Annotated in this window: 38 protein-coding genes and 3 pseudogenes; 27 read left to right on the forward strand and 14 right to left on the reverse strand. The window is 65.9% G+C overall.

Going from position 1 to position 42,107, the window contains the following annotated elements:
- The 3 genes and pseudogenes from JWP83_RS15410 to JWP83_RS15420 all read right to left on the reverse strand — a co-directional run.
- Positions 1-335 (reverse strand): annotated as a pseudogene (locus JWP83_RS15410) (hypothetical protein); the annotation flags it as partial.
- Positions 304-507 (reverse strand): hypothetical protein, encoded by a 204-nt coding sequence (locus JWP83_RS15415; RefSeq protein WP_297731398.1) that lies wholly within the window; start codon positions 505-507, stop codon positions 304-306. The pseudogene JWP83_RS15410 and the gene JWP83_RS15415, both read right to left, overlap by 32 nt.
- Positions 508-533: 26 nt before the next feature.
- On the reverse strand, positions 534-2,942 hold the full coding sequence (locus JWP83_RS15420; protein WP_297731400.1) for an MMPL family transporter: 2,409 nt from the start codon (positions 2,940-2,942) through the stop codon (positions 534-536).
- 626 nt (positions 2,943-3,568) lie between these two features.
- Here JWP83_RS15420 and JWP83_RS15425 point away from each other — a divergent pair.
- From JWP83_RS15425 to JWP83_RS15455, 7 genes are all read left to right on the forward strand, one after another.
- The gene (locus JWP83_RS15425) at positions 3,569-4,543 is read left to right on the forward strand and encodes a cation diffusion facilitator family transporter (RefSeq protein ID WP_297731402.1); all 975 of its coding nucleotides are present in this window, start codon (positions 3,569-3,571) and stop codon (positions 4,541-4,543) included.
- 154 nt (positions 4,544-4,697) lie between these two features.
- Entirely contained in the window at positions 4,698-5,348 is a 651-nt protein-coding gene (locus JWP83_RS15430) for a M15 family metallopeptidase (RefSeq protein WP_297731478.1), read from the forward strand.
- Between the two features lie 12 nt (positions 5,349-5,360).
- Positions 5,361-6,173 carry a methyltransferase domain-containing protein gene (locus JWP83_RS15435; protein WP_297731404.1) on the forward strand — a complete coding sequence of 271 codons (813 nt, stop codon included), beginning with the start codon at positions 5,361-5,363 and terminating at the stop codon, positions 6,171-6,173.
- Positions 6,174-6,248: 75 nt separating this feature from the next.
- A complete protein-coding gene (locus JWP83_RS15440) occupies positions 6,249-7,826 on the forward strand; it encodes a methylmalonyl-CoA mutase family protein (RefSeq protein WP_297731407.1) in 1,578 nt (525 codons plus the stop codon).
- The gene (locus JWP83_RS15445; RefSeq protein WP_297731409.1) at positions 7,827-8,258 is read left to right on the forward strand and encodes a cobalamin-dependent protein; all 432 of its coding nucleotides are present in this window, start codon (positions 7,827-7,829) and stop codon (positions 8,256-8,258) included.
- Positions 8,243-9,199 (forward strand): LLM class F420-dependent oxidoreductase, encoded by a 957-nt coding sequence (locus JWP83_RS15450; RefSeq protein WP_297731411.1) that lies wholly within the window; start codon positions 8,243-8,245, stop codon positions 9,197-9,199. Before JWP83_RS15445 ends, JWP83_RS15450 begins: the two co-directional genes overlap by 16 nt.
- Positions 9,196-10,227: a CoA transferase gene (locus tag JWP83_RS15455; protein WP_297731413.1), complete on the forward strand. Its 1,032-nt coding sequence runs from the start codon at positions 9,196-9,198 to the stop codon at positions 10,225-10,227. Before JWP83_RS15450 ends, JWP83_RS15455 begins: the two co-directional genes overlap by 4 nt.
- 69 nt (positions 10,228-10,296) lie before the next feature.
- Here the strand turns inward: JWP83_RS15455 and JWP83_RS15460 are convergent, their stop codons facing one another.
- Entirely contained in the window at positions 10,297-11,190 is an 894-nt protein-coding gene (locus JWP83_RS15460; RefSeq protein WP_297731415.1) for a LysR family transcriptional regulator, read from the reverse strand.
- Between the two features lie 168 nt (positions 11,191-11,358).
- On the opposite strand from JWP83_RS15460, the gene JWP83_RS15465 reads away from it, so the two are divergent.
- Positions 11,359-12,255, forward strand: a complete 897-nt coding sequence (locus JWP83_RS15465) for an SDR family oxidoreductase (RefSeq protein ID WP_297731418.1) — start codon at positions 11,359-11,361, stop codon at positions 12,253-12,255.
- A gap of 133 nt (positions 12,256-12,388) precedes the next feature.
- Here JWP83_RS15465 and JWP83_RS15470 read toward each other — a convergent pair whose 3' ends face one another.
- Positions 12,389-12,703, reverse strand: a complete 315-nt coding sequence (locus JWP83_RS15470; protein WP_297731420.1) for a DUF4286 family protein — start codon at positions 12,701-12,703, stop codon at positions 12,389-12,391.
- Positions 12,704-12,722: 19 nt separating this feature from the next.
- Positions 12,723-13,076, reverse strand: coding sequence for a 2Fe-2S iron-sulfur cluster-binding protein (locus JWP83_RS15475; RefSeq protein WP_297731423.1), 354 nt, complete (start codon positions 13,074-13,076; stop codon positions 12,723-12,725).
- Positions 13,077-13,180: 104 nt separating this feature from the next.
- Between JWP83_RS15475 and JWP83_RS15480 the strand changes: the two genes are divergently transcribed.
- The 4 genes from JWP83_RS15480 to JWP83_RS15495 are packed head-to-tail and all read left to right on the forward strand — an operon-like array spanning position 13,181 to position 17,319.
- The gene (locus JWP83_RS15480) at positions 13,181-14,584 is read left to right on the forward strand and encodes a class I adenylate-forming enzyme family protein (protein WP_297731425.1); all 1,404 of its coding nucleotides are present in this window, start codon (positions 13,181-13,183) and stop codon (positions 14,582-14,584) included.
- A complete protein-coding gene (locus JWP83_RS15485; protein ID WP_297731428.1) occupies positions 14,562-15,467 on the forward strand; it encodes an acyl-CoA dehydrogenase family protein in 906 nt (301 codons plus the stop codon). The genes JWP83_RS15480 and JWP83_RS15485 overlap by 23 nt, the downstream gene beginning before the upstream one ends.
- On the forward strand, positions 15,454-16,551 hold the full coding sequence (locus JWP83_RS15490) for an acyl-CoA dehydrogenase family protein (protein WP_297731430.1): 1,098 nt from the start codon (positions 15,454-15,456) through the stop codon (positions 16,549-16,551). The genes JWP83_RS15485 and JWP83_RS15490 overlap by 14 nt, the downstream gene beginning before the upstream one ends.
- Positions 16,552-17,319: an enoyl-CoA hydratase/isomerase family protein gene (locus JWP83_RS15495; RefSeq protein ID WP_297731432.1), complete on the forward strand. Its 768-nt coding sequence runs from the start codon at positions 16,552-16,554 to the stop codon at positions 17,317-17,319. It abuts the gene before it with no gap.
- Positions 17,320-17,388: 69 nt separating this feature from the next.
- Here JWP83_RS15495 and JWP83_RS15500 read toward each other — a convergent pair whose 3' ends face one another.
- On the reverse strand, positions 17,389-18,249 hold the full coding sequence (locus JWP83_RS15500; RefSeq protein WP_297731435.1) for a proline iminopeptidase-family hydrolase: 861 nt from the start codon (positions 18,247-18,249) through the stop codon (positions 17,389-17,391).
- Between the two features lie 225 nt (positions 18,250-18,474).
- Between JWP83_RS15500 and JWP83_RS15505 the strand changes: the two genes are divergently transcribed.
- From JWP83_RS15505 to JWP83_RS15515, 3 genes are all read left to right on the forward strand, one after another.
- Complete coding sequence (locus JWP83_RS15505; RefSeq protein WP_297731437.1) at positions 18,475-19,614, forward strand: thiolase family protein; 1,140 nt, start codon at positions 18,475-18,477, stop codon at positions 19,612-19,614.
- Positions 19,615-19,621: 7 nt separating this feature from the next.
- Positions 19,622-20,500, forward strand: a complete 879-nt coding sequence (gene meaB, locus JWP83_RS15510; protein WP_297731439.1) for a methylmalonyl Co-A mutase-associated GTPase MeaB — start codon at positions 19,622-19,624, stop codon at positions 20,498-20,500.
- Positions 20,501-20,585: 85 nt separating this feature from the next.
- Entirely contained in the window at positions 20,586-20,960 is a 375-nt protein-coding gene (locus JWP83_RS15515; RefSeq protein WP_297731441.1) for a limonene-1,2-epoxide hydrolase family protein, read from the forward strand.
- On the opposite strand, the gene JWP83_RS15520 is transcribed toward JWP83_RS15515, so the two are convergent.
- The 4 genes and pseudogenes from JWP83_RS15520 to JWP83_RS15535 all read right to left on the reverse strand — a co-directional run bounded on the left by JWP83_RS15520 (position 20,957) and on the right by JWP83_RS15535 (position 25,446).
- On the reverse strand, positions 20,957-21,973 hold the full coding sequence (locus tag JWP83_RS15520) for a methyltransferase domain-containing protein (protein ID WP_297731443.1): 1,017 nt from the start codon (positions 21,971-21,973) through the stop codon (positions 20,957-20,959). The two genes, JWP83_RS15515 and JWP83_RS15520, sit on opposite strands and share 4 nt — an antisense overlap.
- A pseudogene (locus JWP83_RS15525) lies at positions 21,876-22,822 on the reverse strand (dipeptidase). The gene JWP83_RS15520 and the pseudogene JWP83_RS15525 overlap by 98 nt, the downstream one beginning before the upstream one ends.
- Positions 22,823-23,125: 303 nt before the next feature.
- The gene (locus JWP83_RS15530; protein ID WP_297731446.1) at positions 23,126-24,742 is read right to left on the reverse strand and encodes an FAD-binding protein; all 1,617 of its coding nucleotides are present in this window, start codon (positions 24,740-24,742) and stop codon (positions 23,126-23,128) included.
- 26 nt (positions 24,743-24,768) lie between these two features.
- The gene (locus JWP83_RS15535) at positions 24,769-25,446 is read right to left on the reverse strand and encodes a helix-turn-helix domain-containing protein (protein ID WP_297731449.1); all 678 of its coding nucleotides are present in this window, start codon (positions 25,444-25,446) and stop codon (positions 24,769-24,771) included.
- 147 nt (positions 25,447-25,593) lie between these two features.
- On the opposite strand from JWP83_RS15535, the gene JWP83_RS15540 reads away from it, so the two are divergent.
- From JWP83_RS15540 to JWP83_RS15575, 8 genes are read left to right on the forward strand one after another with little or no spacing between them, the layout of a single operon-like run.
- A complete protein-coding gene (locus JWP83_RS15540) occupies positions 25,594-26,457 on the forward strand; it encodes an alpha/beta hydrolase (RefSeq protein ID WP_297731451.1) in 864 nt (287 codons plus the stop codon).
- Positions 26,457-28,166, forward strand: a complete 1,710-nt coding sequence (locus JWP83_RS15545; protein WP_297731480.1) for a bifunctional 3-(3-hydroxy-phenyl)propionate/3-hydroxycinnamic acid hydroxylase — start codon at positions 26,457-26,459, stop codon at positions 28,164-28,166. The genes JWP83_RS15540 and JWP83_RS15545 overlap by 1 nt, the downstream gene beginning before the upstream one ends.
- Positions 28,114-29,031 carry a 3-carboxyethylcatechol 2,3-dioxygenase gene (locus JWP83_RS15550; protein ID WP_297731453.1) on the forward strand — a complete coding sequence of 306 codons (918 nt, stop codon included), beginning with the start codon at positions 28,114-28,116 and terminating at the stop codon, positions 29,029-29,031. The genes JWP83_RS15545 and JWP83_RS15550 overlap by 53 nt, the downstream gene beginning before the upstream one ends.
- A complete protein-coding gene (locus JWP83_RS15555) occupies positions 29,028-30,776 on the forward strand; it encodes an FAD-binding protein (RefSeq protein ID WP_297731455.1) in 1,749 nt (582 codons plus the stop codon). The genes JWP83_RS15550 and JWP83_RS15555 overlap by 4 nt, the downstream gene beginning before the upstream one ends.
- Positions 30,777-30,779: 3 nt before the next feature.
- A complete protein-coding gene (locus JWP83_RS15560; RefSeq protein WP_297731457.1) occupies positions 30,780-32,090 on the forward strand; it encodes an LLM class flavin-dependent oxidoreductase in 1,311 nt (436 codons plus the stop codon).
- A gap of 28 nt (positions 32,091-32,118) precedes the next feature.
- Complete coding sequence (locus JWP83_RS15565; protein ID WP_297731459.1) at positions 32,119-32,949, forward strand: coniferyl-alcohol dehydrogenase; 831 nt, start codon at positions 32,119-32,121, stop codon at positions 32,947-32,949.
- Complete coding sequence (locus JWP83_RS15570) at positions 32,937-33,929, forward strand: cyclase family protein (RefSeq protein ID WP_297731461.1); 993 nt, start codon at positions 32,937-32,939, stop codon at positions 33,927-33,929. The genes JWP83_RS15565 and JWP83_RS15570 overlap by 13 nt, the downstream gene beginning before the upstream one ends.
- 13 nt (positions 33,930-33,942) lie before the next feature.
- On the forward strand, positions 33,943-34,767 hold the full coding sequence (locus tag JWP83_RS15575) for an alpha/beta fold hydrolase (RefSeq protein WP_297731463.1): 825 nt from the start codon (positions 33,943-33,945) through the stop codon (positions 34,765-34,767).
- A gap of 1 nt (position 34,768) precedes the next feature.
- Here the strand turns inward: JWP83_RS15575 and JWP83_RS15580 are convergent.
- The 3 genes and pseudogenes from JWP83_RS15580 to JWP83_RS15590 form a co-directional block, all read right to left on the reverse strand.
- Positions 34,769-36,351: pseudogene (locus JWP83_RS15580) on the reverse strand (multicopper oxidase family protein).
- Positions 36,303-36,509 (reverse strand): hypothetical protein, encoded by a 207-nt coding sequence (locus tag JWP83_RS15585; protein ID WP_297731465.1) that lies wholly within the window; start codon positions 36,507-36,509, stop codon positions 36,303-36,305. The pseudogene JWP83_RS15580 and the gene JWP83_RS15585 overlap by 49 nt, the downstream one beginning before the upstream one ends.
- Before the next feature lie 37 nt (positions 36,510-36,546).
- Positions 36,547-37,314 (reverse strand): SDR family oxidoreductase, encoded by a 768-nt coding sequence (locus JWP83_RS15590; RefSeq protein WP_297731468.1) that lies wholly within the window; start codon positions 37,312-37,314, stop codon positions 36,547-36,549.
- Between the two features lie 152 nt (positions 37,315-37,466).
- On the opposite strand from JWP83_RS15590, the gene JWP83_RS15595 reads away from it, so the two are divergent.
- The 4 genes from JWP83_RS15595 to JWP83_RS15610 form a co-directional block, all read left to right on the forward strand.
- Positions 37,467-38,279: an SDR family NAD(P)-dependent oxidoreductase gene (locus JWP83_RS15595; protein ID WP_297731470.1), complete on the forward strand. Its 813-nt coding sequence runs from the start codon at positions 37,467-37,469 to the stop codon at positions 38,277-38,279.
- A 434-nt stretch (positions 38,280-38,713) separates the two neighbouring features.
- On the forward strand, positions 38,714-39,703 hold the full coding sequence (locus JWP83_RS15600; RefSeq protein ID WP_297731472.1) for an AraC family transcriptional regulator: 990 nt from the start codon (positions 38,714-38,716) through the stop codon (positions 39,701-39,703).
- Between the two features lie 304 nt (positions 39,704-40,007).
- Positions 40,008-41,339, forward strand: coding sequence for a hypothetical protein (locus JWP83_RS15605; protein WP_297731474.1), 1,332 nt, complete (start codon positions 40,008-40,010; stop codon positions 41,337-41,339).
- A gap of 126 nt (positions 41,340-41,465) precedes the next feature.
- Positions 41,466-42,107, forward strand: a 642-nt coding sequence (locus JWP83_RS15610; RefSeq protein ID WP_297731476.1) for a class I SAM-dependent methyltransferase, incomplete at its 3' end; no start/stop codon positions are given.

The following is a 42,107-nucleotide window of genomic DNA, read 5'->3' on the forward strand; positions in this document are numbered from 1 at the left end:
TCGACCAGGCCATGCGCGCCCACGCCGACCGACTCGCCCACCTCGGCTACCTCACCCTGGCCGTGGACCTGTTCAGCGCCGGAGGCACCACCCGATGCCTCATCGCCACCATGACCGCCATGATCCGCGGTCACGGCCGCGCATTCACCGACATCTCCACCGCCCACGACAACCTCGCCAGCTCCCCCGACTGCACCGGCAAAATCGAAGTGGCGGGTGATGAACGCGCTGGCGATCGCGCCCGTGACAAACGCTCCGATCACGCCTCCGGAAAGCATGAACAGTCTCCGGGAGCTGCTGTACTTATCCACGAAAAAAGTCGTATCCGGCTTCAACCACCCGCCTCAGATTGCCGGTGGTGGCGAGCGGCATATACACGAGGTCGCCGATGCTGCGAAACAGGCCAATCTGTATACCGCCGAAGGACATCGGCACCACAACCGAACTGCGCGGCAGCGTTGCGGGCAGGAGTCCGATCCCGGCCAGGACGGCCGCTTGGTTCGCCATCGCCCGGCGCGCCGAGCCCTATCCCATCAGGCTTGCGATAGAGCTTCGGGGTCACGGTCGTGAAGCGCACGTGGGGGGGCGTTTCCGAACGCATCACGTGTGGAGGTTGCCCGATGCCGGCCCGTCGCCACGGTCCCCGCCGGGTGCAGGTCCCGCTCCGGTTCACAGGGGTCCGGCTCGACCGGGTGGACGGCGACCATCCCACCTTCGTCGATCCCGAATCGTTCGTGCAGCCGGGCCAGCGGTTTGGGCGCCCACCAGTTCCACCTGCCCAACACTCGCATGAAGGCCGGAACCAGCACCAACCGCACCAGTGTGGCGTCGACCACCACCGCGAGCGTCATACCAACGCCGAACATCCGCATGAACTGGACGTGAGCGGCGATCAGTGCCGCGAATGAAATCGACATCACGAGTGCGGCAGCGGTAATCACCCGCGCAGTGCGAGCCACACCCAGTGCGACGCTCTCGTCATTGTTGGCACCCATATCTGCTGTCGCCGGCCGCGCGGCTATGGAACGCACCCAGTACTCGCGAATCCGCGACATCAGGAAGACCTCGTAGTCCATCGACAGCCCAAAGGCGATGCAGAACAACAACACCGGCAAATTCGCCACCAGCGTCCCGGTCGGCGTGGTTCCGAGTGCGCCAAGATGTCCATCCTGGAAGATCCACACCAGCGCGCCGAAAGCGGCGGTCAGCGACAACACGTTGAGCACCAATGCCTTCAGGGGCAGCACCACGCTGCCGGTGAGCAGGAACAGCAGCACGAAGGTGATGACGGCGATCAGACCAAGCACCAGTGGCAGTCGCGACGTGATGGCCTCCACGCTGTCGCGGTTGATCTGCGCATTACCGCTCATTTCGACCGACCTGCCGGCCGGCCCGGGTACTGCGTGCAGCCGATCGAGCTGAGTCGCCGAGCTACCGGAGAACAGCGGCGCGGTACTGCTGACGGTGAGAAACGCACTACCCTGTGCGACCCCCGTGGCAGCCGAGGGTGGCCCCACACGGTTCCCGCCGACGAACGCGCCGCCGGGGGCGGTCACCGCCGACACGTCCGGTACACGGGACAGATCGGCGGCATAGCGGTTCAGGTCATAGGGGGTCAGGCCGTGGGCATCGGGGACTACGACCGTCACAGCGTTCGCGGAATTGTCGCCGAAGTCGTTGCGCAACTGGTCGCCGAGCTGATGCGCCGAGGCCGAGTAAGGCAACACACGGTCATCGGGCATGCCCCACCTGACGCCGAGGAACGGGGCACCCAACACCACCAGCAGCGTAACGACGGCCAGTCCGATCGGAACCGCGCGGCGCATCACGAACTTGGCTGAGCGGTACCAAAACAGTTGCTCGACGGGGCGCGGGGCGGGTTCGGGCCGACGCGACAGCCGGCGAACCAGCCGGCGCACGTCCAGCGAATCGAGCCGGGAGCCTAATAGAACGATGACCGCCGGCGTCACCAGGAGCGCGGCCACCGATGCGAATGCGACCGTGGCGATACCGCCATAGGCGATCGACTTCAGGAAGTACATCGGGAATAGGACCATTACGGCCATAGACAGCGCGACAGTCGTCGCGGAGAACAACACTGTGCGTCCGGCGGTGGCCATGGTTCGGATCAACGCCTCGTTGCGGCCGGCGCCGGTGGCCAACTCGTCGCGGTAGCGACTGATGATCAATAGCGTGTAGTCGATCGCCAGTGCCAGGCCCAGCGCAGTACTCAGGTTGAGCGCGAAAATCGACACGTCGGTGCTGAAGGTGATGGCGCGCAGCACCGCCATCGAGCCCGCGATCGCCAGGAGGCCCACGGCCATCGGCAGTGCTGCAGCCAGTAGGCCGCCGAACACCCAGACCAAAACAATGAGGCTGAGCGGGATGGCGATTGACTCCATCAGCAGCAGGTCGCGCTCATTTTGGTGGTTGATCTGCGCATAGACCATCGCCATCCCGCCCGCGCGGACAGCGACGCCTTGATAGTCGTGGACAACTTCGTCAGACAACGTCTGCGCGTACTTCTGGGCGTTGTTCTCGCCGCCGGTGATTCCCGCGACGATCAGACCGGAGGCGCCGTCCTTGCTGATCAGCGCCCTCGCGTCCGCGGGCGGCGCGGTCCACGCCGAAGTCACATTGGCGACATGGGGAGATTGGGCGAGGTGATCGACGATGCGGGTGGCCACTGCGCGGGCCGGCGCGCTGGTGGCACCTGCCGGCGCGCTGACGGTGATAAGCAGCTGCATGTCGCCCTGGCCGAACTTGTCGCTTAGCAGCTGTGTCGCCTTGGCCGATTCCGAGCCCGGGTCCTGGAAACCACCTGCCGACAGGCTTTTGGCGACCGGGATGCCGAAAATGGCGGCTCCGACCATCACCAGGATCGCTATCGCGACGATCCGCCGTGGTGCGGCGATGGCTAGTCGGGCGATTCGCTCCAGCACGTGGCTCCTCCGTTATATCCGTCGTAACTCGGCACCAGGCCAATGGCGGCGCCAACCACCTCCCCCGACATAAATACGACGACAGCCGCCGAAACGTTCAGATATCAGCGCTGGGCCTAAGTCCCACCGCCGCCGCCACCCGATAGTGCGTAGCCATCGGCCCACCTGCCGGATCGGCACTACGCCTAGAGGCTGCGCCATCAGCCGCAGCAGCACGCGTGCCGGTGTCTCGGAGACCAGCGCGGCCATTCCTCCCGCCTGAAAAGCGGAAGGTCGGCGGTTCGATCCCGCCCTTGGCCACCGATATCAGCGCAAGTTACATGCTCTGATGCGTCACTCGGCAGAGCCGTGGCCGGTTTTGGGCCCTTTCATACGGCCAATATGCGGCCAGATCTGGCTTTGGCCGCACGGCGACAATCGCTCGCCAGGCGCATCGCAAAACGCGAAACCGCCGTCCTGCGGCCATTTTCCAACTTTTTGGCCCACATTGAGGGTCCGGCGATGCGGTCGCTGACCCGTCGGCCGCCCAATCTGCAGCGCTAACTTGACAGTGACATCGGCACGCGAGTCACCGACTTCGACCCGCCGAGGAACGTCTCGGCGGCGTGTCAGGAACGATGGAGTGGATGGTTGTCGGACCGAGGCTCAATTTGACCGGGATGGGCGCCGATGCTGGCGACGCTGAGAGCACCCGCACAGTGCTTGTCGCGCTGGCGGTCAACGCCGCAATAGCGGCCGCCAAGACTGCGGCCGCCGTCATCTCCGGATCTGCGTCGATGGTCGCCGAAGCCGCGCATTCCTGGGCCGACAGCGGCAACGAGGTGTTTCTGCTGATTGCCAATCGGCGAAGCAGGCGACCTCCGGATGCCCGCCATCCGCTGGGGTATGGCCGCGAAGCCTATGTCTGGTCGATGCTAGCCGCGGTGGGCCTGTTCGTTGTGGGCGCGGTGGTGTCGGTGTGGCACGGGCTGACCGAAATAGCGCACCACGAATCCAGCCGCGGCGACTACCGCCTGGCTTATCTGGTGTTGGCCATCGCATTCGTGCTCGAGGCGATTTCGCTGTATCAGGCGGTCCGTCAGCTTCGGGGGGAAGCCCACGCCTATCAGCGCGATTTGCTCGAGCATGTGCTGGCGACTTCGGATCCTACGGTGCGGGCCGTATTCGCCGAAGACAGTGCGGCATTGATTGGGATTGCGACGGCATTCGGAGGCATCGGGCTGCACCAGCTCACCGGCGATGCGCTGTGGGACTCCATCGGATCCATCCTGGTTGGAGTCCTGCTGGGAGTCGTCGCGGTCGTACTCATCGACCGCAACCGGCGCTTCATCACCGGGGAGCCGGTTTCCGAGGACCTGCATGAGGCTGTGGTGGCTCGGATCAAGGCGTTACCTGGTGTCGCCGCTGTGCGGTTTCTTCGACTGATTTACGTGGGCCCCAGGATGCTCTTCCTCGTCGCCAGCGTCGATTTGGTTGGTGACGAGATCGAATCGCATGTGGCGAAAACGCTTCGGCGTCTGGAGAGTGAGCTGGAATCGGATCCGCATATCGTCGACGCCGTCCTGACGATCGCCGATCCCGACCTGCGGGACGCTACCTGAGCCGGGGCTTCCCTTCCGGTGCATGGAATATCGCATCGGAAAATCAATCGGGCGGCTGGTGTGGCTGATGCGATTCGACCCGACGACCCGCAACAATGCGGGCATGCCTGGGATGCGGCGGTTGTCTGCACTAGTGGTCGCCGGCGCGCTCGCGATGTCCTTCGCAGCCGCAACCGCGCAGGCCGGCCCCGACGTGCCGCCCGTCAGCGACGCGGCGCGCGCGGCCGGATTCGTCGACGCCCGCAGCGTGGTCCCGGACGCCATCATCGACCTTCGCTACGCGACCACCAACAATTTCACCCACACGCAGCTGTATCCGTCCGACGCGCGATGTCTGGTGCATCAATCCATGGCACCGGGGCTGGCGGCGGCCGCGACGGCGTTGCGCCCGCAGGGCCACGTGCTGGTGTTCTGGGACTGCTACCGCCCGCACGACGTCCAGGTCAAGATGTTCAATGTGGTCCCCAACCCGGCCTGGGTGGCCCGCCCGGGCCAGTATGCGCACAGCCACGAGTCCGGGCGTTCGGTCGACGTGACGTTCACCGTCGTGCAGGAGCAGTGCCCGCCCGAGCGGCAGGTCGACGGGTTGTGCCTGGCGGACATGGGCACCGACTTCGACGACTTCTCCTCGCGCGCAACGGCATACGCGACCCAGGGCGTCAGCGCCGACGAGCAGGCGAACCGGGCCGGGCTGCGGGACGCCATGAAATACGGCGGGCTCGCCCCGTACTCCGGGGAGTGGTGGCACTTCGACGGCCCGGGTGCGGCCGCCGACCGCCCGATCCTCAACGTCCCGGTCGACTAACGGGGCCCCGCAGTGAGCGACGAACGCCCGGCCAGGTACACGCACGGCCATCACGAGTCGGTGCTCCGCAGCCATCGGCGGCGCACCGCGGAAGACTCCGCGGCCTACCTGCTGCCCCACCTGGAGCCGGGGCTGACCCTGCTGGACATCGGATGTGGCCCCGGGACGATCACCGCCGACCTCGCGGAACGGGTCGCCCCCGGAGCGGTGCTGGCCGTCGACCAATTCGCCGACGTCCTGGACGTGGCCCGCGCCGAGACCGAGCGGCGCAACCTGACAAACGTCGCCTTCGCGACCACCGACGTGCACAAGCTCGACCTTCCCGACGACGCATTCGATGTCGTCCACGCCCATCAGGTGCTGCAGCACGTCGCCGATCCCGTGCAGGCGCTGCGGGAAATGCGGCGAGTGTGCCGGCCGGGTGGAATCGTCGCGGCGCGCGACGCCGACTACGCCGGCTTTATCTGGTTTCCGCGGCTTCCGGCGCTGGACCTGTGGCTCGATCTCTACGAAAAGGCGGCCCGCGCCAACCGCGGCGAACCGGACGCCGGCCGGCGGCTGCTGTCTTGGGCCCTGAAGGCCGGCTTTCACGACATCACGCCGACCGGCAGCGTCTGGTGCTACGCAACGAGCGCGACCCGCGAATGGTGGGGTGGCATGTGGGCCGACCGAATCCTGCACTCCGACGTGGGTCGCGAGTTGCTGGCGTCGGGTCTGGCCACCGCGGCGCAGCTCGCGGAGATCGCCGCGGCGTGGCGGACCTGGGCCGCGACCCCGGATGGTTGGCTGTCGATGCCGCACGGCGAGATTCTCTGCCGGGCGTAGTCCCCAACACGCTGTTTTACCAGGTCAACCGCGCGGTATTGGCATTCTCTTTTTTTGCAAGTACGTTATTCATCGATGGATAACGCTGCTCAGACACCGTCGGGCATCCCACTGCAACCCGCATACGGGCCGACGTACACAACCGCGGAACCCCCGCCCCCCGGGGCGTTCCCCTTCACCCGCGGCAACTTCGGATCCGGCTACCGCGGCAAGTTGTGGACCTTTCGGCAGTACTCCGGCTTCGGCACCGCCGAGGAATCCAACCGCCGCTACCGATACCTGCTCGGGCAAGGCGGGACGGGACTGTCGGTGGCGCTGGATCTGCCCACCCAGTGCGGGTACGACTCCGACGATCCCGAGTTCGGTGAGGAGGTCGGCCGGGTCGGCGTCGCGGTGGACACCCTGGCCGACTTCGAGATCCTTTTCGACGGCATCCCGCTGGACAAGCTCAGCACCAGCATGACGATCAACGGCACGGCGGCGATCCTGCTCGCGTTCTACGTGGCCGCCGCCGAGCGCAAGGGCATACCGCGGGCCAAGCTCACCGGGACCATTCAGAACGACATCCTCAAGGAGTACGCCTCGCGCGGCACCTGGATCTGGCCGCCCGAGCCGTCGCTGCGGCTGATCGCCGACACCATCGAGTTCTGCGCGGCCGAGGTCCCGAGGTTCAACGCGATCTCGGTGGCCGGCGCGCACTTCCGCGACGCCGGCGCCAACGCGGTGCAAGAAATGGCGTTCACCCTGGCCGACGGCGTCACCTATTGCGACACCGTGGTGGAACGCGGCCGGATGACGATCGACCAGTTCGCGCCGCAGATCTCGTTCTTCTTCTACACCCACGGCGACTTCTTCGAGGAGATCGCCAAATACCGTGCGGGGCGCCGGCGCTGGGCGACGATCGTGCGCGAGCGCTACGGGGCGACGACGGACAAGGCGTCGATGTTCCGCTTCGGTTGCGTGTGTGGCGGCGCGTCGCTGTATGCCCCGCAGGCGCAGAACAACCTGGTGCGCGTGGCTTACGAGGCGATGGCCGCGGTGCTGGGCGGTGTCCAGTCGATGTTCACCGCGGCCTGGGACGAACCGTTCGCGCTGCCCACCGAGGAATCCACCACGCTGGCGCTGCGCACCCAGCAGATCCTCGCCTACGAAACCGGCGTCGCCAGCGTCGCCGACCCGCTCGGGGGCTCCTACTTCGTCGAGGCTCTCACCGACGCCACCGAGGCCCGCATCATCGAGATCATGGATGACCTCGAGCGGCACGGCGGCATGGTCAGCGCGATCGAGGACGGCTATTTGCAGGGTCTGATCGCCGACGAAGCCTTCCGGATGCATCAGGACATCGAAGCGGGGACACGCCCCGTCGTCGGGGTCAACCGATTCGTCTCCGAAGAGCCCGAGCCCGACGTCGTCACCTATGAGCTCGACGCCGAGGGACGCGATCTGCAACTCAAGCGCCTCTCCAAGGTCAAGGCCGAAAGGGATTCCGCCGCAGTGCAATCCACGCTCGCCGAGCTGTCCCGGGCCGCCGAAGGAACCGACAACCTGATGCACAAGCTGATCGACTGCGCCAATGCCTATTGCACGGTCGGTGAAATGGTTTCCGCGCTCAAAGGGGTGTGGGGCGAATTCCAGCAACCGGTGGTGTTCTAAGTGGCCGCACGGATTCTGGTTGCCAAGCCCGGCCTTGACGGACACGACCGGGGCGCCAAGATCGTCGCCCGCACCCTGCGCGACGCCGGCTTCGAGGTGATCTACACCGGCATCCGGCAGCGCATCGAAGACATCGCATCGATCGCCGTCCAGGAAGACGTGGCCGTCGTCGGCCTGAGCATCCTGTCGGGGGCCCACCTGACGCTCACCGCGCGAACCATCGAAGCGTTGCGCGCCGCCGACGCCGCCGACATCGCCGTCGTCGTCGGCGGAACGATCCCGCACGCCGACGTACGCAAACTGCTGTCCGCCGGCGCCGCCGCGGTGTTTCCCACCGGAACACCGCTCGACGCGCTCGTGCGCGAGATCCGCGCATTGACCGGCACCCCCGAACCCGCTTCAGAAAAAGAGGAACAGTGCGCGTCGGAGTAATGATCGGTGCCGAGCGTGGCGATATGGCCCGCAAGGTGCACAAGCTGGCGTCCGACATCGAATGGGCCGAGTCTGCGGGTCTGGACACCGCGTGGATGCCGCAGGTACCCAACGACTTCGACTGTCTGACCATGGTATCGCTGACGGCCGCGCACAGCTCGCGCATCGAGCTGGGTACTGCGGTGGTGCCGCTGCAGGCCCAGCATCCGATTGCCCTTGCCCGCCAGGCGCTCTCGACGCACGCGGTGGCCGGTGGACGGTTGGCGCTGGGCGTCGGACCTTCGCACCACTGGATCATCAGGGACATGCTCGGCTTGCCGTATGAGAAGCCGGCGGCTTACACCCGCGATTACCTGCAGGTCCTCAACGCTGCCATTGCCGGGCCGGGACCGGTTGACGTCGAGAATGATTCGTTCGCGGTGCACAATCCATTGGTGATCGGGGCCGATACCCCGATGCCGGTGCTGGTCGCCGCGCTGGGGCCGGTGATGCTGCAGCTTGCCGGTGAACTCGCCGACGGCACCGTGTTGTGGATGGCCGACGAGCGCGCGATCGGTGATCACATCGCGCCGAAGATCACCAAGGCCGCCGCGGATGCCGGTCGACCCGCGCCGCGGATCGTGGCGGGTATCCCGGTATGCCTGTGTGCGCCTGCACAAGTCGACGAGGCCAAGGAGCGGGCCAACCGCATCCTCGGCGAGGCCGAGGTGTCGCCCAACTATCAGCGCCTGCTTGAACGCGGCGATGCCCGCGATGTCGGCGATCTGTGTGCAGCCGGCGACTCGGAACAGATTCTGCGCCGATTCCGCTCTTTCGCCGACGCCGGCGTGACCGATCTGTCGGTGCGGCTGCTGCCGATCGGGGACAACCGCGACGAACTCGTCGCCTCCAAACGCCGGACACGGGAAGTGATCGCCTCGCTCGCGGCGGAGTTGCGTTGACGGCCAACACCGCTCCGCTGGCGGGGATACGCATCCTCGAGGTCGGCACCATGCTGGCCGGTCCGTACGCGACCATGCTGCTGGCCGACCTCGGCGCCGAGGTCACCAAGATCGAGCCGCGCGGGGGCGAGATCTCCCGGGGGGTGGGATCCAGCTACTTCGCAAGCCTCAACCGCAACAAGTCCAGCGTCTGCCTCGACCTGAATTCCGAGGCGGGACAGCAGCGTTTGGGCGAGTTGGTCGCGGAATCCCACGCGCTGCTGGTGAACCTCAAGCCGTCGGCCATCCGCCGGCTGGGACTCACCTACGGGCAGTTGCGGCGGCACAACGAGCGGATCGTGTGCGTGGCGATCACGGGTTTCGGGCTGAACGGCGGCGACGACCCGGCCTTCGATTATGTGGTCCAGGCGGGTGTCGGCATCGCCGCGCTGACCGGCGATCCGGACGGCCCGCCGACGCTGCCGGGATATTCCTCGGCCGATAACTCCACCGGAATGTGTGCGGCGCTGGGGCTTTTGGCCAAGATCGTCTCGAGTACGGGCGGGCAGGTGGATGTGTCGCTGCGCGACGTCATGCTCTCGCAGCTCAACTACCACGCCTCGGCCTATCTCAACAACGGCGTCGAGCCGCAGCGCCGGCCCAACGGGGCGCACTCGTATTACGTTCCCGCACAGCTCTTTCAGACCGCAGATGGTTATCTGGCGCTGTTCATCACCCATGACGGCTTCTGGAAATCCTTTGCCACGGAAGCGGGTATCGGCGGTTTCGAGACGATGGCTGAGCGGGTGGCCCGGCGCGATGAGGTTCTTGGCGTCGTCACGTCGATGCTTGCCACCGACACCGCCGCCGGCTGGGAACGGAGACTGCGACCCCTCGGTGTCCCGGCCGCGGCCGTCAGGACGCTGCCCGAGGCGCTCAAAGCGACCCCGGAAGTGGTTGTTACGGCTGGTGATTTCCGCCTCGTCGGGAGTCCCATCCGTGTTTCAGGCTATGAGCCCGACTACCGTCCGCCGCCGGAGCTGAGCTGACCAAGCCGCCGAACGTCGAGTCGTTGCGGCACATCGCGTGGTTTCGCGCAATGAAGTCGACGTTCGCCGTCAAGAGTTGAGGTGGGCTTCCGCGAGCTTGCGGAACGCCACCACCAGACGACTGCGGTCGCCTGCGCGCGTCGCCAAAACGACGTGGCTGGGCTCGACGCCATCCAAGGGGACCGTCGTGATGTCCGGCCGCAGGGTGTTGCCGTGAAGGCCGGCGGTGATGGCCACCGCCTGCCCGGACGCGATGAGTTCGAACTTATCTTCGATCGCATCGATGAACGGACCATCGGGTGCTCGGCGCCCATCGGGACGAGGGTCGATGCGCCAGAAGGCACTCCAGGCCGGATCGGAGTGCCGCACCCGAGGCATCGGCTCGTCGGCGATGTCGTCGAGGGTGACTGATTCCCTGCCTGCCAGGCGATGATCGATGGGCACCGCCAGCACCCGAGGCTCGTCGTAGAGGACGGTCACGTGCAGCTGGTCGGTGGGGAACGGCAGCCGGGTCACGACCGCGTCCACTCGATGGTCGAGCAGCGCAGGACGGGCTTGATCCCAATCCAGGTGCATGACTTGCACATCGGCGTCGGGGTGCTCGCGGCGCAACTCGCGCACCGCCGGGGTGGTAATTAGGCCCGCCGTGTAGCCGATGATGATGCGGCTGGGCTGCGCGGCGGCCCGGGCCTGCGCCGTGGCTTGGGCCGCCGAGCGCAACAGCGCCTTGGCCCGGGGCAGGAACACCTCGCCGGCATCCGTGAGCCGCGTGCCTTGCGGTGTGCGGTCCAGCAACCGGGCGCCCAGCTGCTGCTCCAGCCGGCGAATCTGCCGGCTCAACGACGGCTGCGCGACGCGCAGGGCGGCGGCCGCCCGGCCGAAGTGTCGATGCTCGGCCACCACAACGAAATACCCGACCAGCCGCAGGTCCAGGTCCACCACCGGCGATGCCGAGTCCGTCATGCGCCCAGTGTAGCCATGGTAGTTCGCCCGGTGTTCACATACAGCCCTGCTGATCTGCTGTGATGCCTCAATTGCATCGTGTCATTTGAAATAGGACTTGGACACACCGCCGAGGGCCGTCATTGACTTGATGGCATACCCGCCCAACAAGACCGAGAAGGATCTTCCATGCACGTCTTTGTCACCGGCGCGACCGGACACATCGGTTCTGCCGTCGTCACCGAACTCCTGGAAGCCGGGCACGAGGTCACCGGCCTGGCCCGGTCGGACGAGGGCGCCGCCGCGCTGGCCGCCGCCGGCGCCACGGCGCGCCGGGGCGACCTCGATGACCTCGACGGCTTGCGGGATGCCGCGGCGGCGTCCGACGGCGTCATTCATCTCGCCTTCAAACACGACTTCAACGACTACGCGGGAGCTGCCGAGACGGACCTGCGCGCCGCCGAAGCCCTTGGGGAGGCGCTTGTCGGTTCGGACCGGCCCTTCGTCATCACCTCGGGCACGCTCTTGCTTGCATTCGCCGCACCGGGGCGCATCGCGACCGAACATGAGACGTTGCCCGGCGGACCGCGGATCGACTCCGAGAACGCGGTGATCGCGCTGGGCGAACGCGGGGTGCGGTCGTCGGTCGTTCGGCTTTCGCCATTGGTGCACAGCAACCTGGACCACCACGGCTTCGCCCACCACCTGATCAACACCGCCCGCGACACGGGCGTGTCGGCCTACCTCGGCGACGGCTCCAACCGCTGGCCCGCCGTGCACACGCTCGACGCCGCGCACATGTACCGGCTGGCGCTGGAAAAGGCTCCGGCGGGAACGCGACTGCACGGCGTCGCCGACGAGGGCGTGCCGTTCCGCGACATCGCCGGGGTCATCGGCAACCATTTGAGTCTGCCGGTCGTCAGCATCGCCAGCGAACAAGCGGCCGACCACTTCGGTTTCCTCGCCGCATTCGCAGCTCTGGACAACCCGACCTCGAACGCCCTCACGCAGAAAGTGCTGGATTGGCATCCCGAACACCCCGGGCTGATCGAAGACCTCGACGAAGGCCACTACTTCAGCGTGTGAAGGAGGATCGCCGTGGATAACACCGTCGTCGACGCAGTCCGCCAGGCGTTGGGGCCGGTTGGCGCGTGCCTGCCCGTCTCGCCTCGGGCATAAGGCAGCTCGCACAACTAGATCCAGTGCTGGCCGAACTGAGCTAGCCGCCGCACTCGGTCGTCGTCTCGAGCAGTCGCGGAATGGGCGCAGGATCCAACTGCAGGGCATCGGACATGTGCAGCTGTCCGGCGTTGGCAATCATGTTGTCCAAGATGGCCTGAAGATCCTCGCCTTCGAGTTCATAGATGGCGACATAGGGCCCCTGCCCGTCAACCGGACGCAGCCGGCGTGCCGAGACGATTCCGTCGAGCGCCAGCAGCTCGGGCAAATGTACTTCGTCGTACCAGGTGTTGTACTCCTGCTCGCGCTCGGGCGAACTGGGCCGACTCTCGACGTACATGATGCCCTTGGCCATTGTCGCCGCCTCTCTGTGGCTACTCGTAGCGCACCGTGATCGACTCGGTGTCGGGTACGCCCTGGCACGTCAGAATGTAGCCTTCGGCCACTTCGTCCTCTTCGAGAGCGTCGTTGACCCGCATGGTCGCATGGCCTTCGATCAGCCGAGCCATGCATGTACCGCAATTGCCCGCCTCGCAACTGAACGGCGGTTCCAGTCCCGCCCGCCGCGCGCTTTCCAACAGGGTTTCGCCGGGGACTAGCGGCACCGACACCTTCTTGCGGTCGAGGTGAATCGTCACCGTGCCTGCCTCGGCATCTTCCTTGGTTGCGGAGTTGGATGCGGGATCTGTCACCCGGGGAGTCTCCTCGATGATCGTGGTGACCGTCACCATGACCGCCCCACCCGTATTTGCATTCTTCAGTATAGAGAATACTATTCTCACAGAGCGATAGGGTCTTCTCAAGACGTTCGGACTGCTGGAAGGAACGGGACGTGACCGAGCCGGCAGCGCTCGTGTTCGAGGAACGGCGATTCAGCCTGCCTCAGCTCGACGCCTTGGCCGACGGGCTGGCCGGGACCCTGACGAAAAGAGGTGTCGCCCCAGGTCAGCGGGTAGCGGTCATGGCATCCAACCGGCCGGAGTTTGTGGCCGCCTTGCTCGCGATCTGGCGGCTGGCCGCCACCGCGGTCCTCATCAGCCCCGCGTGGAAGCGCGACGAGGTCGACCACGCGCTCGCAATCACCGGCCCGGCGCACGCCGTCGGAGACCATCCCGAGCTGGCCGGCCTGATGCCGATGCTGCACCTGGACGAACCGATTCCCCCGGGAGCGCCGATACCCGGCTCGCCCCCGCCTCGCGCCGACGCCGTGCTGGTGTTCAGTTCCGGCACCACCGGTCTGCCCAAGGCCGTCCGCCACACCCACGCAGCGTTGGATGAGGCCGTGGGGCACTGGCGCACGGCGCTGCAGCTGACGCGACGCGACCGGATCCAGGTTGCCACGCCGCCGTCGCACATCCTCGGCCTGCTGAACATCCTCACCGCGCTGCGGACCGGCGCCCAGATGCGGCTGCACCGTCGATTCGACATCGATCGGATGCTGCAGCACATCGAAAAGGACCGCATCACAGTAGAAATGGCGGTCGCGCCGATCGCGCTGGCCATCGCGTCGCACCCCAAGCTCGAAACCTACGACCTGTCCTCGCTCCGCTTCATCATGTGGGGGGCGACGCCCGTCAGCCCCAGCGTCGCCGACACCGTGACCCGCCGGACCGGCGTTGGTTGGGTCCCCGCCTACGGCACCACGGAATTGCCTGTCATCGCATGTAATCCGCTGCAGGGGACCGGGCTTGACTCGGTGGGGCGTCCGGTGCCCGGGGTGGACCTGCGGGTGGTCTCGTTGGAGACCGGCCGGCCCGTCGGCCCGGGGGAGGTCGGCGAAATCCAGGCGCGGTCGATGTCGCTGATGGCCGGCTACCTGCCCGCCGAGGCGACCGCTGAGGCGATCCGTGACGGCTGGTATCGCACGGGGGACGTCGGCTGGCTCGACGGCGCCGGTTGGCTGCGGATCACCGACCGTCTCAAAGAGATGATCAAAGTGCGCGGTTTCCAGGTCGCGCCGGCCGAAATCGAGACGGTGCTGCACGGCCATCCGGCCGTCAAAGACTGCGCGGTGTTCGGTGTTCCCGACGGCATCAACGGTGAGGCGATCGTTGCCGCCGTCGCGGCGCGCGCGCCGGTCGACCCATCCGACCTGACCGCCCGGGTGGACGAGAAGCTAGCGTCCTACAAACACCTGAGCCACATCGTGTTCGTTGACGATATACCGCGCCTGCCCTCGGGAAAGGTGCTGCGCCGAGTTCTCAAGGAGTCCTATGGATGTACGTCTGACAGCTGAACAGCGGCAGCTCCGCGACGCCGCCGCCAAGCTGGCCGACGATCTCGGGCCCGGCGCGGTACAGGATCTCGACGACGACGCTCGAATCGCCCGCCTGGACAAGCAGATTGAGCTGACTGGCTGGCGGGAGCTGCGATCGGACGGTGCTTCCGGCGTCGAAGTGGCCATCGTCGCGGAGGAATTCGGGCGCCGACTGGTCGACGTACCCTTCCTCGGGCCGGTGCTGGCCGACGATCTGGCCCGGCATATCGGTGCCGAGAGCGGGGGCTTGACCGTCGCGGTGGACGACCGGGTGATCGACGCCCGCGGCGCGCAGCGCGCACTGTCGCTCTCCGGCGGCACGGTCGTTGCGGCGGACATCGGCTCCATTCGCGCCGGCGCCGACCTGACCCGTGCCGAGGCGAACATCGTGGGATCGCCGATGACTCTGGGCGAGGTGGCTTCCGATGTGGCCGCGCGGTGGCTGGCTCTCGCGCTGGTCACCACGTCGGCGGATCTGGTCGGCATCGCACGGGGCGCGCACGCGGTCGCGTGCGACTATGCGAAAATTCGCGAACAGTATGGCAAAACGATCGGATCGTATCAGGCCATCGCACACCTGTTGGCCGAAAGCCTTGCGCTGATTGAAGGTTCGGTGAGCGTGTTGCGCCATGCCGCGTGGGCGGTGGACGAACTAATGCCGGCCGAGGCCGTTCGGGCCGCCCAGGTCGCCAAGGTTTACTGCGCGCGCGCTACGCGCACCGTCTGCGAGACAGCCGTGCAGGTGCACGGCGGCATCGGGAATACCTGGGAATGCATCGCCCACGTCTACCTGCGCCGTGCGCTGACATCGACCGAACTGTGGCCCGTGACGCTGAAGGGGATCGACTTTGGACTTTCGTGATTCGCCCGACGAGGCCGCCTTCCGGGAGCGCCTGCGCACCTGGCTGGCGACGCATGCCAAGGAATTTGCCGGGTCGGGTGACGAATATTGGGAGCGCATGGCCGAGTGGCACCGGGCCCTATACGACAACGGCTTTTTCGGCCTGTCCTGGCCCCGTGACTACGGTGGCCAGGAGCTGCCGCCGGTGTACGACGTCATCGTCGATGAGGAGTTGGTGCGCGCCGGCGCTCCGCTCCGTCCCAGCGTGGGATACCTGGTTTTCGGCGTCGGGCGCCACGGAAGTGACGAGCTGCGGAAACGCTTCCTGCCCGGCATCATCAACGGCACCGAGCGGTGGTGCCAGGGCTTCAGCGAACCCGGCGCCGGCTCCGATCTGGCATCGCTGACCACCTCCGCCACCCGCGAAGGCGACACCTATGTGGTGCACGGACACAAGATTTGGACGAGCTACTCCGACGTCGCGGATTGGTGTCTGCTGCTGGCCCGCACCGACCCGGAGGCCAAACGCCATCGGGGCCTGTCGGCGTTTGTGCTCGACATGAAACAGCCTGGCGTGCAACAGCGTCCGTTGCGCATGATGAACGGAGTCACCAACGAATTCGGCCAGGTGTTCTTCGACGGCGCCACGGTACCGGCGGACCGGATGGTCGGTGCCCCCGGCGAAGGATGGGCCGTCGCCATGACCGTCGTCGGGCACGAGCGCGAGCCATCCACTCTCGGCTACGCCGCCCGATACGGCAAACTCGTCCGAAACCTGTTCGCGCACTGGGATGATCACGAAGGGGCGGTTCCCGAAGAGCTCGCCTGGGCGGCGGTCGAGTCGGAGATGCTGACACACCACGTCCGGCGGCGCCTGTCCGAGCAGTTGGACGGGGTCTCCCACGGCCCGGAAGGATCGCTCGACAAGCTGCTGATGACCTGGGTCGAGCAATCGGTGGGGCACGCCGCGCTGGCGGTCAGCGGGACCCGCGATCCGGACCTGCTCAGCGTCTATCTGTACAGTCGCGCGCAGAGCGTGATGGGCGGGACGTCACAGATACAGAAGAACATCATCGCCTCGCGAATCTTGGGATTGGGAGTCTGAATGTACGACATGCCAGCCGAAATCGACGTCCGCGCCGACGGGGCGTTGCGGATCATCACCCTGAACCGCCCAGATGACCTCAACGCGGTCAATGACAACCTCCACGTCGGACTCGCGCGGCTATGGCAGCGAATGAGCGACGATCCCGCTGCCCGCGCGGCCGTGCTGACCGGCAGCGGCAAAGCATTTTCGGCCGGCGGAGATTTCTCGTATCTTGCCGAGCTTTCCCAAGACGCCGATCTGCGCGCCAAGACCATCCGAGACGGACGCGAGATCGTGCTCGGCATGGCGCGCTGCCGAATTCCCGTGGTGGCGGCCGTCAATGGGCCGGCCGTCGGGCTCGGCTGCAGCCTGGTCGCACTGAGCGACATCGTCTACATCGCCGAAGACGCCTTTCTCGCCGACCCGCACGTGCAGGTGGGCCTGGTGGCCGCCGACGGCGGACCGCTGACCTGGCCACTGCACATCAGCCTGCTGCTGGCCAAGGAATACGCGCTGACCGGCACCCGCATCAGCGCGCGGCGCGCCGTCGAACTGGGACTGGCCAACCACGTGGCACTCGACCCCGTTGCCGAGGCAATCGCCTGCGCCAAAAAGATTCTGGACTTGCCCCAGCAAGCCGTCGAGAGCACCAAGCGGGTGCTAAACATTCATTTGGAGCGCGCGGTCCTCGCCAGCCTGGACTACGCGCTTTCGGCCGAGCACCTGTCGTTCATGACCGAGGATTTCCGGTCGATTGTCGCCAAGCTGAATGCGGGTAGGAACTGACTCCACAACCGCGAGCGTAACGGCACGGCGAATTTCCGCCCGGTTTTCGCCGTGGCGTTACGCTCGCGATCAGTCGTGTTGCTGTAGGAAGTCTCGCACCACCTGATCGAACTTCTCGGGTTCCTCGATGAACGGCATGTGAGCGCTCGACTCGAACAGCTCGAACCGCGAACCCGATATGCGCCGGTGCATTTCCCACATGTGTTCCGGCACGCATTCGTCGAACCTGCCCGCGAGAACCAGCGTCGGCAAGGCGATCTCGGCTAACCGGTCGAACACATCCCAGCTTCGGATGGTCCCGACGATGTGAAAGTCGCTCGGGCCGAACATGGTCTCGAAAATCTCGGTGCCCATGGTCCGGAACGCATCCTCGAGTTCCCTGGGCCAGGGGCACACGCGGCACAGATAGGTTTCGTTCCAGGTGCGGATGGCGGCCTGGTATTCGGCCGAATAGGTTGTGCCGGCTGCTTCGTGACGGTCAATAGCGGCTTGGGTTGCCGGGTCCAGCTCGGATTTCAAGCGCGCCACCATGTTCGAGAACTCGGGTATCGACGCGATGCTGTTCGAGATGGTCAGGCTGGCGGCCCCCGATGTCACATCGAGCGCATACTGCTGCGCCAGCATCCCGCCCCACGAATTGCCGAAGATATGGAAGTGGTTCAGGCCCAGGCCCTTTACCACGGCGTCCATCTCGGCAACCGAACGCTCCATCGTCCAAAGCTCGGCATCGGATGGACATTCGGAATTCCCGCAGCCGAGCTGATCCCAGAAGATGACCTCTCGTTCGTCGGCCAACCGCCCCAGGGAGCTCAAGTAGTTGTGCGGCAAACCGGGCCCGCCGTGAATGACGAGCAGCGGAAGACCGGCCCCGCCACCGACGCGCCTGTACCAAACGTTTCCGCCGGGGACCGCGATCGCGCCCTGAGTCATGCACCCACCATGACAAATCCGCGCCATTCCTGCTTGACGAGCAGACGCAAAATCGCACGATTTGCCGCGGCTACGTGCGCTTCTGCGTCTGCTCGCGAGCGGGTGGTGCCCACCTTGCGAGCGATGCCCTCCTTGCAACTCATACTCTCGAAATGAGAGAATAGCGTTCTCGTGAATGTGCGGCCGGATTTGGCCGCGTCGAGCTTGCCGACCTGGAGAAGACCCGTGCCTGAAGCTGTCATCGTGTCCGCCCTGCGCACCCCCATCGGCACCGCCCGCAAAGGGACGCTGCGCGACACCAGCGCATTCGACCTCGCCCACCACGTGGTCAGCGAGGCGGCGAAGGAGCTGGACCCGGCGCAGGTCGACGACGTGATCCTGGGTGAGGGTCTCTACGGCGGCGGCGTGGTCGCCAGGCACGCGGCCATCACGGCAGGCCTGCCCCAGGTGCCGGGTCTAGCCAACAATCGGCACTGCGCGGCGGGTCAGGCGGCGGTGCAGAGCGCGGCGGCAAGCGTGCGGGCCGGGATGGATCAGCTCGTCATCGCCGGCGGCGTGAACTCGGCATCCACCTCACCGCGATCGCGAATGCAGGTCGACGGGGAATGGGTGGACTGGTTCCCGCCGACCCACCCGGACCGTCCCGACGCACCGAACCTCGACATGTCGATCACCGTGGGTTGGAACGCCGCGGTCAAGGCGGGCGTGAGTCGTGAGGAGATGGACGCGTGGGCGCTGCGGTCACACCGCAACGCGGTCGCGGCGATCGACCAGGGGCGCTTCAAGGAGGAGGTCGTTGCGATCGAGACGCCGCACGGGCTGTTCTCCGTCGACGAGCACCCGCGCCGCGACACCACCATCGAGAAGCTGGCCGCACTCAAGCCGCTGCACCCGGAGATCGAGGGCTTCTCGATCACCGCCGGCAACGCCTGCGGCGCCAACGACGGCGCGGCGGCACTGACCATCGCGAGCGACACGCTGGGCCTGCCCGCCCTGGCCACCGTGCGGTCCTGGGCCTCCGTCGGCGTCGATCCGGCCATCACCGGTCTTGCGCCCGTCGAAGCCATACCGAAAGCGCTTGCCCGCGCCGGGCTTTCGATCTCGGACGTGGACCTGTTCGAAATCAACGAGGCCTTCGCGGCGATGTGCGTGGCCACCATCAAACTGCTCGACCTAGATCCCGACAAGGTCAACGTCAGCGGCAGCGGCTGCTCGCTGGGACACCCCGTTGCGGCAACGGGGGCCCGGATGCTGGTCACCCTGGTGCACGAATTGCGCCGCCGCGGTGGCGGAATAGCCGTTGCGGCCATGTGTGCCGGCGGCGGAATGGGTTCCGCGACGGTCATCGAGGTCGCTGCGCCATAATGCGCACATGAGGATCGCCGACCTGATCGCGGGAGCGCGCAACGGATCTCCGCGCGCGGCGGGTCGGCTGCTCAGCCTCGTCGAAGGCGAACGGCGCGACGAGGTGCTGGCGAGCATCGGACCCGCAACCGCGCTCAAGGTCCGCGTTATCGGCATCACCGGACCACCGGGCGCGGGCAAGTCGACGACGATCGGCGCCCTGGTCGGCGCCTACCGCGAACGCGGGTGCCGGGTGGCCGTGCTGGCGGTGGACCCGTCGTCGCCGTTCAGCGGCGGTGCCCTGCTCGGTGACCGAATCCGAATGACCGCGCATATCAACGACTCCGACGTACTGATCCGTTCGGTGGCGACGCGCGGTCACATCGGGGGTCTGGCCGCTGCGGTTCCCGCGGCCATCCGCCTGCTGGGCGCGATCGGTTATGACGTGGTGCTGCTGGAGACCGTTGGCGTGGGGCAGTCGGAGATCGAGATCGCCGCCATCGCCGACCCGACCATCGTCATACTCAATCCGGGGGCGGGGGACGCGGTGCAGGCGGCCAAGGCGGGTGTGCTCGAAGTCGCCGACATCGTGGCGGTCAACAAGGCCGACCGGGAGGGTGCCGAACGGACCGTGCGGGATCTGCGCGCCGAGACCAACGCCCCGATCGTCAGTCTCATCGCCGCCAGGGGCGAGGGCGTTGCGGATCTGGTCACCGCCATCGACGATCACCACCGCACCGACAGCCGGGGGCGCCGGTTGGCGCGGGCCCGAGCACAGATCCTGTCGATGGCGCAAACTCGGCTGCGGACCCAGCCGGATCTCGACCGGCTCGCCGAGGCGGTGATCGACGGCCACGACGATCCGTACACCGCGGCCGAAAAGCTGCTGTCTCCCAGGTCCGAGTAGACAACCGAACGAGCTGCGGCTCGCGTCGGCAGCCCCGTTCGGCTCTAGTCTTGATTTGCCCCATATCAATGTGTTGCATGAACATATGACACGTTCCGCCGACGAGCTGGTAACCGAATTCTGCAAACGATGGGCAGCGCCCGATCCGGACGAGCTAGCGGGTTACTTCACCGAAGACGCCGTCTACCACAACATCCCCATGGCGCCGGTGCAAGGGCGCGAAGCGATAAAGGAATTCATCGCAGGGTTTCTCGCCGCGTTCGACGGCATCGACTTCAACGTGCACCGGCAGGTCGGCGACGGAGGATTGATTATGAACGAGCGCACGGACGTGATGCGCCGCAAGGACGGCGGGACAATCCCTTTGCCTGTGATGGGCGTCTTCGAGGTGCAGAACGACCGGATCGTCGCCTGGCGCGACTACTTCGATATGGCGACCATTACCAGCGCCTTCAGCTAGCCGTCCGAGCAACTCGACCGCCGCCCATAAGTTTTTCGCGCCGAAATGGAGCCCTGCGCGTATCCATGCCCTTGATCGCTGATGAGTAGGCGGTAGCCGGCGTCAAACTGCTCTTGCTCAAGCAGGTCTAGATGCCGTCGATGCCATAGTCCGGAGCGCATGTCGCCGGCAAGCCGGGTCAAGCCCTCGGTGAGGGCGGCTTCACCCGCATAAGCCAGCATCGAGATGCCCTTACGAACGGTGGGGTCGAGGTAGGCCTCCGGGCGTCGCCAATAGGCGGCACCGAACCCGTCGGTGCAGTCGTGCGGCACAGGGACCGTCTGTATCTGCGCGCCTCCCAATAGCTCGACAAGTTGGTCGACCGGTACGTACAGCGCGTCGTTAATTCGAGCGGCGTCGGGCAAGTATTCCCGCAGCAGCCAGAAGCTATTCAGCACCGTTTGATCCCAGGTCAAGATCGCAATCCTGTAGCGGGTGACTCGACGCAGCTGGTCGATCCCGGCGGCGACGTTTCTCCAATGGTGCACGGTCAAAATTGCCATCGCTGCGTCAACGCACTTGTCCCGCAACGGCAAAGCCTCTGCGACGGCCCGTACACATGGGGCCGATCCAGGTGGGCGCTGGGCGATCATCACCATGCTGGGCTCGACAGCGGCGACGGTCTGGGCCGGTTCGTAGGAACCAGCGCCGGCCCCGACGTCGACTACGGTGCCCATCGCGGAGAGCGCGGCGTGAATCTGGGAAGCGATCCGCGCATCGGGCCGGCGCGTCATGACATACCCAATGCCGATCCGATCGTAGGCAACCATCCATTCAGCATGACGCAGCGCGCGCCGGATCTCGACACGCAAGCCTGGCCCCACAGAGAGCTGCGGAAAGCAAAACGGCCGCACATGACTCTCGCTGCCTTGTTGATCAGGCGCACCAGACCTGTTGGGCAACGCGATAGAAGTTCCCGCCAAGGACGGCTTGGATGTCGGAAGTGCTCCACCCTCGCCGACGGAGGTGGTCATCGAGCCTCACGAAGGCCTCGGGCGGCATCCACTGGATGGGTCCCCAACGGGTATAGCCGTCGTCAAACAAGCGAGGATTGCGCACGACCTCGTCGACGAAATCGGCACAATCGAACGAGAAGTCGGTGCTGACGCCGACGTGGTCAATGCCGACGAGCTCGACGGCGTACTCAAGGTGTCGCCCTCGAGGGTGGGGGTGTTGGGCCCGAGGAAAATGCCGACACCCGTGATCCCGATGACGCCGCCGGTGGTGGCGCAGGCCCGGGCCTGGTCATCGGTGATGTTGCGCGGGTGATCCCAGACCGCGCGTATGCAGGAGTGGCTGTAAATGACTGGGCCCGTTGAGACATCGCACATGGCGAGCCCGGTGCGGGCGCTGCAATGGGATCCGTCCGGCACGACGCCGACGCGGTTCATTTCGGAGACGAGTGAACGGCCCCACGCGGTAAGGCCACCATCCGCAACGTCCAGGCAGCCGCTGCCGGCGCGGTTGGCATGGTTGTAGGTAGGCAGTAGCGTGCGCACACCGAGGCCCATCAACGCCGCCAGATTGTTGAGATCACCGTCGAGGGGAGCGGAATCTTCCAGGTCGAACGCAACCGCGATTCGGCCGGCGCGGCTGATCGCCTCGACATCAGTGAGATTGGCCGCCAACTCCAGGTCTGGGTGGACATTGACCGCGGCATGGTAGTGCCGCAGCAGCGCCACCGTGTCGTTGAAGGTGTGGGGCGCGTACCCGGCGTTGACCGACAGGAATGCGCCGCCGCCGCGCCGGTACCGGGTCAGCGGTTCGACTTCGGCGTCGGTATGTAGCGGCAGACAGGTGTGCTGGTCCCACAGGAGTGACATGGTGAATACCTTTACCGCAGTCTACTAGAGGTCCACGGATTTCCCGGGGCGGCCGCGGTAGTCGAAAACCATTGCCGGCCGACGGTTCCCCGGAGCCGACCCAACCGTCGTCGTCCTCAATCCGGGCGCAGGCGATGCGGTGCGGGCCGCTTGCCCGGTTAGGGACTAGGGACTTATCGCAGTCTCCACCGACATCGATTATCCGATCCGTAATGAGATCGACCCGATGGTCGATGCGATGGCGCGGCCCTCTGGGCGAGGGTCACATCGGTCTCGCGTCGCATCGGGACCGACCGCGGCCTGCTACTGCAGGTCGGCGGATTTCCCGGTGGCGGCCGCATGACCGGCGCGGTAGCCGAAAACCATTGCGGGACCGATGGTGCCACCGGCCCCGCCGTAGGCCCGTCCGGTGGGGCCGGCCATCGCGTTACCCGCGGCGAACAGTCCCGGTATCGGCTCCCCGCTGACATGCAGGACGCGGCCGTCCTGGTCGGTGCGCGGTCCCCCCTTGGTGCCCATCGAGCCGATGCGCACCGGCACCGCGTAATAGGGGGCTGTGTCGATGGGACCGAGGGTCTTTCCGGCGAGCGTGGTGGCACTGTCGTCACCCCAGTAGCCGTCGTACGCGCTGGAACCGCGCCCGAAGTCAGGATCCGCGCCCGCGGCGACGTGACAGTTCCAGTCATGGAGGGTGCGGGTGAGGCCGTGGGCGTCGATGCCGGTCTTGGCGGCCAACTCAGCGAGGTCCGCCGACTCGCAGAACCAGTCCGGAGCGGATTGTCCGGGTGCGACACCGAGAAATCCATAGCGCTGCAAGTGGATTGAATCGAACACCATCCAGCCGCGATCGTTGACATAGCCGCCGCGGGGATCGAGATACTGGAAGGCGCCGGCCATCGAGTTGTAATCGCACGCCTCGTTGACGAAGCGCTTCCCGGCCGCGTTGACGATGATGCTCCTCGGCCGAGTTCGTTCCAGGCGGACACTGCGGCTGCGCTGCCTGCCCTCGATGGTGTCGTCCGGGATCTGGACGATCGGCACCCACCACGCTTCGCCCATGTTGGCCAGATCCGCGCCCTGTGCCATCGCCATGCGCAGCCCGTCGCCGGTGTTGTACGGCGGGGAGACCGCGCCGTGCATGGGACCCCGCAGAAAGGCCTGCGCCAGAACGGGATCCCATTCGAAGCCGCCGGTCCCGAGGATGACTCCGCGGCGAGCGCGCACGTCGATGCCCCGACCGGGCAGCGCGATTCGTACCCCGGCAATTTCGCCGGCCTCGGTGATCAGTCGTACGGCCCGCGCGTTCAGCTGCGGAGTCACACCGGCATCCAGCAGACCCTTGAGCAGGCCGGCGATCAGGGCGGTGCCGGCCACGCAAAGATGGCCGCTTCGTTCGTCTATCGCCGCGTGCAGGCGGGCTCTGGTCTCGGCATCGAAACCGACGTTGGACCAGTCGGCGGGAAACGACGTGATACGCGTGCCCCATTCGCCCAATTCGGTGAGGTCAAAGGGAACCGGGCTCTGTGACCGGCCCCCGGTCGGCCGTCCGCCCGGCAATTCCGGCCGGTAATCGGGGAATCCGGTCGCGATCTCGAAGCGCACGCCGCTGTGGGCCTCGACGAAATCGAGCATCGCCGGGCCGGTACGCACGAAGGTCTCGACCAGGGCGTCGTCCATCGAACCCAGGGACTGCGCGCGCAGGTACCGCAACGCGTCGGCAGGCGTCAATTCCCCCTCGGGAGAACGGTTGTGGGCGGGGATCCAGGCGATGCCACCCGACACCGCGGTGGTGCCCCCGACGGTGGGGGCCTTCTCGAAGACCTCCACCGAGGCGCCGGCGACCGCCGCGGTCAGTGCGGCGGTGAGCGCGGCGCCGCCGCTACCCAGGACGACGACGTCGACTTCGTGGTCCCAAGACATGGACGGGTATCCCTTCAGCTCAGTGGCTAACTCAGTAGGTCCGCCAACTGCTTTGCGGCCCTGAGGGCCGAGTCCTTGCCGCGCATCACCACGTCTTCTCGGTGGGAGATGAGGTTGATGCATGTTGGCGGGGACGGCGCCCGGCGGCGGACCGCCACGGCCAGGCCATAGGTATTCGGTTCGATCTCCCCGTACGTCATCACCCAGCCGCGTTCGCGGGCGCGGGCGACCAGGTCTCGTTCGCCGGGGCGCGGCGGCATGCTCGCGAGCAAGGCGATCCCGGCCGCGCCGCGGTCAAGCGGGTAGCGGCTGCCCTCGTGAAAGGAGAGTTGGTAGGCGACATGGCTGGGCACGATCACCGCGATCGCGACCTGTTGGTCGCCCTCGGCGATGAGCAACGACACGGTGGCGCCGAGCTCGTCGGCAAGCGCGCGCAGTGTCGGAAGGCTCAGTTGGCGCACGTTGCGGTCGAACGACGCGCCAAGCACGGCGAGGCCGGATGCGGGGCGGTAGCGCCCGTCTTCTCCTTTGGCCACCAACCGGAATTGGGCCAACGTGGAAAGCAATCGATAGGCGATGGTGCGATGCACGCCGACTTGGTCGGCGAGATGTTGCACGGTCAGTCCGTTCGGGGAGTCGGCCACCATTTGCAGCGCGGTGAGGCCCCTGGCCAGCGTCTGAGAGCCCGCCCCAGATGCCGTCATGGCCTTGACAGACCTAAACGCGAGAGCCAAGCTCTATATATAACGCACATTAGTGTGCGATATTAGCACGGGGTCATATCCAAAGACGAGATCGTAAGTCAAAAACGAGAAGCAAGATTCTTACCGTCTGGAGGCCGCAGAGGAACCGTGGCGGAGTTCGAGAGCATCTGGAGCGATCTCCAGGGCGTTGCGTTTGAGCAGGGCTACCTCGAGGCGGCGGGAGTGCGGACTCGCTACCTGCGCGCCGGCGATCCCGGCAAGCCGGTGCTGGTGCTGTTGCACGGATCGGGCGGCCACGCCGAGGCCTACGTCCGCAACTTGGCCGCGCACGGGGAGCATTTCTGGACCTGGTCGATCGACATGCTGGGCCACGGCTACACCGAGAAGCCGGGGCACCCGCTGGAGGTTCGCCATTATGTCGAGCACTTGATGGCCGTGCTGCGCACCATTGGCGTTGATCGCGCCTGCCTCAGCGGCGAATCGTTGGGGGGCTGGGTGGCCGCACGCGCCGCCGTCGACCATCCCGACGTGGTCGACCGACTGGTCCTCAACACCGCCGGCGGCTCCCAGGCCGATCCGGTGGTGATGCAGCGGATCATCACGCTGTCGATGGCGGCGGCCGAGAACCCGACCTGGGAAATGGTCCAAGCGCGGATCAAATGGTTGATGGCAGACAAGTCCAGGGATTACGACGACCTGGTCGCCAGCCGCCAACGGGTTTACCGGCAACAGGGATTCGTCGATGCCATGCGCGACATCATGGCGTTGCAGGATACGGAGATTCGGGCGCGCAACCTTCTCGGGCCGGACGAATACGGCGCCATCGCCGCCCCGACGCTGGTGCTGTGGACGAGTGACGACCCGACTGCCGACGTGACCGAGGGCCGCCGGATCGCGTCGATGATTCCCAACGCGCGCTTCGAGGTGATGCCGGGCTGCGGTCACTGGCCGCAGTACGAGGACGCCAAGACCTTCAATCGCCTGCATCTCGATTTCCTGCTGGGCCGGTGATGGGCGGCGACGGGCAGCACCTGGATTTCGACGTAGTAGTCGTCGGCGCGGGCCCGGTCGGGTTGACTTTGGCCAATATCCTTGGGCTGCGGGGTGTTCGGACGCTGGTGGTCGACGAGCGCGACAGCCTCATCGACTATCCCCGCGGGGTCGGCCTTGACGACGAGGCGTTGCGCACTTTTCAGTCGATCGGGCTGGTCGACCGGATTTTGCCCCACACCGTGCCCAATCAGATCTTGCGTTTCGTCGACGCCAAGCGTCGCGTGCTTGCCGAAATGGCCCCGCCGGATGCGCGTTTCGGCTGGCCTAAGCGCAATGGCTTCGTCCAGCCCCTCGTCGACGCCGAATTGCTGCGCGGTCTGGACAGGTTCTCCCACGTCGAGGTGCGGTGGAACCGCCCGATGACCTCGTGCGCGCAGGCCGACGACACGGTGACGGTCGAATGCGAAGGCGACACCTCCACGGTGTGCGCGCGCTACGTCGTCGGATGCGACGGCGGGCGCAGCATGACCCGTCAGATGATGGGGGTGTCCTTCGACGGGACGACGTCATCGACGCGGTGGCTGGTGGTTGACGTCGCCAACGATCCCCTGGGCCACCCGAACAGCGAGGTCGGTGCCGATCCGGAACGCCCGTACGCCTCGATCTCGATCGCGCACGGAATTCGCCGGTTCGAGTTCATGATTCACGCCGACGAGACCGACGAGCAGGCCGAGGATCCGGCGTTTCTGACGCGGATGCTGGCGCGGATGGTGCCGCACCCCGACCGGGTCGACGTTATCCGGCGGCGGGTCTACACCCACCACTCGCGGATCGCCGGCGCGTTCCGCAGTGGCCGGCTGCTGCTGGCCGGAGACGCGGCCCACCTGATGCCGGTATGGCAGGGACAGGGGTACAACAGCGGCATCCGGGACGCGGCCAACCTGGGCTGGAAGCTCGCGGCGGTGGTGACCGGGCGGGCAGGCGACCGGTTGTTGGACACCTACGACATCGAGCGGCGCAAGCACGCCCGGGCGATGATCGACCTTTCCACCATGGTCGGCCGGGTGATCTCACCGACCGACCGCAGGATTGCCACCGCGCGCGACCTCCTCGTGCGGTCGGCGTCGATTGTGCCCTCGCTCAAGCGATATGTGCTGGAAATGCGATTCAAGCCGATGCCGCGCTACGAGCAGGGCGCCGTCGTGCACACGGCGGGCCCCAAGAAACCGGGCCGCGCTGACTCGCCGGTGGGCACGCTGTTCATCCAGCCCCGGGTCGATACCCGCACCGAGTGCGACGTGCTGTTGGACGACGTGCTGGGCGATTGGTTCGCCGTGCTGTGCTGGAACAACAACCCGCGGAAAATCCTCGGCGACGAGGCGTTCGCCAGCTGGAAAGCCCTGGGCGCGCGCTTTATTGCGCTGCGGCCCGTGACGCAGCTGCACTGGGCCGGCCACGACGATCCCGACGTGGTGGTCGTCGGTGATCGCGGGGGCGACGTCAAATCCTGGTTCGACGCCCATCAGGAATCGGTGCTGTTCTTGCGGCCCGATCGCTGCGTCGCGGGCGCCTGCATCGCTCAGCTCGCGCCGGAGCTGAGCGCCTCGCTGCTCGACGCCCTCACCCTCACGCCGGGAGGGGGTGATCTTCAAAGTGGCACTGGCTCTGTGCTGTATGTCGCACAGCCCGCTCCTGAATCTTCCGGGGCCGTCGCGGGACCTGCTTGACGACATCGAAGGCGCCATCGCGCGGGCACGTGACTTCGTCGAAGATTACGGCCCGGAACTCGTCGTCACCTTCTCACCGGACCATTACAACGGGTTCTTCTACAAGGTGATGCCGCCGTTCTGCATCGGCATGCGCGCCAACGGTGTTGGCGATTACGGCACCCACGCCGGCCCGCTCGACGTCCCCGAGGACCTCGCGGCCGACTGCGCGAAAGCCATCCTTGGCGCCGGCGTCGACGTCGCGGTGTCGGCCGGCATGGACGTCGACCACGGCACCGTGCAGCCGCTGGAGAAGCTCTTCGGCAAGGCCACCTCGCGGCCGGTGATACCCATCTTCGTCAACGCGATCGGCGTGCCGCTGGGACCGTTGCACCGTTGCCGCGCGTTGGGTTCCGCCGTCGGCGGCTATCTGGCCGGACTGGACAAGCGGGTCCTGGTGATAGGCTCCGGTGGGCTCTCCCACAGCCCGCCGGTGCCGACGTTGGCGACCGCACCCCCGGCGGTGCTGGAGCGGATCGTGGACGGCCGGCCGATGACGTCCGACCAGCGGCAAGCGCGGCAGGCGGCCGTGATCGACGCGGCCAAGAACTTCGCCGACGGACAAAGCGAGCTGCAACCCCTCAACCCGGCGTGGGACCACCGATTCCTCGAAATCATCGACGACGGAAAGCTGGCCGACCTCGATCAGTGGTCCAACTCGTTCGTCACTTACGAGGGCGGCAGCTCGGCGCACGAAATCAGGACTTGGGTCGCAGCTTTCGCGGCGCTGGAAACCGCGGGGCCATACCAGACCGCGGTGCGCTACTACAAACCGGCCGCCGAGTTGATCGCCGGCTTCGCCATCCGAACGGCAGTGACGAAATGACCACTGGCGCTCTTGAGCTAGGCGGCTTCGATCACGTCGTCGACGTGCTCATCGTCGGGTCCGGTGGTGGCGGTATGGCAGCAGCCCTGACGGCCCAGGCCTCCGGACTTGACGCGTTGGTGGTGGAAAAGTCCTCCTATTTCGGTGGTTCCACGGCCCTCTCGGGTGGCGGCATCTGGGTACCCGGGGCGCCCGCGCAACGCCGGGAGGGCTACACCCCCGCACCCGAGGGTGTCGTCGAATACCTGCTGAAGATCACCGACGGCTTGGTCAGCGAGGCACGGATACGGCAGTACGTCCAGTCCGCGCCGCAAATGCTCGAATTCCTCGAAAAACTCTCGGGGTGGCTCGAGTTCGTCTGGAAGCCCGGCTATGCCGACTACTACCCGGAGCTGCCCGGTGGCTCCGAACTCGGCAGCACGATCAATGTGCCGCCCATCGACCTGCGGAAGTTGGGCGATGACGAGCAGAGGTTGCTCAAGCCCCTGGCCCTTGCCCCGAAGGGAATCTGGCTGGGACCCAAGGAGCTTCGGACGTTCTACCGGATCCGGCAGTCATGGGCCGGCAAAGGCGTGCTGCTCAAACTGATCTCGCGGATGGTCAGGGCCAGGGTGTTCGGCGAGCGGATGGCGGCGATCGGACAGTCACTGGCGGCACGGCTCAGACTTGCCATGACCGAACGCGGCATCCCGCTATGGCTGGACTCGCCGATGGCGGAGTTGCTCACCGACTTGGACGGATCCGTGACGGGTGCGGTGGTGGAACGAGACGGCAGCAAGCAGCGGATCGGTGCGCGCCTGGGCGTCATCCTGGCGTCCGGGGGCTTCGACCACGACCTCGCCTGGCGCAAGGAGCAGCTGCCCGTGGTCGACCAGGACTGGAGCTTCGGCAATTCTGCCGCGAAGGGCGACGGCATTCGCGCGGGCCAAAAGGTCGGTGCCGCAACGGACTTACTCGATGAGGCCTGGTGGTTCCCGGCGATCCAGTGGCCGGACGGCCGCATGCAATTCATGCTCAACGAACGGATGATGCCGGCTCAATTCATCGTCAACGGCGACGGCAAGCGCTTCATCAACGAGGCGGCCCCCTACATGGATTTCGGTCACGCCATGATCGACGGACAGAAGTCCGGGGTTACCCATATCCCGTGCTGGCTCATCACCGATCACAGGTCTTGGAATCGCTATGTCGTGGCCGGGCACCTGCCGATACCGAAGATCCCGGGCGCGCCGGTCCCCACCGGTCGCAAGGTCCCGCCGGCCTGGCTGGAATCGGGTGTGGTCAAGGCGGCGATGAATTGGGACGAAATGGCCGGCAAGATCGGCGTTCCGGCAGGCCAGCTTTCAGAAACCGCCGGTCGTTTCAACGAACTCGCGCGCAAGGGTCACGACGACGATTTCAACCGCGGGGACAGCGTGTACGACAACTATTACGGCGATCCGACTCTGCCGAACCCCAACCTGTATCCGCTGGGCGAGCCGCCGTACTACGCGTTCCGCATCGTCCTCGGCGACCTCGGCACCTCGGGTGGCCTGTGCACCGACGAATACGCCCGGGTGCTTCGGCCCGACGACACCGTGGTGCGCGGACTGTACGCGGTGGGCAACAACGCCGCCGCAGTCATGGGCCGCAGCTATGCCGGCGCCGGGGCGACCATCGGCCCCGCCATGACGTTCGGCTTTGTCGCGGCGAAACATCTTGCGGCCCAAGCTGCCGACCGAACCCTTAACTCTCATGGGAGGTAGTAAATGAAAATCTCGCTGTTCTACGAGTTCGCCCTGCCGCGGCCCTGGGTGCCCGATGACGAACGGGTCTTGCTGCAGGAATGCCTCGATGAGGTGGAGGCCGCGGACAAGGCCGGGTTCTCCACCGTCTGGCTCACCGAGCACCACTTCCTCGAGGAGTACTGTCACTCCACCGCGCCGGAGATATTCCTGGCGGCGGCCAGCCAGCGGACCAAGAACATCAGGCTGGGATTCGGCATCATGCACCTCCCGCCGGCCGTCAATCACCCCGCGCGGGTGGCCGAACGCATCGCCACGCTGGACCTGCTGTCCAACGGGCGGGTCGAGTTCGGCACCGGCGAATCCTCTTCCGTCGGGGAACTCGGCGGATTCAACATCGATCCCGCCGACAAGCGCGCACAATGGGAAGAGGCCCTCGAGGTCGCGATCCGATGCATGATCGAGGAGCCGTTCACCGGCTTCGAAGGCCGGCACGTCCAGATGCCGGCCCGCAACGTCATTCCCAAGCCGATGCAGAAACCGCACCCACCGGTCTGGGTCGCCTGCACGCGGCCGGCCAGCGTGCAAATGGCCGCCCAAAAGGCCATTGGCGCCTTGAGTTTCGCCTACACCGGCCCCGGGCCGCTCACCGAGCGGGTCAACGGCTACTACAAGGAATTCGAGGAGAACGGCGTCCCGATCACACCGCAGATCAACCCGAACATCCTGGCCATCGGAGGTGACCTGTCGATGATGGTCGCCAAGACCGACGAACAGGCGCTCGAACGTCTCGGGCAGGGCGGCGGATTCTTCTCGTTCGGGATCATGCACTACTACATGACCGGTGTGCACACCCCGGGGCGGACCGGGGTCTGGACACGGTATCTCGAAGAGGTCGAGAAGGACCCGACGCTGGCCTACGGCCCCGGGCGCGGCGCCATCGGGTCTCCGGCCACGGTGCGCGAGTTCCTGCGCGGCTACGAAGACAGCGGCGTCGACGAGATCATCCTGCTGCTCAACCCGCGCAGCCACGAGGGCACCATGGAGTCCATCGAGCGCATGGGCAAGGAGGTGCTGCCCGAGTTCATCGAGCGTGACGAGAAGGCGGTGGCCGACAAGGCCAAGCGACTCGCGCCGATCATCGAGAGGGTCGAGTCGCGTCGGCCCGAGTCGACCGCACCGCAGTTCGACGAAAACTACGCCTTCGGTGGCTTGCCCACCGGCCGCGACAAGTTCACCGCCAGCGAGATCCCCGAAGCCATGGCGGAGATCAACGAGGGCCGCGTTCAGGCGGCGCAGCGCCTCAAGGAACAGCAGCGGGCAAAGGAGCAATAGGGCGCGAGCGATGAAAGCAGGTTGAGCCTTGGGAGGGATCGACGATCTGTGGCGCTACGACGGCCGCCGTGCGGTGGTGACCGGATGTGCGTCGGGCATCGGCGAACACGTGGTGCGCCAGCTCACCGAGCTCGGGGCCGAGGTCGTCGGGCTGGACAAACGCCGGCCGGCGATCAAGCTCAACGAGTTTCATGATGTCGACCTGTCCGACCAGGGGTCGATCGATCACGCGGTAGCGTGCATCGACGGCCGGGTCGATGCCCTTTTCAATGTCGCCGGCGTCTCTTCCGGGATCGGCAACCCGCCTCTTGTCGTCACCGTCAACTTCCTGGGCCTCCGGCACGTCACCGAGGCGCTCGTCCCGAAGATGGCCGCGGGATCGTCGATCGCGAGCGTTTCGTCGCTCGCGGCGGCCGGATATCGGGAACATCTCCGGTCAGTGGCGCCGCTGCTGAACACCGCGACGATGCAGGAGGGTATCGATTGGTGCCACCGCCATCCCGATGCGCTGGCCGGTGGCGGCTACCAATTGTCCAAGGAAGCGATCATCCTGTACTCCATGCGTAGCGCTGCGGCCCTTGGTGCCCGCGGAATCCGGATCAACTGCACCGGTCCTGGAGTCACCGAAACGCCGATCCTCGATCAGTTGCGGACCGCGTATGGGCAGGGGTTTCTCGACGACATACCCAAGCCGCTGGGACGGGCTGCCGAATCCGCCGAACAGGCATCGGTCTTGCTCTTCTTGAATAGCCGGGCGGCCAGCTATATTTCGGGCCAGGTCGTGTGGGTCGACGGTGGAAACGTCGGCGCCGCCATTGCTCGTGAACTCGAGGAAGGGCGGCCTTCGTGGCTAGCGTGACCGACTTCCGGCGGGCCGCCCGCGACGTCTCCAACTGGGGACGGTGGGGAAGCGATGACGAGCTGGGGACCCTGAACTTCATCACCGCGGAGAAGGTTGCGCAAGCCGCAGGCCTGGTCCGGCACGGCAAGGTCTTTTCGCTCGGTGTGGACTTCGGCGCGTCGGGTCCGCAGGGCGCCTTCGAGTTTCGGCACAACCCCGTGCATGTCATGACGGTGGACGGCGGCGATGTCAACACGCTCGCCAGATACGGGTCCGACTGGGCGCGCAACCCCCTGGCCCAGCAGCTAAGCGGGTATTTGACCGCCGACAATCCGTTCCGCTTCAACGACGACATGATCATCATGCCGTTGCAGGCGGCCAGCCAGTGGGACGCCCTGTCGCACGTCTACTACGACGATCAGCTCTATAACGGCTTCCCGGCGGATTCCGTGACCAGCATGGGGGCCTACCACTGCGGGATTGACAAGGTCGACGGCAAAGGCATCACGTCGCGCGGGGTGCTGCTGGACCTCGTTCGCCATCGCGGCGCGGAGGTCTTCCTCGAAGCCGGAAACCCAATCACACCTGAAGAACTGGATGATGTCGTTCGCGCGCAGGGGGTGAGCGTCGGCCGGGGCGACATCGTGTTGATCCGGACCGGCTGGTGGACAAGGTTCCTGGCGACCGGCAACAAGATGGAAGGCTACTCCGGGCTGGACTGGCGCTGCGCCTCGTGGCTGCACGATCACGAGATCGCGGCGGTCGCGGCCGACAATCTCCAGGTCGAAGATCTGGTATCCGGCGTCGAGGGGATCACCTTCCCCCTGCATCTGCTTTGCCTACGTGACATGGGGCTGATGTTCGGCGAGTACTGGGACCTCACCGCGCTGGCGGACGACTGCGCCGCCGACGGCGTGTACGAGTTCCAGCTCGTCGCGCCACCCCTGAGAGTCGTTGGCGCCGTGGGCTCCCCGGTCAATCCGATCGCGATCAAGTAGAGAAGACGGGCGATTGGAGATTCATCGCAAAACCCTGCTGGTTGACGGCCTGGTCACCAGCTATCTGGAAGCCGGCGACGGCGACCCGGTGGTGCTGCTGCACGGCGGCGAGTTCGGTGCCAGCGCCGAACTGGGCTGGGAACGCAACGTCGCCGCCCTCGCCGTGCGCCACCGAGTGTTGGCGCCGGACCAGCTGGGGTTCGGGCAGTCGGCAAAGGTCATCGACTTCGTCGACGGCCGAGGGATGCGGATTCGGCACGTGGCGCGTTTCTGCGAGGTGCTCGGCATCGACTCGGCCCACTTCGTGGGCAATTCGATGGGGGCCATCAACCTGCTCACCGACGCCACCTCGGAAGGGCCACGGCTGCCGATTCGCACCTTGGCGGCCATCTGCGGCGGCGGGGAGATCCAGCAGAACCGGCATTTCGATGCGCTACAGGAGTACGACGCGACGCTGCCGGCGATGCGGCGCATCGTCGAGGCGCTGTTCTACGACCCCGGCTACCCCGCGGACGAGGACTACGTGCGCCGCCGCTACGAGTCGAGCACCGCGCCCGGCGCGTGGGAGGCCGTGGCGGCGGCGCGGTTTCGCCGCCCCCAGGACTCCAAGCCGGCTTCGACGCCGTCGAGCACGCGGGCCTACGAGCGCATCGACGCCCCGACGCTCGTCGTCGAAGGGGGCGACGACAAGCTCCTCCCGTCCGGCTGGGCCGCTCAGATCGCGAAACAGATCGACGGTGGCCGCTCGGTGGTGGTGGCCAAGGCCGGTCACTGCCCGCAAATCGAACAACCCTCGGCAGTCAACGAGTTGCTGCTCGACTTCTTCGCCACCGCCTGAATCAGAAGACGTAGTCCAGCCGGGTCTGCATGCCGGCTTCCTGGTGGTACGTGTTGTGGCAGTGCAACTGCCACAGGCCCGGGTTGTCGGCGACCAGCACGGCGAGCACTTTCTGCTTGGGCAGCACGATGACGGTGTCCTTGCGTGCGCCGGGACTGCCGTCGGCCTTGATCAGCTGGAAGGTGTGGCCGTGCAGGTGAATTGGGTGATACATCATTGTGGGGTTGTCGAACGTGATGGTGGGCCGTTCGCCCTCTCGGACGTGCAGCGGATCCGTCTGGCTGTAGGGTTTCCCGTTGATCATCCAGTTGTATTGCATCATGTTGCCGCCCAACATGACCGAAAGATTGAGGTCGGGCTGCGGTGGACCCAGGTTGACAGGTGTTGTGGCCGTGAACATTTCGATGGTGCCGAGTCGTTGGTTGAGTTCGGCTGGTTGAAACGTCGCGTCGGGTGGGCCGCCGGTCCCGGTGGACAGCACCGCGCGTGTCAGATCGTTCGTTCCCCTCCGCACGCGCGACCAGCGGGAAGACGCCGTCGGCGGCGGTGACGATGACGTCGTAGCGTTCGGCCATGCCGATGAGCAGGGCGTCGACCTGGGTGGGTACGACGGGGAAACCGTCGGTATGGGTGACCGTCATCGAATGGCCGGTCAGCGCGACACGGAACGCGGTGTCGGAGCCGGTGTTTATGAAACGGATCCTGATGCGCTGGCCCGGCTTAGCGTTGAAGGTGGTGGGCGCCGCCGGAATCCGGCCGTTGATCAGATAGTACGGGTAGTCGATGTCACCGGCGTCGCCGCCAAGCAGGTCGCTTCTACCGCCGCCGTTCCCGGACATCCCAGACGTCGCGGTCGTCGAGGTTGTTGAAGTTGTGGGGGTCATCGATGTTTTGGCGGTCGTCGTCGGCATATTCGACCGACTCGGCTTGTTTGGACTGGTTAACTCGCTGTAGAGCTGCTGGGGACTCTTGCCGACGCCATCGGTCCAATCATCGAGGACGACAATCCATTCGGCGTCGTAGTTTCCCTCGGCCGGGTCATCGACGATGACCGGCAGATAAAGACCCATGTCAGCGTCCAGGCCGGTGTGCGGATGCCCCCAGTAGGTGCCCGAATTCGGGACCGAGAACCGGTAGGTGAAATCCTGGCCGGCTGGGATGTTTGGGGTGGCGGGCGCGGCGCCGTCCATATCGTTGCGTAGCGCGATGCCGTGCCAATGCACCGACGTCGCGACGCCCAGCCGGTTTGACACGGTGACGACGAGCTCGTCACCGACCTTGGCCCGGATCAGCGGTCCCGGGATAGCGTTGCCATAGGCCAACGTGCGGACGATGGGTCCGCCCAGATCGATCTGCGCCTGCTGGGGCGCCAGGCTGGCGGTCACGGTGCGTCCACTGTGCGGCCGCAGCGCCTCAGCTGCGGCGATGGCGCCGGCCATTCGGGCGGACGCGCCCGATACCTGGGACTTGGATTGGCTGCAGGCAGCCAGCGCCAATCCGCCGCCGATGCCGGCGGCTATGAAGCCGCGCCTGGGTCAGCCGTGCCCTGTCGAAGGGGACCCCGCTTGCGGGTTGAGCAGGCATTGACCACCCCCCTCGTCTCCGGTCGGTTCGCCATCAATGCCGCCCCAGCGCGGCGCCACCTCGTCGGCCATAGCGTAGACGTCAGCGGGCACGGTGACATCGTCCTGAATCGCCACGGCATCGCGGCCGGCCGCTTTGATCGTTGCGACCGGTGGCATCAGCGTTGACCTCCCCTTCGGCTGCCACGTTGGGCGCCTAATGCGCACCACTGGGTTCCCGGGCGGCCAACCAATCGCTGAACCGGGTGGAGTAGATCGTCGCGCCCTCGCTGTCGAGGGGAACGATGCTGTGCTCGTCGATCATCGCACCGAAATAGCGAGCGGTGGGGTCGGTCACCAGCTGGCGTCGATCGCCGGAGACCGCAAAACGGTTGCGGATGAAGTCGTCCATGCCCAGCTTCTCGGGGCCTGCGATATTGGCGATTCCGTTGAGCGGTTGGCCGATCGTCGCGCGGGTGACGGCCGTGGCGACGTCCTGGGCGGCGATGGGCTGGAACGCCCCGTGCGGCAGGCGGACCGTGTTGCCGTCGGTTGCCGAATCGGCGATGCCGTCGACGAATTCGAAGAACTGGGTTGCCCGCACGATTGAATACGGGAGTCCCGATTCCTGGATCAGCTTCTCCTGGGCAACCTTGGCCCGCATGTAACCGCTCTCCTGGGTACGGTCGGCACCCACGATCGAGAGGGCGACGTGGTGCCCCACACCGGCCGCCCTCTCCGCGGCGAGAAGGTTTGTGGTCGAGGTGGTGAAGAATTGCAGCACGGGTTCGTCGTCGAAAGACGGCGAGTTGGACACGTCCACGACTGTGTCCGCACGGGATACGGCATCGGCGAGACCTTCGCCGGTGACACTGTCGACACCCGAGCGCGGCGAGGCTGAGACTGCCTCGTGTCCCAGCTGGGTCAGATTGGCGATGACCTGCGAGCCGATAAGGCCACTGCCGCCGATAACTATGACCTTCATGACCTGGGCCCTCCCGAGGTGTGCGTTGAACTGATCAATTCAGCATCGCACCTATGCTCGAATCCCCGAAGGCCGTAGAAACTGAAAAGATGTCGGGTGCCGCTTAAATCAATTGCTTGACTTAACACCGCAGACGCCGATTAACTCGTCGTGTGGTCAACGAACTGGCGGGCAAGGTGGCCATCGTCACCGGTGGAGCCTCCGGTATCGGACGCGGCGTGGCGGAGAGGTTTGTGGCCGAAGGCGCGCGGGTCGTCATCGCCGACGTCGAAACCGACAACGGGCAGGCGCTGGCGGCAGCGCTGGGTCCGGACGCTGTTTTCCGGCGGACGGACGTTTCGGAGCCCGAACAGGTCGGGGCGCTGGTGGCCGCGGCCGTCGAGAAGTTCGGCGGTCTGCACGTGATGGTGAACAACGCCGGCGTCTCGAGCAAGATGCATCGCCGATTCCTCGACGACGACCTCGCCGATTTTCACCGCGTCATGGCGGTCAACGTCCTGGGTGTGATGGCGGGGACCCGAGATGCCGCTCGGCACATGGCCGCCAACGGCGGGGGATCGATCATCAACGTCAGCTCGATCGGTGGAATCCAGGCCGGCGGCGGCGTGATGACCTACCGCGCCTCCAAAGCGGCGGTCAACCAATTCACCAAGTGCGCAGCAATCGAGTTGGCCTACTACGAGATTCGGGTCAACGCCATCGCGCCCGGCAATATCCCCACGCCCTTGGTGGCCAAGTCCGCGCTGAGCATGGACGCCGAGGAGATCGAGCGGTTCGATGCGGCGATTCGCCAAACGATGCGGGCCGACCGGCCGCTGAAGCGCGAGGGCACGCCCGAGGACATCGCCGAGGCGGCGCTGTATTTCGCCGGCGAGCGGTCACGCTATGTCACCGGGACCGTGCTGCCGGTTGACGGGGGGACCGTGGCGGGCAAGGCGATCCGGTCCAAGAAGCGGGAGGGCTGACAGTCTGGCTCTGCTGGTCGGCTGGTTTCGCCGGGTCGGGGGCAGGTCGACCTCTTTGTTGCCGCTTCGGCGTTGATGCCGAACGTGAGTCCGTCGTCAACCATCGACAGCCTGGGGCCGTCCGCGCTATTTGGTTACTGATTCGCATTCGGCGGAACATTTCTCATCGTTGTGCACCGCGAAGTAGCGGCTAACGGAAATCGCTTATGGGTGTTAGCGGTAATGACATGGGCACCCTGGAAGACAATCCTCAAAGGCGTCCCTGCACGGGGCTTTTGGCACCGTCAACCAACTGGACGCGAAGCTCGTTTTCGCGGACGGCGCGTGCGACCCTGAGCCACGACAGCGACGGTCCGGAGACAAATTGTCGCCTGCGTCGGTGGTTCACCAGACTGACCCGGTTGGATGGAAGCGACGAAATGATGGGAAAAGCGATGGGTGATAATTCCCAGGTGGCGCCGCCGGACCCGGGGTTTCGAACAACGTCACCCGAGCAGGCGATTCACCTCTGTGAAACGGCCTTCTATCCACATCGGCTCGGACTACTAGGTCCGACGAACAGCTTCGGCCTGACTCAGCGCGCGACCCGTGTGGGGCCGATCACTGTGGGCGACATCACCTACGACACAGACGTTGCAATCAATTTCGACGAGGCTCGCGCCAGCTACCATGTCTGTGTTCCCCTCAAAGGTTCGCTTGAGTCGCGGCATCGGGGACAGCAGCTGACTTTGACTCCCACACTGGGCGGAATATACCGGCCCGACGATGGGATAACGGTGACCCGGTGGCCTGGGGGCAGTCGACATCTGGCGGTGAAGATCGACCAAGTCGCAGTCGACAGGACACTGCAGACTCTGGTCGAGGGCCCGGCAGATTTCCCGATCGCCTTCAACGCGACACTGCCGCTGAAAGCCGGTGCTGCACACGATTGGGTGCGGCTGGTGCTGATGATGCACCGTCAGCTCGAGTGCCCGGACAACTTGATGCAGCATTCGCTGGTCTGGGACCCGTTGGTGGAAAGCCTGATCCACGGCTTGCTGCTGGTGGCCGACCACCCATATCGTCAAGCACTCGCCGCACCCGCTGACCCTGGTCGGCCGGCAGCGGTCCGTGACGCGATGGACATCATCGAGACCGGCCCGCACCTTCCGTTGACCATCGCGACCCTGGCGAAGCAATGCCACGTGAGCGTCCGCACGCTACAGCAGGGATTCAAGCGTCACCTGGGCATGTCACCGATGACTTATGTCCGCGTGGTGCGGCTCCGCCGCGCCCACCGCGATCTACGGTCCGCGGATCCCTCCCACAACACCATCGCCTCCATCGCGAACCGCTGGGGGTTCACCCACCTCGGCCGGTTCGTCGCCGTGTACAAAACGATGTACGGCCAAACACCGCTGCAAACCCTGCGCGCCGCACACTGATCTCCGCCAAACCCAAGCGCTTTCGTTAGCGCACGGCCGAAGTGCATCGCGCCAACCTCCGCCAAACGCGAATCATTAGCCAAATAGCGCGAACCCGCCGGCCGTCGGAGGAACCCCGCCGACACAGCGCCTAGCTTCGCCACTATGGAACTTCAAGATCAAATTTTGGTCGCGCATGCTCGGGCCGCCGCGATAGCGGCATCGACGTAGTCGCCAAAGCTCACGTTGCATGTCAATGCTGCACTCTCGCTGCTGATTCAGCCGAGAGCGCGGCTTCCCCAGCACATCGGAATGAGACGAGAATATGAACACGAGTCCCAACGAAACCATGGTCCATGGAGATGATTTCGCCGAACGCGTCCATCGCAATCAGCAGCAAGTCGAGGCGAGGGGTGCTTTGGTTCGTGCGCTTGGCGCCTTCGAGCGGATGTATTACCGGTTCTCGCAGAAGAGCACGTTGCACTTCTGCATGGTGGCCGAGCTAGCTGAGGACCTGGATCCGGCCGCGCTTGATGGCGCCCTACTCGCCGTGCAGCAGCGCCACCCGCTGTTGAACGTCCACATCGAGGATCACGCGCAGACCCGGCTAGGGTTTTACCCCCCGGCTAGCGTGCCGCCGATCCCGGTCACCGTCGTCGACGCCGCGCCGGCCCGCAGTTGGTGTGATGTTGTCGCCGATGAACTGACGCGCCCATTTGACACTTCGCGCGCGCCGATGATCCGGATCGTGCTGCTGCGCTCAGGGCTAAGGAACCCGGGTGCGATCATCGTGACCGCCGACCACACCATCGCCGACGGGCTCTCTTCCCGATCAATCCTGCGGGACTTGTTCTCGGCCCTCAACGGACACGAACTGCAGGCGCTGGCTGCCCCGCCCTCACAGGAGGAACTGATCGCCCGCCTGCGCGAAGCCCAATCGGCCGCTGCGCCGGCTACGAACGGTCAGCCGCAACCGACGCAGCCGCAGTGGCTTGCCACCCCGGGCGCGATTCGGCGCTTCGATGGCGCCGTGCCCCACCTCAGCGCCATCTCCCTGGACGAGGACCTCACCCGGCGGCTAATCGGCCGCGCCCGCGCCGAGCGCACCACCGTCCACTCCGCGCTGGTCTCGGCGATGAGCCGGGCAGTCATCGAGTCAGGCCGTAACGAGTTCGTCCGGATGTTGAGCCCGATCGAAATCCGAAGCCATATCGGCGTCGACGATGACGTCTGCCTGTACATCACCGCGACTCGCACGGCGTTTGCCCGCGAGCAGCTCACCGACCTGTGGGACATGGCCCGGATCGTCGGCGACCAACTCGCCGTTGCGCGTTCGCTACCGGCGCTGCTCGGCTCGTCCGCTGCCACCGAACAGTTCATGCCCGTCGGTGCGACCCCCGAGGACGCAGAGGCCTTCATGCTTGCCGCGCACAGCTTCGAGGCGATCGCGACCAACCTCGGCGTCCTGAACATGGGACCGCCAGAGACTGTACGACCGGTGGCGATCTGGGGGCCGGCGGTTCTGGGTCAGGTCCAGGGCGAGCTGAACACCGGCATCTGCACCTTCAACGGCCAACTACGCATCGTCAGCGCCAGCCACGACCCGCTCCCGAACTACCTCGACCGAGTCCGCGACGTCCTCGACGCCGCCTGCTGAGGGCGCGGTCATGGACCGATCCCAGCGGCCGGCTGCGCCGCGCAGCTGGGTCCCCGCGAATTGTTGACGGCGACGGAGGTCAAGGATGCACAATCGTGATTACCGCACCCGGCGCGGTCTAGGGCCATGACCGTTCAGCCAGGTTTCGACAAGCTCTACCGCGGCGAGTCCAGCTTCGAGGGCGGACCCAAACCCGCTGGTATTCCGTGGGATATCCACCAAGCGCAGCCCCGGCTGATGGAGCTGGAGGCACTTGGCGGCATCGCCGGCGAGGTGCTCGATATTGGCTGCGGCCTGGGTGACAACTCCATCTTCCTGGCCTCCCGCGGTTACTCGGTGACCGGGCTGGATGGTTCCACGGCCGCGATCGAGCAGGCCCGCAGCCGTGCGGCCGAAGCCGGTGTCACGGTGACCTTCGGTCTGGCCGATGCCACCAACCTCACTGGCTACGACGGAAGGTTCGACACGGTGATCGACAGTGCGCTCTACCACTGTCTCGACGACAACGGTCGACAGGCCTACGCCGCCGGTCTTTACCATGCGACCCGCCCGGGCGCGCGCTGGCACCTGTACTGCTTCTCCGACGGCAACGTCAACGGCATGATCGCGCCGATGGGAGCCGCGCCGGAGGTGGTCGAGGCCCTCCTGCACGGGCCTAGAACCATCGGACAGAACATTCGCGACACGCTCACCGCCAACCGCTGGCGAATCAACTTCTTCGGCCCGACCACCTACCTGGCCGATGTGAGCGCGTTCACCCCCCACCTG

Origin of the sequence: Mycobacterium sp. (assembly GCF_025965855.1) — a bacterium.
Lineage (GTDB): Bacteria > Actinomycetota > Actinomycetes > Mycobacteriales > Mycobacteriaceae > Mycobacterium.

Bases quoted from the DNA above. Each gene is read 5' to 3' on its own strand.
- JWP83_RS15545 (WP_297731480.1), top strand. From the start codon at position 26,457: ATGGGCGGCGACGGGCAGCACCTGGATTTCGACGTAGTAGTCGTCGGC.
- JWP83_RS15515 (WP_297731441.1), top strand. From the start codon at position 20,586: ATGACACGTTCCGCCGACGAGCTGGTAACCGAATTCTGCAAACGATGG.
- JWP83_RS15600 (WP_297731472.1), top strand. From the start codon at position 38,714: ATGGGTGATAATTCCCAGGTGGCGCCGCCGGACCCGGGGTTTCGAACA.
- JWP83_RS15415 (WP_297731398.1), bottom strand. From the start codon at position 507: ATGGCGAACCAAGCGGCCGTCCTGGCCGGGATCGGACTCCTGCCCGCA.
- JWP83_RS15440 (WP_297731407.1), top strand. From the start codon at position 6,249: ATGGATAACGCTGCTCAGACACCGTCGGGCATCCCACTGCAACCCGCA.
- meaB (WP_297731439.1), top strand. From the start codon at position 19,622: ATGAGGATCGCCGACCTGATCGCGGGAGCGCGCAACGGATCTCCGCGC.
- JWP83_RS15585 (WP_297731465.1), bottom strand. From the start codon at position 36,509: ATGCCACCGGTCGCAACGATCAAAGCGGCCGGCCGCGATGCCGTGGCG.
- JWP83_RS15520 (WP_297731443.1), bottom strand. From the start codon at position 21,973: ATGACCACCTCCGTCGGCGAGGGTGGAGCACTTCCGACATCCAAGCCG.
- JWP83_RS15605 (WP_297731474.1), top strand. From the start codon at position 40,008: ATGAACACGAGTCCCAACGAAACCATGGTCCATGGAGATGATTTCGCC.
- JWP83_RS15555 (WP_297731455.1), top strand. From the start codon at position 29,028: ATGACCACTGGCGCTCTTGAGCTAGGCGGCTTCGATCACGTCGTCGAC.
- JWP83_RS15485 (WP_297731428.1), top strand. From the start codon at position 14,562: ATGGATGTACGTCTGACAGCTGAACAGCGGCAGCTCCGCGACGCCGCC.
- JWP83_RS15550 (WP_297731453.1), top strand. From the start codon at position 28,114: ATGTCGCACAGCCCGCTCCTGAATCTTCCGGGGCCGTCGCGGGACCTG.
- JWP83_RS15465 (WP_297731418.1), top strand. From the start codon at position 11,359: ATGCACGTCTTTGTCACCGGCGCGACCGGACACATCGGTTCTGCCGTC.
- JWP83_RS15495 (WP_297731432.1), top strand. From the start codon at position 16,552: ATGTACGACATGCCAGCCGAAATCGACGTCCGCGCCGACGGGGCGTTG.
- JWP83_RS15470 (WP_297731420.1), bottom strand. From the start codon at position 12,703: ATGGCCAAGGGCATCATGTACGTCGAGAGTCGGCCCAGTTCGCCCGAG.
- JWP83_RS15425 (WP_297731402.1), top strand. From the start codon at position 3,569: ATGGTTGTCGGACCGAGGCTCAATTTGACCGGGATGGGCGCCGATGCT.
- JWP83_RS15590 (WP_297731468.1), bottom strand. From the start codon at position 37,314: ATGAAGGTCATAGTTATCGGCGGCAGTGGCCTTATCGGCTCGCAGGTC.
- JWP83_RS15530 (WP_297731446.1), bottom strand. From the start codon at position 24,742: ATGTCTTGGGACCACGAAGTCGACGTCGTCGTCCTGGGTAGCGGCGGC.
- JWP83_RS15500 (WP_297731435.1), bottom strand. From the start codon at position 18,249: ATGACTCAGGGCGCGATCGCGGTCCCCGGCGGAAACGTTTGGTACAGG.
- JWP83_RS15460 (WP_297731415.1), bottom strand. From the start codon at position 11,190: ATGACGGACTCGGCATCGCCGGTGGTGGACCTGGACCTGCGGCTGGTC.
- JWP83_RS15430 (WP_297731478.1), top strand. From the start codon at position 4,698: ATGTCCTTCGCAGCCGCAACCGCGCAGGCCGGCCCCGACGTGCCGCCC.
- JWP83_RS15560 (WP_297731457.1), top strand. From the start codon at position 30,780: ATGAAAATCTCGCTGTTCTACGAGTTCGCCCTGCCGCGGCCCTGGGTG.
- JWP83_RS15535 (WP_297731449.1), bottom strand. From the start codon at position 25,446: ATGACGGCATCTGGGGCGGGCTCTCAGACGCTGGCCAGGGGCCTCACC.